Here is a 57,671-nt window from a genome sequence, read left to right on the forward strand (position 1 = left end):
AAATGTCATTTGATTATCCTCAAGATTTGTGGTTTGTAATAGTTTGATATGTTGCAGGTAAGAAGGAAATAGTATTTGGTAATTCAGGCAGGATTAAAAATTGTCAAAATACTATGTCTATGTTCAATTGTGAATCCTCCAAGTGGAAGCTTGGATAATAGTTATAGCATCCAAATTAAAAATCATATCCTCGGAATCATTAATAAAGTATCCCTGTAAAAAAGGTGATATTTTAGGATAAAATAATTCGGGAGTTTGTGGTTTCATTTGCTTAGTATCCAGCCATTCAATATCTATAAGCTGTCGCACCAATAGCCCCAAATACTTACCCTTATTTTCCAGAACAATCGCCATCATTCTTGAAAGTAAATTTGATCCTTGCGAAATTGGAGGATAACCTAACATTGCCTCTAAATCTACCAGCCAAAGCATCTCACCGCGCCAGTTATAAATACCCAAGACGCTATTGGGCATCTGAGGAACGCCACATATTTCTGGTAATGATACTTGCAAAATTTCTGTGATGTGTTGTAACGAAATTACGGCTGTATCACTTACTCCCAAATTAAAACTTAAAAACTTTTCCTTGGTTTCCAAAGTTATTGATCCTTAGTCTTTGATTATTGATCTCTAGCCACTATTTGCAGTTATTGTGTGAATCTTGCAGAAGTTATGATTAGAAATAGTGTCTTCTAGTGTTCGTTGAATTATTTCATTTTTATTAATTAATTAAACGCTTTAAAATTACCACTAGTTCTTCTCTATTAATCGGTTTTGATAAATAACCATCAGCGCCCAACATATTACCCCAAATTTTATCTACATCACTATTTTTTGTAGAGCAAAAAACTACAGGTATTTTACTAGTGTTGGGATTATTTTTCAATTCTCGGCAAATTTCAAAGCCACTTTTCCCTGGTAAAATTACGTCAAGAAATATTAAATCTGGTTTATTTTTATCTATTTTGTCTTGAGCTTCTTCACTGCTTGTGGCGCTAATCACAGAATAACCTGCCTGTTGCAAGTAACGGCTGATTATTTCCATATCTGTTAAGCCATCTTCAACAACTAAAACAGTATTCATGGCAATTACTCGTTAAAATCTTTTCAGAATGTAAACAAATTAGACATACAAATCCTAAATGATTCCTTAACAAAGAGATGGAAGGGACTAGAAACTAGCCCTTAACCACTATTTAACAACTCAAATAGGATTGCTATAAATACAAAAAATTGTATTTGTCTAATTTTGGTTTAATCTTTATTTATTAACCTCAGAAAAAGTACGTAATAAATACAATTTAATTTATATTTAATATAAATTAAGCTCATAAGATAATAAAAGCATTTATCATTATAATTAAGAAGTTATTTTGTAGAAATATCAGATGATAAATTAGGTTTTAAATTCTTATTAAGTATTTCATTTTTAGCACAAAGTTAGATTGGTTTCAGATCACTATCTAATTGAATTGTCTTTTTTGAATTATGATTTTTTATTTATTGATCACCCCAGTATTTTTATGTTTACTGAGGTGGAAAAATATCAGGCTATAAAGATTTTTGTTATGGCTATTCCTGAACAATTAAATTTTAAAGCTCATCAGATTAGCTCGTGATTAATCATCAAGTAAAATTCCTAATTTCACCTAATTACAAACCTCTAAATTAGATTTACTTTTCTCGATAGATACATTCGACGTAGGTAAATATTTACGGACTATAGCCATTACCTTATCAGCCACTACAGGTTTAGTGAGAAAATCTGTAGAACCAACTACTTTGGCACGAACTCTATCTAAAAGACCATCACTGCCTGTTAATATAATTATTGGTGTGTTGGTAAAGGTAGATATTCGTCGCAACTGAGTGCAAATTTCGTAACCACTGGCAACTGGCATAATCAAATCCAAGAAAATCAGGTCTGGTTTATCCTGAATGAGGGTTGGTAGAGCTTGTACAGCATCTTGAATCTTGACAAACCTTAATCCATTGGAAGTGATAATATCCTCTAGCATTTTACATACCTGAGGGCTATCATCGACACAAGCCACTAATGGAGCAGTCCGCTTCTTTGGTTGTGTAGTGCTAGAGTTCTTGTTGCCTTCAGTAACTCCTAAGGGCATGTCAGGTACTTCCACCAATTCAATGATTCCTTTAAGAACATAGGGAAGCAATGAACGAGTGAGTGGCAGTACACTCTGCTTCATTTTCACGGCTAAATCTCGCAGAGTTAATTTGCCGTTGATTAAATTGACAAAGTTTTTGTAGACAGATGGACTTACCATTTGCTGGAGTTGTTCTGGTCGCCGCAGAACTGGTGCCAAGTCAGGAGAAAAATTTGCTAAACCAGCTTCTGACCAAATTTTCCACGAGTCTTGCATATGCTTTACAGACATTTCTGCACTTGTAAAGCTCATTGCTGTTTCTAAGATAACTTCTTGGCTGCGATTGCAACTTATAGAAGCAAAATTCCCTTGCAGAGCTAGGTCAAATAATAATTCTACTATCGTGTTTTCAGCAATAGACTGAATCTGTTCCCGCTGGATTTTTTGTTTTTTATAAAAGATTTCTAGAAGGCGGTAATCCCAATAATCAATTGATAAGTCTTGTAAACGCAATTGCAATTTATCAAGATCAATCTGAGGACAATTTTGCGCCATATGTCTACGCCAGCGCCGGAAGGGATGAGTTCCCCCTGTCGCCCAAACTATGCGTCCTAGCCGATAATAAAAAGTCCATTGGCTGCCTTTTGAACTTTTAATATTTAATTTGCCATTGTATTGCAGCTGAGTACAAGTTTTAAATTCATTAACTATGTTATTTGAAAAAATAAGTTCTGGGTGGGTCATACTTTATTCCTTTAATTAAAAAGCCAGCCCTTAAAAAACCCACACTAGCTATATAGTGTTCAGCAGACATGTCAATATGGGCAAATGCATTTGGTATATAGCAGCCTAAATCAAGATTATTAAAAGCAAGGGAGATGGGGAAATAGCAAAAAGTTGCTAGTAAAAAAGTTATCTAGCACAAAGTTTATTATTGGCAAAGTGTACGACTCAAGTGAGTTGTTATAGTCCACATCATTAATATGCATTCAGTATTGATATATTATTTTAAGAATTTTCATACGGAATTATATCCGTATAAGTTCTGAATTTTTGTTTAAAAGAGATTAACCGTTTCTAGATATTTTTGCTTTATTTTGTGTAGCCTCTTAGAAAATTGTATTAGTTATTGAGATTGGCGAGAAATGTTAAAAAAAAATATTTAACTTTATTTTTCTTAATGTATATCACTAGTAGTGAATTTTTCGAGAGGATATTATCTTAAAAAAAGGCGTGCTACTAAGACAAGTAGCAGCCATCAATAGAGTATTTATTTAGAAAAATTTCTTTAAGCTTGGTTGTGGTTTTGATAACTCAAAACTGCTGCCCTAAGATTACTTTGGTGTTCTGCAAGAAGTCGATCGCCCTCGTCTTTTTCCAAACCAGTCCAGTGCATTAATAGGGCTAGCTTGACCCATTTACCGCTGCGTTCTAGTAAAAAACCAGCAGCTTCACGACTTAAACCTGTGAGGTCTTGCAAAATTCGCAAAGCGCGATCGCGTAACTTTTGATTTGTGACCGCCACATCCACCATCCGATTGCCATACACTTTGCCTAGCTTAACCATCACCCCAGTAGAAAGGATATTTAAAGCTAATTTAGTGGCTGTACCAGCTTTCAGGCGAGTTGAGCCGGCGATTATTTCTGGACCTGTCAATAGGCGAATGTCAATATCGGCATCAAATCTAACTTGTTCTGCTGGAACACAGGCGATAAAAATAGTAGTGGCTCCTCGCTGACGAGCAGCATGAAGCGCACCATGAACAAATGGTGTTGTTCCACCAGCGGTAATGCCGACTACGACATCTAGCTGGGTAATATGTCGCCCAGCGATCGCAGCCTCGCCATCTTGGATGCTGTCTTCTAAATCCTCTGAACTGCGTACCAATGCTCCAGCACCACCAGCAATAATTCCCTGTACCAACTCTGGGGGTGTACAAAAAGTAGGTGGACACTCAGCAGCATCTAATACCCCTAACCTGCCACTCGTACCCGCACCGATATAAAATAGCCGTCCTCCGTGGCGCAAACGCTCTGCGGTGCGCTCAATTGCCTCTGCTAACTGAATTTTCGCCGCTGCAACCGCCTCGACCGCCTTTTGGTCTTCGTTATTAAACAGCTCCACCAATTCCAGAGAACTGAGCTGGTCTAAGTTCAGACTGTTAGGATTTACCAACTCGGTTAAAAGATGCCCGCGTTCCTGCAAATTTGTCATTTATCCTTTGTCCTTTGTCTTACCCTACGGGAAGCCGCTCTTTGGGCGTATATGTCCGTTGTCATTAGTCAGTTAGCGACCAATGGCTAATGACCAGTGACCAATGACTAATGACTAATGACTAATTACAATAATCCTTCTAATTTGCGACGAATTTTCTCTAGTTCAGAATCAGACAATTCTGGTTCTTCTAGTGGCTGTTGATTGAGAGGGAAGGTGTCTTCAACAGTATCCTCCTTCTGGGCATTTTCTTGCCAATCGGTTTCTTCCACGTTCAGTTCTGGGGGAGTTACAACTAAATTGCTGTTTTCTGGGATGATTTCCCATTCATATCCAGCACTTTCGCAAAATTCCTTGATTTCCTCAGCATCGATCGGTTCTGGTGTAGGTGACGGGAAATCCTGAGCTTCCAGCATTAGGGCAAAGCGCGTGGCATCGTCTTCTGACTCGAACATCAGAATTTTATTGCGATCGCCCTCCCGAATCGTGTGAATCCCCTCATTTTCCGTTCGAGCATTAAAAATTAACACAAAAACACGCATTGGTGTAATCATCTGTCTTTTTTAAGGTCTATTCATATTAAAGTTCTAGGTTGTGCCTCAGCGAAAGTCACAGGAACAATTCTCACTCTATTCAGATCAGATTTACCTGAAAACGCCAATATTATTAAGCAATATTTAAGTATTGGATCAAGCAAATACCGTAACTCAACCAATGAGGTCTTGGGTTTAGTTGGCGTATCCTGGAAATGGCATACTGAATCAATGTGCCAGTTAATGCTTGTGCGGGCCAGCGACATCTGGCAATTAATACAGTGAAAGCAAATGACTAAATCTCCCAATCAAGATATTTTCTCCCCGTCCCCTATCCGCAAGCGTCTGTGGTTACTGGTTTTGAGTCGGGGCAGCATTGCTTTGGGCGGACTTTTGCTGTTAGGAGTTCTCGTTGGTATTTGGCGGTTGTGGACTTTTGTCCAAACAGAGTTAACACCCTTGGCACAACAAAGTCTCACGACTACACTCAATCGTCCGGTAAAACTGGGAAGAGTCACACAATTTTCGTTGACGGGAGTGCAGTTTGGAGCTTCAACTATCCCAGCTACACCCACAGATCCAGATCGAGCTGCAATCGAAGCTGTGGAGGTGGGTTTTAACCCAGTGCAGTTAATTTTTAACCGCCAGCTAAAGCTAGATGTTACCTTAGTCAACCCAGATATTTACATTGAACAGGATAACCAAGGGCGATGGGTTTCCACTAATATAGCGTCGTCAGGTCAAGGCGGTGCCATTAAAACAGATTTGGACAACCTACGGTTTCGCAATGCCAAGCTGGCGTTGATGCCGCAGGAGAGAGTAAGGGAAGATGAGGGAGATGAGGGAGATGAGGGAGCAGGGAAAGATAAACGAGCAAGATCCGCCTCATCCCCCGTAACATTTTCTCAACTGAATGGTTCTGCCCAACTTTTAGCAAATAACCAGTTAATCAGGTTTGAAGTGGGGGGTCAAGCAGACAGTGGTGGCAGTATTGCCATTCAGGGAGAGACGCGTTCCAAGGTGCTAGCAGGCAACTTTCAGGTGCAAGGACAATACTTGCTGGCTGAGGATATTACTCGATTGATCAAGTTACCAGTGAACTTACAGGCGGGTCGAGCCAATGGCGACTTGTTAGTTAGGTTAACACCAGGACAGCAGACTTTATTGTATGGCAGTGCGGCTGTGCAAGGGGTAACACTTCAAATACCTAAAGTACCGCAACTGTTGAGCAATACCCAAGGAAACCTCCGCTTCCAGGGAACGGAATTACAGTTAGATAATATTACTACCAACTACGGCAAAATCCCCGTAGTGGCTACGGGAATCATCGACACTCAAGCAGGCTTTAAGTTGGCAGGAAGTGTAAATGCAGTGAGTTTGGCGAATGCTCAGGAAACTCTCAAGGTAAAACTACCTGTGCCGATCGCTGGACAAGTACAAGCTTCTTTGCAGATTACCGGATCAACAAAAGAACCAATTCTCTCAGGCACAGTTACCACAATCCAAACTGCTCGGATTGATAAAGTTGATTTTAATAGTATCAGTAGTAAGTTTGAGCTTGTTACTAGTTCCTCTTTAATTACCCTCAAAGATATTCAAGGTAAAGCCAAAGTTGGTGGTGACATTACGGGCGCTGGTACAATTCAACTTGGTAAAACCCCGCGACTGGATTTAAATTTTGCTGCCAAGAATGTTCCAGGGGATGCGATCGCTAAAGTTTATGAAACAACACCCACTTTCCAAATCGGCAATGTCTCAGGTACAGCCCAATTAACTGGCGCTCCTACCAATGTCCAAACTGTGGTAAGATTTCAAGCTCCTAACGGAACTTACCCCGGAACTGGCGAAGTTGCCATCGCTCCAAATCGCACCGTCTCCTTCCGCAATGTGGCTCTTAATGTGAGTGGTGGTACAGTCCGGGCAACTGGTAGTTACGCCAATGAGCGTTGGCAAGCTGTGGCTGTTGCCTCTGGGGTAAAATTAGAACCCTTTGTAGACAAAAGTCAACTGCAAAATGTCTCTTTGGCTGGGGCACAGTTCAATGGTCGTCTCATCCTCTCAGGAAGCACAGCACCATTTGAAATTGCCACAATTCGCACTGATGGTGCAGGAGTTCAAATTGGTGGTGGCACAGTTGCAGTTTCTAATCTCCAACTGCAAGACCAAGGTTTCTCTGCTCAACTTGTAGCGAATGGTGTGCGGTTGGGGCGGATATTGAAACAGTCTCCCCCAGCTTTAAATAATCCATTGGCGGGTACGTTCCAAATCGCAGGTAACAGAGATAATTTCAGCCTGAAAACCCTACGTGGCACTGGTGAGGGTCGCCTTGCTATTGGCAGCGGTACGGTTACAGCTAAAAATATCCAAGTGGCTAATGGTGTATATCAGGCGCAAGTTCAGGCTAAAAATGTACCTGTGCAGCAGTTGGCTACAGTACCAAAGCAGTTTCAAGGGGCGTTAACTGGTCAGTTCAACGTAGCAGGTTCTGTTGATTCTTTTAAACTGCAAACTATTCAAGCCAACGGTCAGGCGCGGGTAAATGTTGCAAGTGGAACTATTACAGCCTCTAATATCCAACTTGCTAATGGTGTGTATCAGGCGCAAGTTCAGGCGAATAATGTGCCTGTGCGGCAGTTGGCAGCAGTCCCACCGCAGTTCCGAGGGACGTTAACTGGTCAAGTAAATGTGGCGGGTTCTGTTGAATCCTTCCAACCGCAAACTATTCAAGCGATCGGTCAGGCGCGGGTAGATGTTGCAGGTGGAACTATTACAGCCTCTAATATCCAAGTGGGTAATGGTGTATATCAGGCGCAAGTTCAAGCAAATAATGTACCATTGCAGCAGTTGGCAGCAGTACCACCGCAGTTTCGGGGAGTTTTAACTGGTCAAGCAAACGTGGCGGGTTCTGTGGAGTCCTTCCAACCGCAAACTATTCAAGCCAATGGTGAAGGACGGCTGGATGTTGCAGGTGGAACGATCGCAGCCTCTAATATTCAATTGGCTAATGGTCGCTATCAAGCTGTAGTTAATGCTTCCGGTGTGGAATTAAATCGGTTCAATCAGCAATTGCGGGGTCAGTTTGGCGGTCAGTTGCAATTAGCTGGCACGCTAGGATCATCCAAGTTAGCTGATGTGCGTGCTGCTGGACAGGTGCAATTATCTCAAGGTATCCCTGGTTTGGAACAACCTCTGAGTGCTGCGATCGCTTGGAGTGGTGAAAGGCTGACCATTGAACGAGCAACTGCTCCCGGTTTAAGTGTTACTGGTAACATATTAGCCAATGCGAAAAAGGCGGGTATACCGGAAATTACTGCCCTAAATCTCAACGTCCAGGCGCAGAATTACAACTTAAAACAGTTACCGATCAATTTTCCTAATCAGGTTGCTGTGGCGGGGAGAGTAGATTTTAACGGTCAAATCACTGGTAAACTGCCCTTGCCAAATGTAGTAGGGCAAATTAATTTACGAGATTTGGTGGTTCAAGATATTGCTTTTGAACCGTTGTTAACTGGAAACATCGATTCAGCACAGGGACGCGGGTTAAATTTGAACTTGGCAGGAAATAGCGATCGCCTGGCCTTTAATTTAGATGCTAATAATCGCCCGAAATCTTTCTTAGTCAAATGGCAGCAAGCATCAGCCACAGGCAATATTCAGGGCAATGATTGGGCACTCAAAGTCGCAAACTTCCCCTTACAAATATTGAATTTGACTCCGCCACCAGTTACTCGACTCGGTGCTGGTAAGATAACTGGGTTATTAACTGGAGATTTACTATTTAATCAGCAGACATTAGCAGCTACGGGAAATTTAGCGATCGCTAATCCGCAAATTGGCCGGCTTAAAGGCGATCGAATAGCTGCTCAATTCCGTTATGGCAGTGGTAAAGGCACACTCACCAGCAGCGAATTTGTCAAAGGCAAAAGTAGCTACGCCCTTGTCGGTACTTTTGCTCAAAGCCCTAAAGGCCCTCAACTACAAGGTAAACTGAACGTCAACCAAGGAGAGATCCAAGACGTTCTAACTGTAGCGCAGATATTTGATTTACAAAATTTGCCAGGTGGTTCAGCAGAAATCTACGGCACAGCAGCGGATCTAAGCACCGCCCCCCAAGGAGCGCCAAATCAACCCTTATTAACCCAAATCCAACGGTTTTCTGAAATTGAAGCCCTAGTAGCAGAACAGGAAGAACAGCGACTTAATTCCACTCCCATACCAGATTTGGCAGACTTAAAAGGAACTTTCAACGGGGAAGTGGCTGTAAATACAGCTACAGCAAATGGATTATCAGTGGATTTTAATTTGAATGGACAAGACTTTGCCTGGGGTAAAAAGGAAGAACGAAATCGTTATTATACTGCTGACAAAGTGATTGCCGAAGGCAACTTTGAAAACGGTGTTTTGAGTTTGCGACCTTTACGGCTTGAATCTGAAAACAGGCTGATTGCCTTCACGGGTAACGTTGGCGGTGATGAACAATCTGGCCAGTTACGGGTGAATAATTTTCCGTTACAACTACTGAATAATTTTGTCAAATTGCCAGTTGGAATCACAGGTAATCTTAACGGTACAGCAGCGTTAGCAGGCAGCATTGCTAATCCCCAAGCTAGAGGGGAACTGCAAATCACAGAAGGAATACTAAATCAGAACAAAATAGAATCAGCGATCGCAAGTTTCAGCTATGCCAATGGACGCTTAAACTTTGGTAGTACTGTAGCAGTTGCTGGACCAAAACCTGTTGATATTACTGGCAGCATCCCTTATAAATTGCCTTTTGCTTCTGTAGCACCAGACAGTCAGCAAATCAGTTTAGACATGAAGTTAGAAAACGAGGGATTGGGACTGTTGAACGCATTGACTAATCAAGTGGTATTTGAAAAAGGTGAAGGAGAAATAGACCTCAAGGTACGCGGAACGTTGCAAAAACCCGAAGTAAATGGAATTGCTACTGTCAATAATGCTACTTTTTCAGCCCAGGCTTTGCCAGGTAAGCTCAGACGTGTTACAGGTAGAGTGCTGTTTAATTTTGACCGTATCTTAGTAGAAAATCTTCAGGGTAGATTTAGCCGTGGGAACGTAGCAGTTGCTGGAGAAATTCCCATTTTCAACAATGAGAACGCGACTATCAATAATCCCCTGACAGTTAATCTTGATCAGCTAGCGTTAAATCTCAAGGGGCTTTACTTGGGAGGTGCTAGCGGCAATTTACAGATTACTGGTTCTGCGCTTAACCCAGTAATTGGCGGTAAAGTAAATTTATTTGATGGTCAGGTATTGCTGGCGGAATCTACCGACGCGACTTCATCTGCAAATAGTGGTCTGGGTGTATCACCCACAAAAGATAATAAGCAGAGTAAACCTGAAATTGGGAATGGGATGGGAAATGCGAACGCTAGATTTAATAATCTAGATTTGGAACTAGGTAAAAACGTCCAAATTACCCGTCCCCCTATTCTCAACTTCCGTGCAACTGGTAATCTCATAGTTAACGGCTCAATCAATCAGCCCGTACCCGATGGCACTATCCGGTTAGAACAAGGTGGAGTGAATTTATTTACTACCCAATTTAACCTTGCTCGTGGCTATAAACATACTGCAACTTTTAGTCCCTCTCAACCCCGCGACCCTGACTTAGATATTCGGCTATTTGCCAAAGTATTAGACGTCACTCAAAGTAATGATTTCAGCCGGATAAATACCACAGGTTTATCAGCTTTAGAGAGTGTTCGAGTTGAAGCCACTGTCAACGGTCTCGCCAGCAAGCTGAACGAAAATCTAGAACTAACAAGCAGTCCGTCACGTAGCCAAACCGAAATTGTTGCGCTTTTAGGAGGTGGGTTTGTAGACACCCAAGGCCGTGGTGACAGTACTTTGGGCCTAATTAACATCGCAGGTTCGGCTGTGTTCAACAATTTTCAGTCAGCTTTTAACCAGATTGGAAATACCTTTGGCTTAAGTGAACTGCGGATATTTCCTACCGTTCTTTCTGAGAATCCCGAAGCTGGAAGGAGCAGTTCAACCTTGGAATTGGCAGCAGAAGCTGGGGTTGATATTTCTTCTAAGATTTCCGTTTCCAGTATCAAGATTTTGACGACAAATGACCCCTTCCAATGGGGTGTTAATTATCGGATAAACGACGAGTTTCGTGTGCGTGCTTCCACTAATTTAACCGATGATAGTCGTGCAGTTGTGGAATATCAAACGCGGTTTTAAAGAAACTTTTTCAATTTTAAATTATGAATTACTTCCTGTTCGCTCTTCTCCTCGCTTATCAATAGCTTGCTGTACCTGTTCAACATTCAATTCTAATGCTTGGGCAATTTGCTCTATACTTAAACCAAACTTAAGCAGACGGGGTATAGTCTCCAACTTTGTTTCTTCTCGAACCTCCTCTTTGACTTCCTGCTTTGTTTCTTCTTTTACTTCCTGGTAAAATTTAGTTTGTCTCCAATCGGTTAATCCAAACATCGCTTCCAACTCCTGCTGAGTTTTATTTACAAATTTATAGATAAGCATTCTCTCTACTAATTCTAAGAGATTGCTACGGCTAGCTTCATCCGTTTGCTGTACTTGATTGATCAAGTTTTTCGCTTGCTGTACGGCTTTATCTTCTGTTGCAACGACTAACTTAATCACGCCTAGCCCAATCGAAGATGATGGTATATCATCTAACTCGTCTAAATAAATTATACGAATTTGCTGTTGATTTAATATTGTTCCAAAAGTTCAAATAAGACACCTGGAAGAGTTTGAAATAAAGTGTAAAAAATCGTGTCTGTTTTCATGCACTCTGGATGTTGAAATATTTTAATATATTTATAAGTAAATATTAGATGGTGATATTATCGCCCCCCTCTTTATTGAGAACTAATCGCAAAATTGATAATCCTAAAATTATCAAAAATAGCACTAAACCAATTGTGCAAGCATAGCTGATTTCCAAATTGGTGAAGGCTTGCTCATATAAATAATAAACAATCGTTTTCGAGCTACTGAGTGGGCCTCCTTGGGTCATGATGTATACTTCTTCAAACACTTTGGTGGCAGAAATAGCCGAAATTACTGCCACTAGTGCTAAATACGGCTTCATCAAAGGTATGGTAATATCCCAATGTTTGCTGATACCATCAGAGCCATCGATTGCAGCGGCTTCGTACACATCAGCAGGAATTGATTGCAACCCCGCTAAATAAATCACCATGTAGTAGCCTAGTCCTTTCCACACGGTGACAGCCATGACACTGGCAAGAGAAATTGGTACAATACCAAAAATTTTTTCTGGGCTAGTTAGCCAAGGAATACCTTCTGGAAAAAGGCCCAAAGCTTTCAGCAACTGATTCAATAATCCGTTTTCTGCATACAGCCATTTCCAAGCTATTCCCGCAACCACCATTGAAATTACCACTGGGGTGTAATATGCGGATCTAAACCAATTCATCCCCCGCAGTTTCTGATTTACCAAAATTGCCAGCACTAAGGGAGCAATTACTAAAATTGGTACTACACCCACAAGATATAAAAAAGTGTTTTCCAAGGTTTTCCAAAAAACTGCATCCTTCCAAAGCTTGAGGAAGTTGGCAAAACCTATCCATTGTGGCGGCTGGGCAATATCTTCGTAGCTGGTAAAGCTAAGGTAAAACGCTTGCAGTGCAGGCCAAAAGACTGTTAACGCCAAAAGAACTAAGGCGGGTAGTAAAAATAAATAAGGGGTCAGCCGCTGTTTTATGAATATCCAATTTTTAGCTGTTAATTGATTCATATGAGGTCTAGGTCTAATACTTGTTTTCACTTTGTCAGCAAGAATTCGGGGATGTGAGTAGATTTAAGCTTCAATATTCTAAAGGCATATATTTGCGTAACGCTAATTAATAACTCGGAGCTAAACTGCGATGGAAACTCAGCACAACCCGCCAATTGAACATCAAAATGTCCCCATAAACCACCGTGGACTACATGACTTTTTGTATAGTTCTGACGACGAACACACCGCCACTGAGGTGAGTATAACCCCTGAACTGGCAAACGATGGTACTGAAATCATTGACCTTGAAGCTTGGAGTACAGCTGCTCAGAACGCTAAAATTGCAGGTGTTTACGCAGTATTGGACGCAGAACGCTGCACGCAGTACATTGGCTATTCTCGAAATGTGTTGCTTTCTCTAAACGGTCATCTTCGCCAAAATAGTGAGCAAAAGTGTGCTTTTGTACGTGTGCAAGCATTCAAGTTCCCCAAGCGTCAAGAAATGGAAGATTTGCGAGATGCGTGGATAGCAGAACTCGAAAGTACACCACCTGGTAATGCAACTGACCGCGAAATGTGGGCTAGTACGGTAGGGGAAGTTGCAAAAGCAGTAATGTCACAGGCGGAACGTCAAGTCTACGAGGAGAAAAAGCTAAAACTGCGGAAAGCAATGGCTGACACAACCCTTTCTAAAGAGTCAGAAACAATAGATGCGAGTATAGCCGAACGTCAGCGTCAACTTGAAGCTGCTGTAAAAAACGATGACTGGAGTGTAATTATCGACGCACAGACACAAGAAACCAAATCTTAGAATGAGTGTTGAGATGAATGTTTTTGCTGGCTTGGCATAGATAGACGCTATGTAGCTTTAGTTAAAATTCCTCTCGCTGATTATTGGGAGGTTTTTTTATTATAAAAAATTTAGGAGACTATGATTTTAAAGAGCAGAAATGGCACAAACCTGTAATCCGACAGGCGTTTGAATAATCACTGATTCCACACCAAATACTTGGGCGATCGCATTTGGTGTCAGGACTTGTTCAGGTGTACCAACTTCCCAAATATGACCCTGTTTTAATAATGCAATGCGGGAACTATACCGTGCTGCTAAATTCAGTTCGTGTAAAACTGTGATAATAGTTAATCCCTGCTGCTGATTTAGTTCTTTAAGCAGTTCCAATAGTTGCAATTGATAGTTGATATCTAAAAAAGTTGTCGGTTCATCTAATAGTAAGACTTTTGGCTCTTGCGCTAGTGCTAGAGCTAAAAAAGCCCGTTGTCTTTCACCACCGGAGAGTTGTTCGACTAAGCGATCGCTAAATTTTTCTAGTTGCGTTTTTTCAATTGCAGCTTCCACTTTTTCCCAATCTTGGGCGTTTAATTCCCATTGCCACCAAGGTTGATGTGGCGTGCGTCCTAAGCTTACTAATTGTCGCACTGTTAAGCCAATGGGAACCGTTTGTTGTTGCGGTAATAATGCCAATTTTTGTGCAACTAGATTTGGGGGTTGAGAGTGGATTGCTTTGCCATCAAGTAGCACTGTTCCCTGTTGCGGGGAAAGAATACGACTTAGCAATTTGAGTAAAGTAGATTTACCTGAGCCATTAGCACCAACTAAACTCAACCATTCTCCTGTTTGAAGAGTGAGGTTAATGTCTTGAACAATTGGTACTAAGGTGTAACCGCCTGTGAGGTTTTGCAGTTCGAGTGGCATTTCAGAAATTAAAAAATGAGAAACTTAATTTTACAGGATTTGAGTAGATTATTTCGCATCCTTATACCCAGTTAAATTAAATTAGACACATTGATTTAGCCTAAATGTTGTAAATTTAGCGAATATACCAAACTACTTCTAAGTCTTCAATGCTTAAGGGAATTAAAATATCAGCGATCGCTACTGCGTAAATGGCTCAAAGTAAGAAAGCAATTGGCATTATAATTACTACCATTAAGAATTGGATTATGGTTGAGATTTATGGTGAGCGATCGCCCGCTTCTAAAGTGAGACTATTTGCCTCAATGCCAGTGATATTATCATTAATCAAAAATAAATTTATGGAACAAGTGGCGTGAGATAGCCCGTTCAGCGTCTCCTTTAGGAGAAGGGCTGTAGGGCGATGGAGAGCCAATCTATTGCAAACTTTCTTAAAGTCGAAGCAAGCGGCTCCCCATAAGTAACTGGCATGGGTTGAAAGGATTTTTCAGGGCTAAATATTACTAATACCAAGGGTATTGGACTATGACTTAGCCTGTAAATACAAGTGTTTCCATGTACCAACACCATCAGTTACTTTAGTCATTCGATAAACAGGTTTCTTAAGATTGGAGCAATGAAATCTTGATCTGACAATGGCGATAAACCTGCTTAATTAGCCTCTTTTTTCCAACTGAATAGGTGTTCTAAGAGGTTATGTAACTACCAGCCCAAGTTACCCATTTGTGCGATAACCCTATATGTAAAACTCCCTCTGTTTTCTCCTCTTCAGTAATAATTGCTCCTGTTAAATCTGCGCCGCTGAGTTCAGCCTCATTGATGTTACTACCAATCAAATTTGCCTTTCTGAGATTGGCATCTCTCAAATCTGCTCCACTCATTTCCGCCTCGCTGAGGTTTGCACCAAGTAAGTTTGCCAAGGATAAATTGGCACTCCGCAAATCAGCTCGACTTAGGTTAGTTTCTTGCAGGTTGACCCTCATCAGGTCTGCACCAATCAAGTTTACCTCACTCAAGTTGGCTCCACTCAAGTTAGCTTCAGTCAACTCTGCATCGGTTAGATTTGCCCGACTTAGATTACATCGACTCAAGTTGCTTTGACTGAGATCAGCACCACTCAAGTCAGCTTCAGCCAAATTTGCACCACTTAAGTCAGCTTCAGTTAGGTTTGCCTGATGCAGATTTGCCCGATTAAAATTTCGTTCTCCGGCTGCATATAAATTCAAAATTCTGTTAGCGTCCATATTGTCACCTCGCAATGTCTGTAGGTAAAGAAGTCTAGTTGTGAGTTAACACCACCCAAACCACACCAAAGACAATTTATTGAGTTGTCAGCAATGGGAATCTTAGCTAAAACTTGTAATTTTATTTTGCTTGAAATTTCGACATTTTCAGCATTTACTTAATGGAAATAAATCAAACATTACATATTGCCTTTTATCCAAGCGTTTGAAGGCTGAGTACTTAGCTTTTGAGTAACAGCAGCGAGGAAGTCTGGACAATCTGCCTCTACAACCTGTGGATGAAGGTGGTAGGGCAGATGTGCGTCCTTACTTATTGCCGCACAATAAGCCAAACCGAATTAACCCACGCTGATAACCGCGACGCATTAATCCCAGTGATAATGCTCCTTGGATGGTAGTCCAACCAGCATTTAGTAAGCCCCAAAATGCTTGGGGAGTGAATGCCGAATCAATTACCACATTCCAAAAAGGGGCGACAGCAGTTGACCAATCAGCGGTGCGGATATTATGTAATGGTAGTTGATGTGCGATCGCTTCGTACTCTGGCAGAGAAATCACATAAGGCAAACAATACACCCGATAAATATCCTGCAAATGCTTTTCCTCATCCGTCGTTAATGGGGACTCATCAGTTGGTCGATGACACCAAGTCACCATAATTAACTTGCCACCAGGCTTCAATACTCGGTAGCATTCCTGGAGAAACTTATTTTTATCTGGCATGTGTTCACCGCTTTCTAGCGACCAAACCAAGTCAAAAGAATTATCAGCAAAGGGCATTGCTTGAGCATTTGCGACTTGAAACTGTGTTCTCAGACTCAAATTAGCTTCCAAGGCACGTTCTGTTGCTCTCGCGGCTTGCACAGGACTCAATGTAATTCCTGTAGCCTTAGCATTAAACTTTTGTGCCAGGTATAAAGAACTGCCGCCAATGCCACAGCCCACATCTAGGATATTTTCTGCTGCTTGTACCCCTGCCCAATTGAGCAGTTCTTCGATTAAATCAATTTGAGCATGACGGCGGTCTTTTTTCAGAGTACCATCGGCACCGTAATAGCCGTGGTGCATATGTTCGCCCCAAATCTGTTCCCACAGCCCGGAGGAAGCATCGTAAAATTGCTGAATTTGCTGGTAAAGTGTTGCACTCATGAAAAAAGCAGTGTTAAGACAAAGCCGAATTTAAAAAAAACATACAGATAGGCTACCATGTGTGTTTTTAATTAAAATAGGGTCTTTTGGTTTGCAGGGATAATAAACTCCGGTTGCTCTTCCCTGGAAAAATTTCCTGATTTTACCTTAATAAGCTGCCTTTGTTGTCATTTGCATCCCAGAAACATCCGGGATGCCTAGCATGATTGAGTTTTTGAATTTTAAATTTAAAATTACTTATGACTGTTGCTCGCACAATTTGTTTGGGATTTATGGCTGTCATCGCTGTAGGTACTATCCTGTTGATGATGCCTTTTTCGACTAGCAATGGTACCTGGAATAACCTGATTGTGGCATTATTCACCTCGACATCCGCAGTTTGTGTCACAGGTTTATCAGTAGTTGATCCTGGTACTTATTTTTCCTTTTGGGGACAGTTTTTTATTGCGCTACTAGCTCAGATTGGCGGGTTGGGCTACATGACAACTACTACATTTCTGATTTTGCTCATTGGTCGTAGGTTTGATATGCGGCAAAAAATAGCAATTCAACAAGCTTTAGACCGACCGGGGATGAGTGGTAGCGCCCAAGTAATCCGTTCAATTATTGCCACAACTTTAATTTTTGAAATTACAGGCGTATTCTTGCTTTTGCCAGCTTTTGTTCCTGAGTATGGATGGAGTAAAGGACTGTGGTTAGCAATTTTTCATAGTATCAATGCTTGGAATAATGCTGGTTTTAGTTTATTTAAGGATAACTTAATTGGTTATCAGTCATCTTTCTTAGTAGTCTTCACCATCACAACGTTGATTATCTTTGGGGGAATTGGCTATCAGGTAATTTTGGAAATCTACCTTTGGTTGCGCGATCGCATTTTAAAGAAAACTCAAAATCAAATATTTTCTCTAGACTTTAAAGTTGCAACCAGCACAACTTTGATATTATTATTCCTAGGGGTAGTTGCCTTTTTCTGTATAGAGATCAGAAACCCTGAAACATTTGGTTCTCTAAATTTACGTGACCAGATATTAGTAGCTTGGTTTCAATCGGTTACTCCCAGAACTGCTGGTTTTAACACCATTGATATTGGCAAAATGACCACAGCTGGTCTATTTATTACGATTGCGCTGATGTTTCTTGGTGCAAGTCCAGGTGGTACAGGAGGAGGTATGAAAACAACAACCTTGAGAGTATTGACTAGTTGTACCAAAGCAATTCTTCAGGGGAAAGAAGAAGTTTTATTGTATGATCGCAAAATAGCAATATCTTTAATTTTGAAAGCTGTGGGTGTGTTGGTGGGTTCAGTAGCGACCGTGATTTTAGCTACGATTTTAATCAGCCTTACAGATCCAACATTAGATTTTATTCAAATTTTGTTTGAAGTGGTATCAGCCTTCGCCACCGTAGGGCTTTCTACAGGCATTACAGCAAGTATCTCTACAGCAGCAAAGCTCATCTTAATTGTCACCATGTACGTTGGACGAGTAGGTGTTTTACTACTGATGTCTGCTGTACTCGGAGATCCACGCCCTACCAGAATTCACTATCCTGAAGAAAATTTACTCGTGGGTTAGTTAAGGAGAGGGGAGGAGAAAAATTCTTGACTAATGACTAATGACTAAACTGATAAAATATACATTTGAAGGCAAAAAATAAAATTTTTAATTCAAGCGGTATAACCGTTTTTTGCCCTAAATACAGGGAGCCATAATAAGGATAACAAGGGTGAATCTGTCATCATTAAGTTTTTTTCGCAGTTTACGTAAAGATAACCACCAATTTGCTGTAATTGGGTTAGGCCGCTTTGGTAGGTCTGTCTGTTCTACATTGCACAATTTTGGTTATCAAGTGCTGGCAACAGATATTGATGAAAAACGAGTTTCAGAAGCATTAACTGAGGGAATCGTTGGTCATGCTTTGCAACTAGACTCTACAGAACCAGCCGCACTCAAAGAAGCTGGAATTTTTGAATTTGATACTGTAATCATAGCGATTGGCAACTACGTTCAGGAAAGTATTATAACTACCCTAAATGTGAAAGAAGCTGGTGTACCTCATGTAGTTGCTAAAGCTTCTAGTGAAGTTCACCGTAAACTGTTGCGGCGAGTAGGAGCAGATCATGTTGTTTTTCCTGAGTATGAAGCGGGTTGTGCCCTAGCACGTACCCTTACCAAACCGGCAATCTTAGATCGGTTTGACCTAGACCCAGATAACAGTATTGTAGAGTTGATTGTCCCTGATGAATTTCACGGCAAAACAATCACTGAGCTTCAACTTCGTAACCGCTATGGGTTAAATTTGCTAGCAGTGAGCCAGGATGGGAAATTTATAATTAATCCTAACCCCACCAAGCGTTTAGAGCGCGGTTCAGCAATGGTTGTTATTGGTTGCAACAAAGATATCAACCGTTTACCGATTTAAGAAAGTTAGGAGTTAGAGGTTATTAACTATCAAGTAAAATAAAAGCCCCAGTCGGCAGAATTGATGTTGAATTCTGACGACTGGCGGATGAATTCTTCTTTAATTCCTAACTCTGAGTTTTTTATTTTTCAGGATTGGTTGAAGTAGACTGTGGTTCAACTGAGACAGGGACATTGCTAGGGTTGGCTGGAGTTTCTGGTTGATTTGGTGTCTGTGGGTCAGATGTTTGTACTACATTACTTGTGTTGCCTGGAGTCTGAGAAGGAGTTGCTGTTTGACTGGCTTGAGGTTGCTGTTGCCCACTTTTCTGGGCAATTTGCTGCATTAGCTGCTCAATTTTTTCAGCTTGTTCAATGTTGCCTTGCTCACGATATTCGTTATGGGCACGTTTCAAGACTCCACTAGCTTTCTTGATATCGCCCTGATGATATAAAGTTACTCCCAAGTTATAGTAAGTTGAGGCATTTTTAGGGTTTAAGCGAATAGCTTGCCGATAAACAGAAATAGCCTCAGAAGCTTGACCTTGATTTGCTAGCAAATTTGCCATATTGTTGTAAGCTGTGGCATTTTTAGGATCTAGCTGCAAGGCTTGGCGATAAGTGGCGATCGCAGGCTCTATTTGACCTTGTTGTTGCAAGGCGATCGCTAAGTTAAAATAAGCGTTGGCGTTGCTGCTATCTAGATTAATTGCTTGTTGGTATGCTGCGATCGCATCATCAAGCTGTCCTTGTTCATACAGGATTAAACCCAGATTATACAGCGCTGCGACCCTTGTGGAATCTATCACTAGGCTCTGGCGATAAGCCGTAATCGCTGCATCTTTTTCTCCTTGTCGGTGCAACACTAACCCTAAGTTGTAATAAGCTTCGCTAAAATTAGGATTGATTTTAATCGCCTCTGAATATTCTTGTAAAGCTACATCTAGGCGATTTTGCTCCATGAATATATTACCCAGATAATTTCGCGCTGACCCAAGGTTAGGATCTCGCTGCAACGCTTGACGAAAGGCATATTCCGCACCCTGTAAGTCTTTGCGGTTATAGCGCGTCACTCCTTGTTGGAAAAAGCTAGCTGCTTCGAGATCCTGAGAAATTGCGGTTTCTGCTAGCAGCTTGCTTCCTGAAAAATTAGTAATTGTCGGTGCAGCTAAGACTAAAAACGCAGAACAGCCACAGAGTGTCACCCGGCAAAATAAATGTAACCACTGGGAAAATAGGAATTTTTCAGACATGGATTGCAGACCTATAATTATTATTCGCTCCTCATAAGTCAGAGTACCCACCGCGAAAGAAAAAATTCCAAATTTCCAACTTTTAACTCCTAACTGTAGAGACGCGATTAATCGCGTCTCTACTCCTAATTGTACAGACGCGATTAATCGCGTCTCTTAACTCCTACAGCTGACGGCAAAATTAGCATGGCATCGCCGAATGAATAAAAGCGATATCCAAAAGCGATCGCTTCGTTGTATATATTCAATAACCGTTGTCTGCCAATTAGCGCACTTACCAACATCAGCAAGCTGGAACGCGGCAGGTGAAAATTAGTAATTAAACCATCCACCACCCGCCATTGATAGCCGGGATAAATAAACAGGTCTGTTTTCCCGCAAAATGGTTGTAAATCCCCAGATTGAGCCGCCCCTTCTAGGGCGCGTACTGCCGTTGTTCCCACAGCAATAATTCGACCACCAGCCGCTTTCGTGGCGCGGATTTTCTCTACTGTAGCGGCGGGAACTTCAATCCATTCTTCATGCATGTGATGGGTAGTTACATCCTCCACTTCCACAGGACGAAATGTGCCTACACCAACGTGTAGGGTGACAAAAGCTTGATTGATATTGCGATCGCGCAACTTTTGTAATAATTCTGGAGTAAAGTGTAATCCTGCCGTTGGAGCTGCGATCGCTCCTGGCTGTTTAGCATAAACTGTCTGATATTGCTCATCAGCAGCTTCTGAGGTAGTGATATAAGGTGGTAGCGGAACTTCACCAAATACCTCTAACAGTTGCATCAAAGACTGCCCTTCTGGGACATCAAATTGCAACAAACGTCCCCCAGTTGCTGCGTCTGTTTCTAGAACCGTAGCCGTGAGTTGGGGACTCTTTACTTGGTAAGAATCTTCCAAATCCCCAATCCCTAATTGCCTGACATCAAAAATAATCTTCGCTCCCTGTTTGAAGCTTTTTCCTGGCTTAACTAAAGCTAACCAACAGTTATACCGCCGTTCTTCCAACAGCAACACCTGGATTTTCGCACCAGTGGATTTATGACCATAAAGCCGCGCTGGAATGACTCTTGTATTGTTCATAACCAACAAATCATCAGAGCGCAACAGTGCAGGCAAATCATGGAAAATGTGGTGTAGGGGTGCTGTTTCAGTGCCTGTAGTCGGAGAATTAACTACCAGTAACCGTGAGCTATCTCTAGGAACTGCTGGGTTTTGGGCAATGAGTTCTGAAGGTAGTTTGTAGTCATAGCCAGCTACCGAGCAATCTAATTCCAAATTTTTTTCTTGTGGGTGAGAGGTGTCTTTCAAATTGGCTTCTACTAGGTTTTACTTTATTTAGTATTTATACTCTCTTAAAAAAGCTGGTTTGAGCTTTTCCTTCTAAAGGAACTTTAAGGCATCTTCGCTCAGTTTTGTCGCTAGGCTATAAGATTGATACTATTAAGTAACACGGAAAAATTAACATAAAAATTGGGTAAACCTCCCCATCCAAAAACGGGGGCTTTTACCCTACCGGGAACAGGCACTGATTGACGAATATATATATGTAGGATTGGCTTTGATCCCAAGCACCAACAAACATGGAATACTTGTACTATCTGGCAAATGCCAGTCTAACCCTGAGGGTCGTTCAACACCTGCACGCTAGACCCCAGACACCAGTTTCATTCGTCACCGTAATTCATCAAATTGATGGCTGGGTGGTTAGGATCAAACTCAGAGGTCAAGTCTCGCCCCAAGAAGATGGCGACTTTCGGGCTTTTCTAAACGAATTAGGAATTAGCTACGAACCGCCAATGAGGGTGCAAATGGCACTTTGGAGTTTGGAAGCGGGACAGTGCCCTGTGGACGTGATGCGTCGCTATCAGGTTGCGATCGTCTCTCATGGTAGCCCAGAGAGAGACGAAATCGAGGCGTTCCGGCAACAGTTTGTCCGGGGCTTAGGTTACTGTCCAGAAACTTTGGCGTGACTCTATTCGGTTGTAACGCTACTACAAAATTATTGGTCATTGGTAATCAAGATATTTTATCCATTACCAATTAACCATTATCAATTGAAGAGTCGAAAGCTGCCAGAATGTATTCTTGCAGCTTAAACTTATATCCCGCTGCTGATGAAGTAGCTAGAGCTTCCTGGGTTGCTGGAACCTCAGTCAGATTTTTTGATATTCTTTGACAGTAGACAATAGCAACATCAAATCGGCAAGAATAATCTGCCTTCTCAGGGCACTGTGCTAAGAATATTCCAGCTGTCCGCCAGATTTTTGCTTGCTTTTGTGGGGTGATTGCGTTTCTTCCGCCTGCATCCCAACTACCTGAACTGCGGGTTTTCACTTCAACAAATGCCAGCATCGAGTGCTGAGTGCTGTTAGCAGTAGTGGGGCGTTGAGCCACTAAGGAGTTCTCTGTCTGCTCCTCTGGTTCCCCAGATTTTCCATCATGTTGGGCGATGATATCGATTTCTCCCCAGCGGCTAGAAAAGCGACGATGGAGAATTATCCACCCTGTAGATTGCAACCATTGGACTACTAGGTCTTCTCCTAAATGACCAATATCTGGATAATGAGATGGAGGAAGGTTAGCCATTGATTAAAAATATGATGAATTCTATGAATTCTAGGTTAAGCGATGCCTGCGGCGGGCTACGCCTACGCACAGAGGGTTCTACACTTGACTCATCCCGAACACAGTTTGGGTTGAAGCGTAAAACAGACTATCACTTTTGGGCAAGTATACTCAGCTTATTCCTTTGGGGAATAGTTGGCATCACGACAACCGTAGGTTTTGCTCCAACAGCTTTGGCACTCGAATTTAATAAAGAAATTTTGGTCGAGGCTGATTTCTCAGGACGTGATTTAACAGACTCCAGCTTTACCAAAGCTAATCTTCGCCAGAGCAACTTCAGCCACGCTAATTTGCACGGTGTTAGTTTCTTTGCAGCAAATTTGGAGTCTGCGAATTTGGAGGGAGCTGACTTGAGAAATGCCACTTTAGACTCAGCTCGTTTAGTGAGAGCAAATTTGACAAATGCACTGTTGGAGGGTGCCTTTGCTGCTAACGCCAGATTTGATGGTGCAATCATTGATGGGGCAGATTTTACCGATACGCTGCTGCGTTCCGATGAGCAAAAAAAATTGTGCAAACTTGCCAAGGGAACTAATCCCATTACAGGACGAGATACGCGTGACACGTTATTTTGTCCTTAGTATTTTTTAGCTGGGCATTGGGCATTGGGCATTGGGAATTGGGCTTTGGTTATTCCACTCTCAATACTGCTCGGGTTTTGCATTTTTAACTCGGCATTGGGTTTGGGGAAAAGGTTAAAGGGTAAAGGTTAAAGGTTTTTTCTTTCCCCTTTCCCCTTCCCCTTTTCCCCTTAACCGACAAGTATTGATTCCACTCTTGCTTCCCCTGCTCCCCCTGCTCCTCTTCCCCCCATTCCCCATTCCCCATTCTCTACTTCTAAAATATTGAGCAACTACCAACCACGGGCACCAATCTTTTGACAAACAATTTTCATTCCTTTGCCTGGTGAAGAACTTGCTACAAAAGGTATTTCTCCTTTCTCCTTATCCTCTTCAAGTAGCTGTCCTTCTGAACCGTAAATGGCAATGCGATTGAGAAAAAGGCGCGATTCTTTGCACGATGCATCGAAGGTAGTCTCGAAGACGCCATCTCCATACATCCCATAAAGCTTGTATGTCGTGCCCTTAATTGTTTCCGTATCCAGAGCTACGCTGTTTCCTAATTTATCATGCCCGACGGTAATATATCTTTCTGCATCTTGGGCGAACGCACTGCCACTGCTCAACAAAATAGCGATCGCTCCCACAATCCCGCCTATTTTAAAATACATACAGTTTCAAAATATAAGATTTCATATATTTCTACCCGCAATTAAAGGAGTTCTGGCAGGGTAAAAGCACTGAAATCAAGACAAAGCAAGGAGTTATGACAAGCCGAAAAACTTAGTAATTACAGGCAAAAGCTTAGTACAGACTTCAATTAGCTTTTCATTAGTAGGTAAATCAGCGATGTCTATGACGGGCTACGCCAACGCACCTTTCAAGAACTTGAGGGCTATTTTTGCCATCTTCTGCATTATTCCATCTTTTGGGTTTTTAGCTGCCTCAGCGATCGCATCTGTGTTCAAATGGGAACCATAAGAAAATAAGCTAATACATCACACTAGATTGGTTTCCCATGTCTGACGAACAAGAGCGTAATTCCGCTTTTAATGCTGCTGCTAACATTAACGTTCAACATGCTCAATTACAGGATTTATCCTTAAGTGCAGCCCGTAGATTATATAAAAGTGGGATTCGATCTGGTGATCCGATCAGAACCAGAGTGCAAGCCCAAGAAATGTTAGATAAAATCCCTCCATCTCAAAGAGCAGGGATTGATAGCAAATCTACTGATGTTAATACCCAAAAATATCTATCAGATAAGCACGCTAGTCATATCAAACCGCATAGCAAAGGCGGCTCAAATGATCCCAAAAATATCAAGTGGGAAAACGCCAAAGATAATTTAGGCCGTGGCGATAAACCCATGACTTCGCAGGAGCAAATGAGACTAGATGCTAAATGGCATTTTGACAACCTAACAGGTGCAGTTAAAGCAGGTGTTAAAGCCGCGCCCCTTGGAGCAGCCATTGGTGTAGCGACGACAGCACCATTTTCGTTACTAACCAACGCGCTACGCGTAGTTCGAGGTGAAATTTCTGCACAAGAAGCCGCTATAGAAACATTGAAAGATACCGTAAAAGGCGGCACAGTTGGCGGTGTGACAGCGTTTTTAACCACAACAGTAGCAGCAGCTTGTCCACCAATTGCGATCGCTTTAACAGCAGCAGCACCAGTTTTAGCTGTTGTTGGAACTGCGGGTATGGTTTACGAGTTTTTCAAAATCCTCGATGATCATAAACAGACCGTGAAAATCTATTATGAATCTTTAACTAAACAAGAATTAGAAAGATTACAAGCAATTGAAAATGAACTGATTTATGAACACCATAAAAATCTAGAGTTTTTAGCCCAAGCAGAAGCAATTAATCAAGAAATTACAAATCGTCCAATTGCACCGGGAATAGAAGGGGCTATGCAACGGTTACGTGAATCAGTCGCTATTGCTCAGTCTTTAGGACTAGCATCAACTGATAGTAAGTTACTGCCTGATTCTCAACTTCTTTACCTTCTTCCTCATTCCTAGAGAATTAGTCAAAAATTGTATGATTTTTATAATTCCTCTTCTGTTTGGTGCTTTAGGGGCGGCAGTTGGTGCTGTCGCAGGTGCTTTTACTGCTCATGCTGCTGGAGAAAAGGACAGACAAGCAGGCAAGCATCACAGACAAGTTGCAAATGAATTAACGGATAAATACGCAAACTTAGAGAAGAAATATTATGAATTTGCTGATGAAAGCAAAAGGCAGATTAATGATTTAACTCGCCAACACGCATTAGATGAAGTAGAAAAAGACTGTTTGCGTTTGGCAGTGCGATTGCAACAGAATCTCATTTCCTTAATGTGGGAGATTGATAGAGAATCTACAACAGATGCTTTAAATAGATTTCAAGCAGCAGTGGAGCAAACTAACCAAGTTCTATACCTCTTAAAAGAGGAGTTAATTATTGTTCCTAATGACTACTATGCACGTCTTTTAACAGCAACAGCAGCAACTAAACAAATCAATACTGTCAAACCCAACGATATTGGCAGTAAAACTATTCTCAGTGTTGATTTAGGTAGAACTTCCACAAAAAGTTGCGTGAGTCGTGAACCAAACAATGTGGTGTTCGTACCTGCCAATATTAAGCAGATGTCAATAAACCAAGTATGCGGCAATGTGTTTGAAGCTCGTGCCACTGACCCTCTGATGGATTTGTGGCTAGAGTATCAAGATAATGGATATGCTCTTGGTCAACTAGCAGCAGATTTTGGGGCGAATTTAGGAGTTGGCCAATCTAAGGTAGAGGCTGCACTGGTAAAAGTGTTAGCAAGTGCTAGCTACTTCAAACTCAGAGACGATATCTCAGTTGTACTGGGTCTGCCTTTTCTTTCCTTAGAGCAATTTGAAAAGGAAAAAGCACACTTGATTAGTCAAGTAGGCGGGCCTCATGTGTTGAACTTCCGAGGCGAATCTGTGTCGCTGAACGTCAGTAAGGTATGGGTAACGCCAGAGGGCTATGGCAGCCTGTTGTGGTCTGAAGCTCAACCTAAGAAAAGTCCTAACAGTCCCGATTTTACAAAAATATCGGTGGCGATAGTTGATATCGGACATCAAACCGTCGATCTTTTGATGGTAGATAAATTCCGTTTTACTAGAGATGCTTCTAAGAGTGAAGACTTTGGTATGCATAAGTTCTATGAACTGGTATCTGCTGAAATAGAAGGTGCTGATAGTCAATCTCTAGCGCTGATTTCTGCTGTTAACAAACCCAGAGGCGAGCGTTTTTATCTTCCTAAAGGAGCAAGCAAACCCACTAACTTAGACGATTTTCTTCCCAACCTCACGGAGATGTTTTCTCGTGAAATCTGTAGCCGTGTTCTAGCCTGGTTGCCAGAGCGTGTAACTGATGTGATTATTACTGGTGGTGGCGGTGAATTCTACTGGGATGACGTTCAACGTCTACTCAAGGAAGCAAAGATTTATGTCCATTTAGCGGCACCCGCTAGGCAAGCTAATGCTTTGGGGCAGTATATTTATGGTGAGGCGCAATTAGGCGCCATTGATCGCCGTGCTAGGTCAAAAAACTGATGTTACTTTGAATTTATCCCAAAGCAAAGATAATTTTTGGTAGCTGTAAAGATTTATTTAATATCCCAGTAAAAAAATGAAAATTCAACTTTCTCATGATGTTAAAGATAAACCTTATAAAGAGTGTATTACTCCTAAGCAAGGGAAAAACTTTAAGACAGGACAAGAATTGCTTATAAACAAAGAAAATATTTACAAGTTACCGGATAAAAATTGGGAACTTTGTTATTTTGATTTAGAAAAAGAAGTGACTTACCCATTTTTTATAACGCACGATGAAATCAAAAATGATTTTAGAAAAGAAATAAATTTTTTAATTGTTATTGAATCTGAGTTTGAAGAACTAATTACAATACCCGAAATAAAGGAATTGATAGACTCTCAGAGGGTAGCGACATCTCGTTCAATGACTACATTTGAATACTTAGATACTTATCAACGTTTTCAGTCATTTTATGAAAGGCTATCTTGAAATAGGGGGGTGACTATCAATCGATACAGCTTGTTAACAATCACCAATACCCTATTCGCAGTCTTGCCCATGACCATACACTATAAAAGTCATAAAGTTTGAAGAAAGACCGATCACAACATTGAGCAGGAACTAAGTAAGTCAGCGTAAATAATTATTGTTGCAATAAGGCAGGGGGCAGGGAGCAGGGAGAGAAAGAGTTTGAGCTTTATTTACTTTTATTTACATAGTTTGGTTTTATTGCACCGACTTACTTAGCTAAAAAATAGCGATGAGCTACGCCCCGCCGGAGGCGATCGCACTCCACCAAATACAATGAGCAACTAATGTTGTACCTCAAAATTTATCTCACACTTCTAAACCACTCAGTAATTCCCTGAGCGATCGCATTTGCCATTTTCTTTTGTTCCTCTGGGTTCACTATCTGCTCAAATTCATCGGGACTGCTCATAAAACCCAATTCCAACAATACGGATGGCGCAGCAGCAGGGCGTGTCAGCGCTAGGTTGTTCCAAAACACGCCATAATAAGGTTTGTCAAGTTTTTTTACTACATAGTTTTGTAAAAATATTGCGAGGCTGTGGGCTTGGGGATGATACCAAAAAGTGCCGAATCCCTTAGTTTTTTCGGCATCGCCATTATCGGGTAGGGAGTTGTGATGTATGGAAAGAGCGATCGCAGGTTCTTCTTGATTGATAATTGCCTGACGTTCTACTAACGAAACCTCCTTATCATCCTCCCGCGTCATCACCACCGTTGCTCCTCGCTTCACCAACTCATCCCGCAGCAACTTGGATATCACCAAATTCACATCTTTTTCTAAATATCCAGTTGGGCCACTGGCACCAGATTCTTTACCGCCATGCCCAGGATCTAGTACAATCTTGAGATTAGCTAAAGCCTTGCGTCTTGTGTTCCCAATTTTCGGCGGATGACGCAAAGCCAAAACCAGGGTTGTACCGTCGTATCTCAGCTTATATCCCCACTGTTGAGCTTTTTTGAGGTTAAAGGTGTATTTTACTTGTTCTGGAGCCTCTTGTTGCCAATCTAGGCGAGAAATTAGGGGGTCATCATCCAGGCGAATAATGTCCGTTTGGGCAGTGGTATTGTAGAGAGTGAGAGCGAAAGCACCCTCACTTTGTTGTACGCTCACAGGAACGGGAACTTGTAAGGGGAAAACGATCTCTGTTGCACCAGGGAGTTGACGGTATCCGACACTGCGAATTATTGTTTGTGGCGGAATTGCACTAGGTAGAATGCGGGTTTCCTGACTATTAATCCAAGCGCCATAGTCTAGGCGCAACCATTCACCTTCCCTACCTGTTACTGTTGCGCGTGTGCCTTTGGGCAGTGGTGTAAGTCGAGAATAATCGGTGCTTGGGCCAGTGCGAGCAACACCTGACTCTACTATCACCTCAGAAACTGGCAACTGTGCTCTTGAGAGGATTTGAATTTTACCAGCCCCTGGTTGAGTAATCGTCTTGCCATTGAGGGTCAGTTTAAACTGAGGTTGTCCCAGATCGGCGGCTGTTGCCACTGTGGTACAACCTTTATAATTGCCTACGCTAGACTGGGCATAAGGTTGATTTTGCCCTGTCAGAGCTGCCAAATTACTTGGTAGTTGTGCCTGTTGTGGTTGAGGTGAAAGAGCAATAGTTTGATTAGCTAAGTTGACAGAGACATTAGCGTTAGGGGGTGCGATCGCGCTAAAACAAATTAGCTCTCCCGGTAGTCTGGCAATGTCAGCTGCGGGAGTCAGGGAATCTTTAGCAAAGGCTAACCCCTGTGGTAGCTCAGGGCTAGTGGTAAGCCTTGTCACTTTAATCTGGAGTTCTTGATTGTTGTGACGCACAGTAAAAAGATTCTCCCCCAACTGCAAGGGAAAACTAGGGGAAAAATGACCAGCTTTGCTGCGGGTAATTGGCTTACTATTGATCAAAACCTGACCATCTGGTGGTGCAGTTCCCAGAAAGAAGATTTTTTGGGCACTCGTCTGGTAGTTTGTTTGGGGAAAAACGACTATAAGAGATGGCTCTGCCAATGCTACGGAGGAAGTAAGAATACAGCCTAATATTACTAATCCTAGAAGGTTTTTCACAGCAAATCACAGAAGATTACACCACAACAACTGTGGCACAATGACGGGATGTCTTTTTAGAAGTTGTTAGAAATTTAAACTACTATGACTAAGTTTATTTTTGTAACTGGGGGCGTAGTTTCCAGTATTGGTAAGGGCATTGTAGCAGCAAGTCTAGGGCGTTTGCTTAAGTCGCGCGAATATTCCGTGTCGATTCTTAAACTCGACCCTTATATCAATATCGATCCTGGCACAATGAGTCCCTTTCAGCATGGGGAAGTATTCGTTACCCAGGATGGTGCGGAGACAGATTTGGACTTGGGGCATTACGAACGCTTTACCGATACCTCAATGTCGCGTTTGAACTGTGTTACTACTGGCTCGATTTACCAGGCAGTTATCAATAAAGAGCGGCGCGGAGACTACAATGGCGGCACAGTACAAGTAATTCCTCATATTACCAATGAAATAAAAGAGCGAATTCTGCGAGTTGCTAAAAGTACAAATCCCTCTGTAGTGATTACCGAAATCGGCGGTACGGTGGGAGATATTGAATCACTGCCGTTTTTGGAAGCAATTCGTCAGTTCCGCAAAGAAGTGGGACGGCAGAATGTGCTGTATATGCATGTAACGTTGGTACCGTGGATTGCTTCTGCGGGTGAGATGAAAACTAAGCCAACGCAGCATTCGGTTAAAGAACTGAGATCCATTGGTATTCAACCAGATATTTTAGTTTGTCGGAGCGATCGCCCCTTACCCAAGGGATTAAAGCAAAAATTGTCGGGATTTTGCGATGTACCGGAAGAATGCGTCATCACTTCTCAAGATGCCAAAAGTATCTATGAAGTACCCCTGAATCTAGAACGGGAAGGAATGGCAGAACAAGTGCTGAACTTGCTGCAAATGGAACAACGCAAACCAGATTTGACGCAGTGGCAAACCTTGGTACAACGGTTACATAGCCCCAAGCACGAGCTAGAAATTGCCATTGTTGGTAAATATGTGCAGTTAAGTGATGCCTACCTATCTGTAGTGGAAGCATTAAACCATGCTGCAATCTCTACTTATGGCAAACTGCGCCTGCGTTGGATAAATTCAGAAGATTTGGAAACCGAACCGCCCGAAACTTATCTTGAGGGTGTCGATGGCATAGTTGTGCCAGGAGGTTTTGGTGTTCGGGGGGTAGATGGCAAAATTGCCGCCATTAGATACGCCCGCGATCGCCAAATCCCCTTTTTGGGTTTATGCCTGGGAATGCAATGTTCTGTGATTGAATGGGCTAGGCACGTAGGGGGATTAACAGGTGCTAATAGTGCTGAATTTGACGCTCATACAACTGATCCGGTAATCAATTTATTGCCAGGACAGCAGGAAGTAGTCGATTTAGGGGGTACAATGCGCTTGGGGCTATATCCTTGTCGTGTTCTCCCTGATACTCTGGCCTTCAAGCTTTATCAAGAAGATGTAATTTATGAACGACATCGACATCGGTATGAGTTCAACAATGCTTACCGCGATCTGTTATTAAAGTCTGGTTATGTAATCAGTGGTACTTCTCCCGATGGACACTTAGTTGAAATTGTGGAATTACCCAAGCACCCATTCTTTCTTGCTTGCCAATTTCATCCAGAATTTCAATCGCGCCCTAGTAGCCCTCATCCTTTATTTAAAGGGTTTATTCAAGCAGCGATCGCTCTTTCTCTCTCAACTTCAGGGACACCAACACCATTGGAGGTGTCATAACAATTAAAAATTAGAAATTAAAAATTAAAAATTAATTTTTAATTGGTACACAGCAACATTAACTTCAGGCTTCAGTAGATTTGGATATACAGGGTGCATCATTCGTAATTGGGGAGATGTTGTGGCGTACTGGGTGAAAATCCTTTACGAAAGGAGAGAATATGTAGTGAATTTTGAACGTGTTCATGCTTTTTGTTATGAACTGAACGGCAGGGTTACTTTTTGGTTACCCGATAGTGCCATACCAATAGTGATTAACCCGCAAAGTAACTTGGAAGATTATCAAAAGATTCTCGATTATTTAGAATGTGTGACGGGGTTGGAATTAGATCATGGCCACTGGGTGAAAATCCTGTACGAAAAAAACGAATATGTAATTAATCTCAACTGCATCAGTTCCTTTTGTCATGAACCGAACGGCAGGATAACTTTTTGGTTACCAGATGGCACTATTCCCATCATCATCAACCCTGTAAGTAATCCTGAATCTTATGAAAAAGTTGTGAAATACGTTAAGAAAGCAACAGGATATTCTTTGTCTTAGTATTAGGTAATTCGTAATGAAGCTCCTACATCGCTAGCCCTAACGTAATTCGTAATTAATTAGATAATTAGTCATTAATAATTAATTAAGGGTACAGAGCAACTAATTTCAGTTATGAAAAAGAAAAAAAGGCTCGGCATCTTTATTCAAGCCCCGCATTTATGAGCCACTGCCGTCTTAGGGTTTCCCCAAGTAGATTAACTGGCGTGCATGGGGTAACAATTACGAATTACGAATTACGAATTACGAATTATATAGTTTTGCCATGCCAACTTTGCTGCACCTACTATCCCAGCAAAATTCCCTAACTCCGCTGGCAATATTTGTAAACCCGCTCGTGATAAAGGCTGAACTCGCTTCTCAATTTCTGCCTTGACTGTTGGTATGAAAAATTCAAAGCTGCCACTTATACCGCCACCAATGACGATCACTTGCGGTGTGAGTACATAAATCAAACTCGTCAAACCAATTCCCAAACACATACCATACTCTTGCCAAAAAGCCAATGCTGTGGGATCTCCTTGTTGGGCAAGAAAACCCAATTCGACGGGTTCCTTGAGAGTGCGGCGACGAATTGCAGTAGCAGAGGCATATTGTTCTAAAGAGCCTTGATTGCCACTATTGCAAATTGGCCCATCTGGGTTAAATGAAATTAAACCTAATTCCCCGGCGGCTCCTTGATGTCCAACAAATAGTTTGTCATCAAGGATAATTGCGCCACCAACCCCAGTACCTAAAGTTAGCAGAATCAGATTTTGAAAATGGCGACCGGCTCCCAGCCAAGCTTCTCCCAAAAGAGCGCAATTAGCATCGTTAGCGATCGCAGTTGGTTTGCCAGTTTTAGCTTCTAACCAATCTGCCAAAGGTACATCGATCCATCCAGGCAAGTTAATAGCGATTTTAGCAATGCGTCCTGCTGCATCGGATGGGCCAGGAGTCCCAACACCAATAGCAACAGTTTGATCCAGAGGATCAATTTGCGCGATCGCATCTACAATCACCGCCAGCACCGCCTCCGGTGTTGTCGGTTGGGGAGCCGCCACAGTCAAAGATTGCAGACAAGTACCATCAGCGGCAAAACGCCCTAGCTTAATTGCCGTTCCCCCTACATCAATGCCAATTACTTGAGAACTCACCACTTTAAAATCCTCAGACCAAGCCGCAAATTTTCGGCTTAAAAAGCATCGTAGTACAGCTTTGCACAAGTTTGTAGGCAATAAAATAGCCACATACTAAACTTCTGTGTATTAGAGCGTTTCGATTTTCAAGCTCAAGTCGTCAAAGTTTGAGGCAAATCTGTACTTAGCGTTTTAGCATTTTGGCACGAAAAAATTCTAAATTTTCTGTTTTATTGGGTGCGAGTCGTTTTCATCCCCGACATCAAGATGCGCGGCTTTCAACTCCGATTTCTGTAAATTAGCAAAAGTCATGGTGCGGAAACTCGATTGCTCCTGCCAACCTGTAACTGGAGCACCCCTTAAGATGCCAGAAAGGGCAATCGAAAGCATAAACCCGCCAGTAGCGGCGGCAATTAACGTCAGGTTATCTTTCACACTAATCTCTCCAGTTATCAATTACCAGTTATCAGTTACTAGTTATCAATGATCAGCCCGTTGACTGATAAGTGTCCACTGTTTACTAACTATTTTCGGATTCTATTTTCTCTCCGTAACCGGGGATTGACAAATTCGTTTAACCCTTCACCAAGTAGTGATAACCCTACCACCATGAATGTCATCGTTAAACCAGGGAAAAGTGTAGTCCACCAAATGCCAGTAGGTAGAGCTTCTAGGGCTTGTTTTAAATCATGTCCCCATTCTGGCACTTCTTCGGGAAGTCCTAACCCCAGAAAGCCCAAACCGCCCAACACTAAAATTGCATCAGCGGCGTTGAGTGTGAATAAGACGGGTACGCTTTGAATGACATTGAAAAATAGATAACGAGAAAGCACAACCCAAATAGAAGCACCCATTGCTTGAGCAGCTTCGATGAATACTTCAGTTTTCACGCTCACAGTGTGGTTGCGAACAACGCGGTAATATTGGGGGATGTAGGCAATGCTAATAGCGATCGCTGCATTTAATATTCCACGCCCCACCACAAACGCCAACGTCACAGACAGCAGTAGCCCCGGTAGGGTGTAGATGCTATCCATTATAAACAGCAACACTTTATCCAATTTCCCGCCGAGATAACCACTCAGCATCCCCAAAGGCACACCGATAATCATACTCAGCGCTGTTGCCAAAATTACCACCTGCAAAGCAGCTTGAGCGCCAAACAATGTCCGGGAGAACACATCATAGCCCAAGCGACTAGTACCGAACCAATGTTTAGCTGAGGGTGGCTCGTGAATTGGATTAGAAAGAAAATCTTTGGGGTTTTGCAGCCATCCCCAAGCCTGGAATACGGGAGCGAAGAATGCCAGGAAAATGAAAAATAGGGTAATGGCTAACCCGATGAGCATGAGTTTTTGGGAAAGATTGAGACTTTTGCCAAACTGTAAAAATGTCGGTAGTCGCCGTTTTGTAATGGCCATGTGCGATCGCCTGGATCAAAGCTTGATACGCTGACCATTTTACATATCAGATAGGGAATTGCGTAAACATCATGAATAAAAGTCCGACTATTGAGCGGTGGATACAGAGCTAGACTGAGGAAGAGGTGAGATTATGCCTTATTTTTGGTAAAGATAAATTATTAGCCAAGTGTTACCACAAAGGTAAATGATTCCAAGTAAAGAAAAATTTTAATACAATACAGTTCAGATAAGACTAAAACACTTGTAGAGACGGCGATTTATCGCGTCTCAAAAACCCACAGTTTTGTACAATTAGCCCTTAACCCAAGCGTATTGAATTTTAATCTGCTTTGATATGCCTGCAAGAGATATTTATCATGATGCTGTTAAGAATGCTTTAGTTAAAGAAGGCTGGATAATTACAGATGACCCCTTACATTTAAAGTGGGGTCAAAAAGATATGTATGTAGAATTAGGAGCCAAGCAACTCTTAGCCGCAGAACAAGAAAGTAAAAAAATAGCTGTAGAAATTAAAAGTTTTGTCAGTCCCTCAGAAATGGCAGACCTCAAAGATGCTATTGGGGAATTTATTATGTATCGTGCTGTTATCCATCGCCTCGAACCAGAAAGAACATTATATTTGGCAGTGCGCGACAGCGTATTTACAGCTTTGTTTGAGGAACCAATTGGTACACTTTTAATAGATACTGAAAATCTAAAGTTACTCGTTTTTAATCCAGAAGCTGAGAGGATTATCCAATGGATACCTTAGATAATTATCGACGGATCATCAAAGAGGTATTAGTACCCTACACACAAATTCCTTATTCACACGCAGCCATTGAATGTAAAGCAGTATTTGATAGCAAAAATGACAGTTATTTGCTGATAAGTTTAGGCTGGGATGGTGTTAAACGAATTCACGGTTGCTTAGTTCATCTCGATATTATTGATGGCAAAATTTGGGTGCAACGGAATGACACAGAAGATGGTGTTACCTACGAATTAGTAGCAGCAGGAATTCCTAAAGAGAAAATTGTCTTGGGATTTCACCCGCCAAATGTTAGGCAACACACAGGATATGCTATTGCCTAACTTATTAAAGCTACCGCTTAAGTAAGTGGGCGGGATTGGGTATTGAGCAGAGTCTTCCCCAATACCCACTATCTCAAAGACTACTTTCAATCAACAGGCGGTATTCGCTCTTTTGCTTCACGCCTTTGACTTCCTTGACTAGTTCCTTATCTTTAAACAATTGAACCGTTGGTGTTCCTGTCACACCAGCATTTTCAGCAATATCTCGGTCTTTGTCGATGTCAATTTCTACAAAGTGAATTTTGCTGTCAAATTCATCCACCACTTTATTTAAAATTGGCTTCAGGGTATGGCAAGGGCCGCAACCAGGAGAGACGTATTTAACAAGGAGTAAGCGATCGCTTTCATGGAACAATTTCCGTAAGGCATAACCTCCCTCATGACGCGTCCTATCCAAGTTAAATCCAGCTTCTTCTTCGGCTTCAGTCTTTTTGGCTGGCTGATGTTCTAATTCATTAACCGCTGTTTCTGGCTGTTGATGGAATTCTTGAATCAAGCCACTGGATGATAACCAACGTTCTGCTAACATTGCCGCCATACAGCCAGTACCCGCAGCCGTAATTGCTTGGCGAAACTCATGATCTTGTACGTCGCCAGCAGCAAAAACGCCCTCTACACTAGTTTCTACAGAACCGGGTTTAGTGACAACGTAACCTACCTCATCCAGTTCTAACTGACCTTTAAATAGAGAGGTGTTGGGACTGTGACCAACGGCGTAGAATAAACCCTTCGCGTGCAGTTGGCTCTCTTCACCAGTTTTGGTATTGCGGACTTTCACCCCTTCCATGTGACCGTTACCGAAGATATCCACGGCTTCTGTGTTCCAATGCACTTGGATTTTCGGGTTACTCAAAACGCGGTCTTGCATGGCTTTAGAAGCCCGCATTTTATCGGTGCGTACCAACATATTTACCTTAGAACCGTACTTAGTAAGGTAAATTGACTCTTCCGCCGCCGAGTCGCCAGCACCAATCACAGCCAATTCTGCACCGTGGAAAATTGGTGTTGCGCCATCGCAAATCGCACAAGCGGAAATACCCCGACTCCAAAATTCGTGTTCGCTGGGTAAACCCAAACGCTTTGCTGTCGCACCCGTAGCAATGACGATGCTGTTGGTTTTGATTTCCCTTTCTTGCGATCGCACTGTAAATGGACGCTGACTCAAGTCAACTGATATAACATCTTCAGTATATAGTTCAGCCCCCCAGCGCTCCGCCTGAGCCTTCATCTGATCCATCAGTTCCGGCCCGGTAATCCCTTGGGGAAATCCAGGAAAGTTCTCGACTTCCGTCGTTGTCATTAGTTGCCCACCAGGCAATCCCCCGGCTTGGAAACCTTCAAATACAACAGGTTTTAGGTTCGCACGTCCGGCATAGATAGCAGCTGTGTACCCTGCTGGCCCAGAACCGATAATTACCAAGTTTTCTACTGTGGGGTTAGTCATGATCATATATAAACTCATAACGACTACGCTTAATATAGCATAACATAGCTTCAAGGCAAGTGATTGGGAAACGGCTACAGCAGTGCGATTCGTTCACCCTAAATGAATAGAAATACTCAGGGACGGTTGCTGGTTTTATTAGCCTTGGTACTAATGAATAATGACTTTGGAGGCGGGCTGCTATTCTTCCAATGCCCCATGCGGCATTCAGTTGTTAGCAATTAGCACTTTGTGAGTCTGAGGATTGTACGAATTGACACGAAATAATGAGGCTGATGAATGCCAAGATCAAAGAAAGGATGCCTCAAGGATATTAAAAGTACTATGCCAGAATTACACCAATCAATTGCCCAGCATTACCACGAACGGACTAAATACAACCCTGAGACTCTCGCCTCCAAAAGTCAAAGGCTAGACTGGGCTAAACAGCCAGTGCCTTTCAAAGAGTACAAAATTGGCTCTACTTTTGATCTCAAACCCTATATCCAAGAAAAATCAGAGGGATTTGCTAGTAACCCAGATGCTCAATGGTGGCAAAGACTTTCACGGCTGCTGTTTCGCAGCTATGGATTGACGGCGAGAATGCCTTCTATGGGTAGTGCGGTGTATTTACGTGCTGCTCCCAGTGCAGGCGGATTATACCCTGCCGAGGTGTATGTGGTTTCCCGTGGTACGTCGTTATTGCCGCCTGGTCTGTATAACTACCAGTGTCGGACTCATTCTCTGATGCATTATTGGGAAAGTGATGTTTGGCAAACTCTCCAAGCAGCTTGTTTCTGGCATCCTTCCCTAGAAAGTACCCAACTTGCAATTATTGTTACTGCGGTATTCTATCGTTCTGCGTGGCGCTATGAAGATCGGGCTTACCGCCGGATTTTTCTCGATACGGGGCACCTGTTGGGTAATATCGAGTTGGCTGCTGCGATTACTGACTATCGCCCCCACTTAATCGGCGGTTTTGTGGATGAATCAGTAAACGATCTACTTTATATCGATCCGCAACAAGAAGGTGCGATCGCTGTCTTACCTCTGGCAGACTTGTTAGATGTCAATCAAAATTTGCCATTGGGATGTACTGCTTTACCTTCCGCCACCGAAACCAGTTATCCCCAAATCCCCGATGGTGAATTGCTGACATATTTCCATCAACACACCCAGATTCAATCAGGTATAACTGGCAATCTCAATCTACCAACTATCAAACAAGAAAAATCTTTAGAGGATAAATATAACTTTCCTTTCTGTTTGAAAATTCCCACCACCACCGCACCTATAGACTGGGGACAAAAGCTGTCAGAACTGGAAATTACTATGTACAAGCGACGCTCTACCCGCGCTTACAATGGTGATGATTTAAGCTTCGATGAATTGAAAAGTTTACTTGATTTCACTTACCAACCGCAAAATTACATCGATCAAAGTTTAGATATTTCTCCAGACTACTTTGATCTGAATTTAATAGAAACATTCATTGCTGTTTGTGGAGTCAAAGGATTGGAGGCGGGTTGTTACTATTACGCGCCCAAAGCCCAAGAATTACGCCAAATTCGGTTTAAAAACTTTCGACGAGAGTTACATTTTCTCTGCTTAGGACAAGAATTAGGGCGGGATGCAGCAGCAGTGTTATTTCATACAGCCGATCTGAAAGCTGCGATCGCACAGTATGGCGATCGCGTTTACCGTTACTTACATATGGATGCCGGACATTTGGGACAGCGCCTGAATTTAGCCGCAATGCACCTGAATGTAGGTGTCAGTGGGATCGGCGGATTCTTTGATGACCAAGTAAATGAAGTTTTGGGTATCCCTGCCGATGAAGCTGTTTTATATATCACTACATTGGGTCGCCCAAGATAAAACAAACCGCAAAAAACACAAAGTACACAAAGATTCTTTGCGTTTTTTGCGGTTCCTTTCCTAACCTCAACTTCTGGGGATAAATCTATGATGTAAAGATTTTTAGTTTCTAGATGGCACTCTTCAGCATAGCTGCCTTCTTCACTTACTTCTTCTGGTACCTCATTCAACTGAAAACTACTTGCTATAGCTCACTTCTTAATCACAAATCGTTAGCACATCTGGATGGCAACGTTTAATGACGACTTTTATTCCCAAGGCTCCCTCGCTTTCAAGGTCGTCAATATATCCAGGGCAAGCAGCTTTCGCTTCAATAAATGTTTGAAAAGGTCCAAAATAGTAGATGCAGTCAGGACTTTCAGTGATTAGTTCTATCCAGTAATCACTAATAACCTTTTGAATAATTATTGAACCCAAAATTTTAAGTTTGTTTAACACAAAAGGAAAAGTTAGATTGCTAGTAGGTCTTTAACAGCATCACTGTTGCTCTAATAGTTATCATCTGCTAAAAGCATGAGATATGTAAAATTTAACTATGTTCAATGTTAAGCTTCTATGTGATCATGCCAACTTGCCTTCTGGCTGTGGTGGCTTTTTAAGTTCGTCGAATTCAAGTTAAATCTGATACTACAAAAGATTTTTGTCACACAATCACTAATGCTATTTCCAGAAAATGAAAGCCAACGACTAGAAGTACTTAATCAGTATCAAATTTTAGATACGCCACCAGAAGAAGTTTTTGATGAACTAGCTCAACTAGCTGCCAACCTTTGTGAAACACCAATCGCTCTCATTAGCCTAGTTGATGCAGAACGGGAATGGTTCAAGTCAAAAATCGGAATAACTATATCAGAAGTCCCTCGAAGCATTTCTTTTGGTAATTATACTATCTTGCAAAGTCAAATATTAATTATCCCTGACACTTTGCAAGATGAACGGTTTTCTACAAATCCTCTTGTAACATCAAATAATTATTTCCGCTTTTATGCGAGTGTTCCCCTAATTACCTCAAGCGGTTTTGCATTAGGTAGCCTTTGTGTAATTGATTATGAACCGCGAAATTTAGCTGTTAAAGAACAAGCAGCTTTGCAACTGTTAGCTCGACAAGTAATCAGGTATTTAGAGTTACATCGACAAAAAGTAATTGATGATAGCCAAAGAAGTTTTAATCTCCTTTTCTCTAAAAACCCCAATCCAATGTGGGTATATAACCAGAATAATCTGCAATTTTTAGATGTAAATGAAGCTGCTGTTGTCCATTATGGCTACTCACGAGAAGAATTTTTGCAAATGCGAATAACTGACATTCGCCTTCCAGAAGATGTGCCTATTTTCATAGAATATTTAAGACAAAGACACTCTAACTTACATTTTGCTGGACAATGGCAACAACGGCGAAAATGCGGAGAGATTATTGATGTTGAAATTGTCACACATAAAATAGACTATGCCGGGTACAATGCTCGGTTAGTTAATATTCGAGACATAACAGAACACAAACGAATAGCAAAAACACTTCAGGAAAGTGAAGCTAGATTTCGAGTTATTTCTGAAGCCATTCCTGTTCCCTTTCTTATTTCGCGTCTGTCTGATGGGTTGATTTTATATGCTAATCCAGAATTGCTTCAAACATTTCAGTTTTCTGCCGAGTATTTAGTTAATGGCAAAAGTTTATTAGATTTATATCATAATATAGCCGATTTAAAAACACTATTAAAAATTCTTAATCAGCATGGTTTTATTTATAATTATGAACTTCAATTAAAAAGATCTGATGGAACTTATTTTTGGGCGATCGCTTCACTGCAATATTTAATTTTTAATGGTGAATCAGCTATTTTGACAGTATTTTATGATATAAATGACCGAAAAAATATAGAAACAAAACTCCAAGAGCAAAATGAGTTTTTGCAGAAAATTTTTGAGAGTATACCGTTGATGATTGCGCTCATTGATACCAATGGCAAACTTCAGTGGGTAAACCAAGAATGGGAAAGTGTTTTAGGCTGGAAATTTCAAGATTTTCAAACTGGTGATGTTTTGGAATCTTTATATCCTAATCCTGAATATCGACAATATGTGATTAATTCTATTCAGTCTGCACAACGTAATTGGAGTGATTTTAAGACTCAGATGCAGGATGGTCATTTACTCGACACATCTTGGACTAATGTTAAACTTTCAAATGGTCAAATTATTGGTCTTGGACAAGATATAACAGAACGTAAGCAAACTGAACTGGCTCTAAAAGCTCAAGCCGAGCGGGAGCAGTTGATGCGAACCGTTGCTCAACGGATTCGTCAATCTTTGAATCTCCAAGATATTCTGAATGCAACAGTTCAAGAAGTGCGAGATTTACTTGGGGTTGATCGAGTGGTAGTTTATCAGTTTGACCCAGAGATGATCGGCACAATTGTGGCAGAGTCGGTGGAACCTGGATGGACAGTTTCTTTAAACGTGCAGATTCATGATACATGTTTTCAAGCAGGCGCTGGATTCGAGTATTATCAAAGACGTAAAAGAGCGATCGCTAATATTTATGAAGCGGGACTAACTGATTGCCATATTCGTTTGTTAGAACAGTTTGAAGTCAAAGCAAATTTAGTCGTACCCATTTTACTAGAAGTAAGCTCTAAAAACTCTGGCTCTCACCTTTGGGGTTTACTGATTGCTCACCAATGCTCTGGTTTCCGCGAGTGGGAAGAAAATCAATTAGATTTGCTCGATCAACTTACAGTCCAATTAGCGATCGCAATTCAACAATCCAGCATCTTTGAGCAAGCTCAAACTGAACTTGTTCAAAGACAAAAAGCTCAAGTAAAGTTAAGAAATGCCTTGGCTGAAAAAGAAGTTCTGTTAAAGGAAGTTCATCATCGAGTTAAAAATAATTTACAAATTGTCTCCAGTCTATTGCAACTCCAATCTCAAACACTTAAAGATCCAGAAGTCATCAAAGTTCTTCGAGAAAGTCAAAACCGAATTGAGTCAATATCTCTAATTCATAAAAATTTATATACTTCTGCTAATATTGGACAAATTGATGTTGCTGACTATATCCATAATTTGGCAGCAAGTTTACTAATTTCCTATCAAATATGTCCTGGTAAAATCGGTTTAGAAACTGATATAGATTCAGTGAGTTTGAATGTTGACCAAGCTATCGCTTGTGGACTGGTGATCAACGAATTAATCTCCAATGCCCTCAAGCACGCTTTTCCCAACCAACAAGTAGGCACAATCAGTATTACTTTACGTAATGTTGGTAATAATATCGAGATGACTATCCGAGACAATGGGATTGGTTTACCAGATAATTTAGATTGGACAAATACTGATTCTTTGGGTCTTTCATTAGTATATGACTTGGTTACAGAACAACTGGAAGGCTGCATTAATCTAGAACGCAATCATGGAACAGTATTCAAAATCCAATTCACGCAGTTAACTTTGCATTAGTAAATATCAAATGGGTCAAGCTAGGATTTTAGTCGTTGAAGATGAAGTGATTGTGGCTAGAACTATTGCCAGCCAACTCAGTCAACTAGGATACATTGTTACAGGAACAGCTTCATCTGGAAAAGTTGCCATTGCCAAAGCATCGGAAACTCAACCAGAACTAGTATTAATGGATATTATTCTTAAAGGTGAAATGGACGGTATTGCTACTGCCAGTAAAATTCGTGAGCAGTTAGATGTACCTATAATTTATTTAACAGCATACGGTGATGATCATACTTTAGAAAGAGCAAAAGTTACCCAACCTTTCGGATACATCGTTAAACCATTTACTACAAAAGATTTAAGAATAGCGATCGAAATCGCTCTTTTAAAACACCAATTAGAGCGTGACCTGCGAGAGAATCGAGATCAGTTAGCAACCCTTTTAAACTCAATGAGTGATGCTGTAATCGCTACAAATGAGGAAGGAATGGTGACATTTATGAATCCCGCAGCTGAGTCCCTGACTGGCTGGCAGCAAAAAGATGCTTTAGGAAATGAAGCGGCGAAGATTTTTCATATTGTCGATGAAGTTACAGGGACTACATTAGAAAGCCCAGTAACAAAAGTACTGCGGGATCAACAGGTTGTTTATTTAGGGGAATTTACTTCTCTGATTACAAGACAGGGAAAAAGAGTTCCAATTGGTGATAGTGCTTCACCACTGAAGCGACGACTTGACCAGATAAATGGTGTAGTAATTGTTTTCTGGGATCTGAGCGAACGACACCAAACGAAGTTGCTAGAGCAAGCATTGGAAAAGGAGCAAGAACTTAACCGTCTCAAGTCTTTATTTATCTCTACCGTATCTCATGAGTTTCGTAATCCCCTGACTGTTATTCAAACGGCAGTAGAACTTATAGAAATGCAAGGAGTAAATTTGACAGAAGCAAAAAAAGGCATTTATTTAAAGCGAATTCAAGGTGCTGTGCAATCTATGGAAAAACTTATGGAAGAGGTGTTGTTTATGGGTCGAGCGGAGGCGAAAAAACTCGTATATAACCCTAATCCACTTAACTTAGAGCAATTTTGTCGAGAGTTAATTAAAGATTTTTCTATTGTTGAAAGTAGTGTATCTGAAATTGTTTTTACATGTCATAGCGATCATACTGATGCTGTAATGGATGAAGGACTCTTACATAATATGTTCGGGAATCTTCTCTCAAACGCGGTTAAATATTCTCCAAGAGGTGGCAAGATTCATTTTGATTTAATATGCGATCCGATTGAGAAAGTAGCAATTTTTTATATTCAAGATCAAGGTATAGGTATTCCAGAACCAGACCAAGCTAGACTTTTTGAATCATTCTACCGAGCCTCAAATGTCCACTCAATTCAGGGTACCGGATTGGGCTTAGTAATCGTTAAAAGGTGCGTTGATGCTCACGGAGGTCAAATCAGTGTCACAAGTGAAATTGAAATGGGTACTACATTTACAGTAATTTTGCCCTTAAATTCCGAATTATCTTTGACTGAAGCTAATAAATGATCAGCTGATGCGCGTCTAAAGTATATAAACACTCTTGATGGTCGTTAACTGTTGACTGTTGACGGTTAACAGTCATCAGTCATTAGGTAAATGTACAAATTAATTGTGTAACAGCTTATCGTGTCTGCTTAAATAACTGTAATTGCAACCGAACGTGAGTGCATCTTGTAGAAAAAGAAAGCAATCACAAAAACCTTATGATTGCTTTCTTTTTCTTCGTTACAATCGCAATGACAAATGAGCAGTAATTAACCAATCTTAATATAGGGGTTCTCGTTTACGTGAGATACACCCGTAGGGGCAGTGCCCCTACACCTCGTGATGTAATGTTGTACCGCATCTGAATGGGAACCGCTATATGATGCCATTTAAAAGTCGTTAAGTTTGACTTACAGATTGCTGGAGGTTTTTACGAGCGGTTAGCTTAGATCCCGATTTTTGGAATTAGCAACTTGGGTTTGGTAGTGCCGCCATTTTTCCTGCTGACGCGCTCTTTTCTCGGCGGTGAGGCTATCAAAACAATAGGCACAGGAGATACCTTGCTCATATTTTGGCGATACCTTATCTTTTTCAGAAATCAGATGCCCACAACAGAGGCACAACTCATAACTTCCTTCCTCCAACCCATGACTGACAGCTACTCGGTCATCAAAGACAAAACATTCTCCTTCCCATAAACTTTCTTGTGCTGGAACTTCTTCCAAATACTTGAGAATGCCGCCTTTGAGATGATAGACTTCTGCAAAGCCTTGGGCAAGCATGAAGGATGAAGCTTTTTCACAGCGAATGCCACCCGTACAAAACAGGGCAACCTTTTTGTGTTTAGTTGGGTCGAGGTGGTGGCGCACATAATCGGGGAATTCTCGGAATGAGCCAGTTTGGGGATTTTCTGCTCGTTGGAAAGTACCGATATTCACCTCATAATCATTGCGGGTGTCAATCACGGTTACTTCTGGATCACAAATCAAATCATTCCATTCTTGGGGACTGACATAAGTGCCAACTTGTTCATTTGGGTCAATTTCAGGCAACCCCAAAGTAACAATTTCTTGCTTCAACCGCACCTTCATCCGCTCAAAGGGAGGGGTTTCGGTATGGGACTCTTTGTATTCTAGGTCTGCTAGACGAGGGTCAGTACGCAGAAAGCAAAGAACAGAGTCAATCGCCTGACGTGAACCGGAAATTGTACCGTTAATGCCTTCTTGTGCCAGCAAAATTGTTCCCTTGACACCTTGTGCTTGGCAGTAAGACAGCAGCGGATCTCGTTTTTCGGCAAAATCTGGCAGCTTGACAAATTTATACAGTGCCGCGACTATCTGAATATTTTCTGGCTTCATCCCTTTGGTAATGGAACAATATAAGTTACAATAACAACGACAAACAAAGTTACCGACTATTTTAATTTTATGGGGGTTTAGCTCAGTTGGTAGAGCGCCTGCTTTGCAAGCAGGATGTCAGCGGTTCGAGTCCGCTAACCTCCATTGGATATGATTTATCTGAAGTGCGATCGCACAAATTCTAAGCGATAAAGCAAGACCCCATGTTGTAGAATCGCTAAAAATACAATCTGGAGAGCGACTTGCCTAGATCGATTCAGTCTACTCAACCACCACTGAAATTTATTACTCTACGGTTTAACCCTCTGATACTCCAGATTGTTCGGTGGTTACTGCCGATGGTGCTACGGTTTCGCACTCGGCCTTGGCTAACGGCTGGTATTGTCGGTGTTGAAGCCAAGAATGTTGAAGTTTTAGCTGAACTTTATCAACAATTTCAGGCTGGAAAAATTCGCTTTTTGCTGGCATTTCGCCACCCAGAGGTGGAAGATCCCCTCTGTATGTTGTATTTGCTTTCTCGCATTGTGCCACAGGTTGCTCGTCAGAAAGGTATTACACTGCAATCTCTTGTTCACAGCTATTTTCTTTACGACCGGGGTATGACGGTTTGGGCTGGAGAATGGCTGGGTTGGTTGTTTTCACGGTTAGGGGGTGTGCCGGTTCATCGCGGTAGGCGGCTAGATCGGCAAGCTATTCAAACAGCACGGGAGTTGTTTGCTAATGGCGAACTACCGATCGCAGTGGCACCGGAAGGCGGTACTAATGGTCATAGTGGTATTGTTAGCCCACTGGAACCCGGTGTTGCTCAAATGGGGTTCTGGTGTGTAGAAGACTTGCAAAAAGCTAATCGGACTGAAACTGTGATCATTGTGCCGATCGCCATTCAGTATCGCTACGTTGAGCCACCTTGGTCTAAACTAGATTGGTTATTGAGTAAGCTGGAAGCTGATAGCGGCTTGCCGACAATAGAAATTGATTCGGGCGGGAGCGAAGAGATTTACTATCAACGCCTTTGTAGATTGGCTGAATATTTGATTACCGAGATGGAAGAGTTTTATCGTCGCTTCTATCATCAAGACATCTCAAAAACCATTGCAACTGATGAATCTGCTACTCCTAATCAGGTGTTGATTGCTCGACTTCATCGCTTACTGGATAAGGCTTTACAAGTTGCCGAGCAATATTTTGGAGTTCAAGCACAGGGAAATTTTATTGACCGCTGTCGCCGTTTAGAAGAGGCTGGCTGGAATTACATATATCGGGAAGATTTGCCAGATATCAACGCTTTACCACCCTTTAAACGCGGTTTAGCAGACTGGATTGCAGAGGAAGCAGACTTGCGGATGCGACACATGCGGATAGTGGAAAGTTTTGTTGCAGTCACAGCTACTTATATTAAAGAACAACCGACGGCGGAACGGTTTGCGGAAACAGCTTTGCTTGTATTCGATATGCTTTCTAGAATTCAAGATACATCGCTTCCGGGGCGACCTCGGTTAGGTTTGCGACGGGCACAAATTACCGTGGGGGAGCCAATTTCAGTTACGGAACGCTGGAAAAATTGTCAGGGCGATCGCAATGCAGCTAAAAAAGCTGTGATCGATTTGACAAAGGATTTGCAGGTTGCTTTGGAGAAGATGATTGCTTGATTACCTGACTTTTCACGGTTTTTGGAAAACCTCTCTCTAAATCTCTCTCCTAAAAGGAGAGAGACTTTGAATTTTCCCGCTTCGAGAAAGGGTTTAGGGGTTAGCTTAATCGTTAGCTTTTGCACATAATGCGAAAAGTCAGGCTTGATTATCTGGCGCAGAGGTGATGATTATCCTCAAGGAGAACTAGTTTTAGAAACTTCTGGACTGCGAATGATGATATGTCCCTTATCACTTTCTTGAATCGCCAACATCGATGGTATCTCGTTAGGTTTTGCATTTGGCGGCAATGCTCGAAACAAATAAATCCAGCCGCCACGTTCTAAGAGTAAACGCCAAACTCTCGGCTGCTTTGGATTGCTGATATCATTATCTTCTCTGCCTCGCAAGTCATCGAATAGACCGCGATCGCCAATAATGCGATAACCTTTCAAGGAAGGGTCAGCAAATATATCATCAAGTTTGCGTCCCACTGCAAACTTTTCTTCCGGTGTAATTAACGCTACAACGGGCAAAGTGGAGTTTTGACCAGCGTCTCGTCGTGCATCTGCAATGCCTTGCCAACGAGCTAACCAAAATATCACAATTAATACCCACGATACTATTACTATTTCATTAACTAGCGATCGCAGAAATTCAACTGAGCGCAATTGCCCAAAACCAAATTCAGCTAGAGATTTAAGCTGTTTAGCTGTCCATGAGCGTTTGTGTTGAGTTGCAGAGATGATGCGACTCAGTAGTAATTGGCTGGCAGAGACTACCGTCTCACTGATGATTTTAATTAACCATAATGTAGCCTGAATTGCGATCGCAGCGATAAAAAAGGCGATCGCTGTTTTGCAGATTGTCCAGCCATCTCCGAGAAATATTTGCAGAGGAACTATGAGAAAAGACTGTGCGGGTAAATCGAGGGTATTGATTTCTAGTTGAAAAAAGTAGAAATATGACCAACGATAAATCCAACCTGCAAAGAAAAGCGCCGCACCCAGCAAGCCAAGTACACTGGTGAATTTACCTAAAATATTAGTTTCTTGGTTAGGATTTGGGGCTTGGTTCATTGGGGAGTACGGGGAGATGAGGGAAACAATATAGCCTTTCTCGTTTGTATGCAAATATACTTTGACCTCTCTCCAAACCTCTCTCCTTTTAGGAGAGAGGCTTTGAATCTTACTCCCCTTCCCTTGCAGGGAAGGGGTTGGGGGTTAGGTCATATTGCGCTCAACTGCAAACCACTATAGGTAAATAATCAGTTGATTTTAGTGATTTTACGGAAATTATATATATGTCTTTGAAGTTTAATGAGAAAGTTAAATATAGTCAAATATACTGTTAAAGCCATGAAAGCTTTTTTCCAGGGATGGGTTGTGGCAATCTTAGTAATAGCAGCAGCGATCGCAGGAAACATTCAAGCTGTAATTGGTAAGGATGTCAAGATGGGAAATTTCTTGTTGGCACAGACACCAGTCAACGCAGATGAATTAGAACTTGCAGTAGCGTTACCAGAATTAGCAGAGGTCATCTTTAAAGGCGGTGAGTCAAGCAGTGGTCGAGTAATAGGAATTGATGCACAAGGGCAAGCACTATCAATTCGGCGTAATGATAAAACTACTACGATTCCTCTAAGCCAAATTGCAAGAGTAGTTTTCAAGAATGGGTCGTTGGTTTACAGAAGCAATGGGCGGCAAATTATCCGGGGGCCGCGAGACCTTCCCATAGGTAAGCCAGTAACTTGGAGCGGTATACCCCTAAATACTTTTACTGTAAAAAATCCTACTCAAGGTCAAGCGGTGGTGAAGCTAAAACCACCTGTAGTTTCCACAGCACAGTTGCGGGGTATTCAGTCAGTGGCGAGAAATTGGCAATATGTGGTAAATGAAATCCAGTTCAATTCACAACAAAGAACGATCACCATTCTGGCAAAACCTTATTGATCGTGAATCATTTCATCTGTAGGGGCGTATATTTATGCCCCTAAGCTGTTTGACGTTTCTAACGACAAACACAATATTAATAAGAAACATTGGAATGTTCATCACAAACATTGCAACATTCCTCACCAACATCACGATATTAATACGAAACATTGCGACGTTCCTCACCAACATCACGATATTAATACAAAACATTGCGACATTCCTCACCAACATTGCAATATTAATACGAAACATTGCGACATTTCTCACCAACATCACGATATTAATACGAAACATTGCGACATTCCTCACCAACATCACGATATTAATACGAAACATTGCGACATTCCTCACCAACATTGCAATATTAATACGAAACATTGCGACATTCCTCACCAACATCACGATATTAATACGAAATATTGCAACATCAGAATGTTGGTAAAGACAACTTCTGTTAAGACCTAATTAAAAACAGCTACCTCTGCACTATTCTATGAAAAAAATTCTCACCAGTTTTTTGGCTGTGGGTGTTTATCTAACGCCTGTAACAGTAATGTTGATGGCTCAACCCACTTGGGGACAAACTCAAAACTTGCGATCGCAAGAAGCAGAAAGACTGCTAGAGCAAGGGGTACAACTGACACAGCAACAAAAACACCAACAAGCAATACAAATATTACAGCAAGCTTTAACCATTGCACAAGAACTTAAAGACCAAAAAAATGAAGCAACTGCACTGCTTGGGCTTGGATTTAACTACGACGCTTTAGGAGAAAAACAAAAAGCACTTGATTTTTACAACCAAGCTCTGCCCTTTAAACGTGCTATGGGCGATCGCGCAGGTGTTGCCAGTACACTCAATAACATTGGTGCAGTCTACGACAGTTTAGGAGAAAAGCAAAAAGCACTCGAATTTTACAACCAAGCTCTGCCTCTATGGCATGCTGTGGGCGATCGCTCTGGTAGAGCCAGTACACTCAATAACATCGGTGCAGTCTACAACGATTTAGGAGAAAAGCAAAAAGCACTCGAATTTTACAACCAAGCTCTGCCACTATATCGTGCAGTGGACAATCGCTCTGGTGAAGCTGTCACCCTAAATAATATCGGTAAAGTCTACGACGATTTAGGAGAAAAGCAAAAAGCACTTGAATTTTACAACCAAGCTCTGCCCCTTAGGCGTACAGTGGGCGATCGCTCTGGTGAAGCCAGTACACTCAATAATATCAGTCTAGTCTACGACGTTTTAGGAGAAAAGCAAAAAGCACTTAATTTTTACAACCAAGCCCTGCCTCTATGGCGTGCTGTGGGCGATCGCGCAGGTGAAGCCAGTACACTCAATAATATCGGTGGAGTCTACTCCGCTTTAGGAGAAAAGCAAAAAGCACTCGATTTTTACAACCAAGCTCTGCCACTATATCGTGCGGTGGGCAATCGCTCTGGTGAAGCCAGTACACTCAATAATATCGGTGGAGTCTACTCCGCTTTAGGAGAAAAGCAAAAAGCACGTGATTTTTACAACCAAGCTCTGCCACTATATCGTGCAGTGGGCAATCGCTCTGGAGAAGCTACTACACTCAATAACATCGGTATAGTCAACGACGATTTAGGAGAAAAGCAAGAAGCACTCAATTTTTACAACCAAGCTCTGCCACTATCTCGTGCTGTGGGGGATCGCGCAGGTGTTGCCACTAAACTCAATAACATTGGTGCAGTCTACGACACTTTAGGAGAAAAGCAGAAAGCACTCGATTTTTACAATCAAGCTCTGCCACTATATCGTGCTGTGAGCGATCGCGATGGTGTTGCCAACACACTCAATAATATCGGTGGAGTCTACAACGATTTAGGAGAAAAACAAAAAGCACTCGATTTTTACAACCAAGCTCTGCCACTATCTCGTGCTGTGAGCAATCGCTTTGGTGAAGCTATCACCTTAGGTAATATTGGTATACTCTTCCAAAGTACAAATCGACCAACTGAAGCCATTACTAATTTAGAGCAATCTCTTCAAATCAGCTTAGAAATGCGCCGGGGTTTGCAACGAGAAAATCGCCAAAAGTTTTTACAGGAAAACGATATATATGCTACTGCTTTAGTCGATGTTCTCATTAATCAAAAGAAATACGCTCAAGCTTTTGAATGGGTTAACCTATTCACTACAGCCGAGCTTGCTGATTATACTCGCCTCATTAATGCCAAAGTTGCCAACAAAGAAGCACAGCAGAGCCTTGACGACTGGAGTAAAAAAAATCAGCAATTGGAAGCACTGCGACAACAACTGCAAAGCGATCAATCCGAAAGCCTACCCCAACAAATTCGGCAATTAGAGACACAAGTTTACTCAGAAGCCGAAAATATCTCTCGCCGTTTTCCTGAAGTGGCAGAACTATTTGAAACTACACCCATAGATATTAAAAATCTTACATCTTCCATACCCGCAGGAACAGTTGTAGTTCAACCTGTCTTGCTTACTAATATGAGAGATATGCCCAACAATATTGCCTTTTTTATCTTCACAAAAGGCAAGTTGAGCGTTATTAAAAAATCTATTAACCCTACTGAATTTAATAAACTTCTCACAAAATATTTAGAAGAGCAGGTACAAAATGACACTGATGCTAGCTACGCTGAAACTGGCGGCGAACTTTATGATATTCTTATTCGTCCTATAGAAGACAAAATTAAGGCTTTATCACCTAAACAACTGAGTATTATTGCTACTGGTCAACTGCGCCATTTACCTTTTGAGACTCTTTACGACAGTAAAACTAACCAATTTCTAATTGAAAAATATCCTGTAAACTATCTCACTCGCGTTTCCAATAATTCCCTAAAATATCGAGATGTACAAAATGCCGTATCCCCCAAACCACAAGCTGTTTTAGCATTTGGTAATCCAGTATCCAGTGACCCACAAAATCTCCCAGGTGCAGAGGTAGAAGTTAGAAAGATTAAGGAAATATTCCCAGACAGTGAATTTTATATCAATAAAGAAGCTACCTTAGAAAGGTTTAAATCTCAAGCATTGCGCTTTTCATTTTTGCACTTAGCAACTCACGGCTGTTTCCAAACTGAAGATTGTCAAAAAGTCAATTTAAAAAATAATACGTTACTATTTGCTGATGAAGCTTTAAACATTGCTAATGCTGCTCTTTTAGGTTTACAAGGCACACAATTGATTACTCTGAGTGCCTGTCAAACTGCTGTAGACACTAATGTTAATGGTGAAGGTCTTGCAGGAGTTGCTTATATATTTGAACGGGCTGGTGCTAAAGCTGTGATGGCAAGTTTGTGGGCGGTTGAAGATGAAGCAACTCAAGAATTGATGGTTGATTTTTATCAGAATCTCAAGCTTGGTATGACGAAAGGGGAAGCTTTGCAAAAAGCTAAATTAAAGTTAATTGCAGACCATCGCCATCCTTTTTATTGGTCGCCATTTGTGCTGATTGGGGATGCACGGTAAAATAATTCGTAATTCGTAATTCGTAATTCGTAATTAAAGCTAGCTAGTAGGTTGGGTTGAGGAACGAAACCCAACATCATCAAGACTTGTTTGGGTTTCACTTCGTTCAACCCAAACTACAATTATTTTTACTACAAACAGATTCACTTACAGCAATTTATCTGGTGTAATTGGCAAATCACGAATCCGCTTACCTGTGGCATGATAAACAGCATTAGATATGGCAGCAGCTACCCCAACAATGGGAAGTTCCCCCAGGCTTTTGGTTCCTAGCGCATTCACGTAAGGATCGTGTTCTTCAATAAATTGCACTTCCATATTTGGGATATCTGCATGAACCGGAATCAGGTAATCGGAAAGGTTTGCACCAACTATTCTGCCCTGATTTGTATCCATGACGGTTTTCTCCATCAGCGCCATACCAATTCCCCATGTAATCCCACCAACAACTTGACTCCGCGCTGTCTTGAAGTTGAGAATTCGCCCTGCACTATAAACGCCTACGCATCGTCTAACTTTGATTTCCCCCAACAATTCATCAACTGCAACTTCGACAAATATCGCACCAAAAGAGTGTTTAGCGTATTCTTTGCTCTCTGGACTGGCTGAAGATTCTTCTGTAACTTCTAAACTCTCTAACCCATGACGGCGTAGAATATCGGTGTAGCTGTCTCGCTTCGATGGATCTTGTTTTAAAAATATTTGCCCTAATTCAACGCTAATATCTTCTGCTTGAGATTCGTAAAGCAGAGAATTTGGATCTACGATCGCCATTTGAATTATTCTATCTCGTGCTGCGATCGCTGCTTTATGTACCGCCGGGGAAACACTAGCAACGGTAATTGAGTTCCCTGCAATCGGCGCTTTAGGAAGATTGCTATCACCTAGTTCAAACTGCACTGGTAAGCCTAATATTTCAGAAGCTATCTGCGTCATCACTGTATAAGTGCCAGTCCCGATGTCTTGAGTACCAGTTTGTACTTTCACTTCTCCACTGGCGAAAATTTCTACCTTGACTGATGCAGTTTGAACGTTGGTGGGAAATGTCGCACTTGCCATTCCCCAACCAATCAGGAAATAATCATCCTGCATGGAACGGGGAACTGGATTACGTTGTGACCAACCAAAAATTTCTGCCCCTTTTTGGTAACATTCTTTTAGGGATTTACTTGACCAAGGTAATTCTTTATGGGGATCTATATCTGCATGATTTCTTAGTCTTAGTTCAATTGGGTCAATATTTAAAGCATAAGCCAGTTCATCCATTGCCGATTCTAGGGCAAACATTCCCGTTGCTTCTCCCGGCCCACGCATAAAGGTTGGTGTGGCAGTGTTGATGCGTGCTAAACGGTATTTTACTTCCAAATTTGGACAGGCGTACATCATCGTTGTTGCTGCACCCACAGGTTCTACAAAGTCATCAAATAACGATGTTAAGGATGTACCAATGTGATTGATGACGGTTAGTTTGCCTTCTTTGGTTGCACCTAGCGTTAGGTGTTGTTCGGTTTGCGATCTGTGGCCGCAACCAGTGTACATTTGCGATCGCGTTAGCACAACTTTTACAGGGCGTTTTACTTGACGAGCTGCGATCGCAGCTAAGATTGTATGCGATCGCAGCAGGGCTTTACAACCAAATCCTCCGCCTAAATATTTGGAGATGACGCGGACATTTTCTTGAGGAATATTCAGCACAGATGCGATCGCTCTTTGGGTTGCAGAAATGCCTTGAGTGGTTTCATACAGCGTCAAGTTATCCCCTTCCCACATTGCGATCGTTGCAGAAGATTCTAGGGGATTATGATGTTCCATTGGTGTGGTATAAACTTGCTCTACCAGCACATCTGCCTGTGCTTTACCCGATTCAACGTCCCCTCTGGTGATTTTACCGGGCATGATGCCAAAAAATATTGATTCGGGTTCAAATATCTCTGCACCTGCCGCCGTGACTGTATAGGGTGCTTCTTCGTAGATAATTTTTATCTTAGAGGCGGCGGTTTCGGCTTGTTCTAAAGTTTGGGCAATTACAACCCCCAAGTGTTGACCATCGTAGTAAATATTATGGTCTTTTTCGGTTGACTGAGGCTGTGGAGGGCCAAAGAAGGGTATTTTTACCAGAGATGGGGTTTGTTGGTAAGTAACGACATCTAGGACACCAGGGGCGATTGCGGCGGCGGATGTGTCTATTTGGATAATTTTACCGCTGGCGATCGCGCTTTGAAAAATCACTCCATAAGTTAAATTCTCTATTGGCACATCGGCTGTGTAAGATGCTTCTCCGGTAACTTTCAGCCTACCATCGACGCGATCGAGTGGTTTACCGATAATTTTATTCATGATTTTCCTCCCACAACTGAAAGCGCACGTACCAAAGCACGTTTGACTAATTCAATTTTGAATTCATTGTGTGTTTGCGGTTTCGCTTCTTTGATGGCTACTGTGGCTGCATCTCTAAACGTGGCTTCATTGATTGCTTTATTTTGGAGAAATTCTTCAGCTTCCCATGCACGCCAAGGTTTGGGTGCTACTCCCCCAAAAGCGATGCGTGCTGATTTAATCATGTCTTGTTCTATGTCTAAAGCAACAGCTACGGAAACAAGAGCAAATTCATAACTAGCTCGATCTCTGACTTTTAAATAATAGGACTTATATGCAAATTCTGGAATTTCAATGGCAACAATTAATTCTCCAGGCTGTAATAGAGTTTCTTTTTCTGGTGTCTCGCCTGGTAAAAGATAAAAATCATGAATTGAAATTCGTCGGGCTTTTTCTACTCCTTGGATGCAAATCACCGCATCTAACGCCGTCAGTGCTACAGCTAAATCAGAGGGATGCACAGCAATACAATGTTCACTTCCCCCGAAAATAGAATGCATTCGATTGTAGCCTGTAATTGCCGAACAACCTATACCGGGAGTGCGTTTATTACAAGGAAAAACCGGATCACGAAAGTAACCACAGCGGACTCGTTGCATTAAATTACCGCCTACTGTTGCCATATTTCGCAGTTGCGGTGAAGAACTTTGTAACAAAGCTTGGCTAATTACTGGATAACGTTCTTGAATTTTTGGATGAAAAGCTACATCACTCATTCGAGAGACTGCACCAATGCGGATTCCATTAGGTTGAGATTCAATATCTGCTAAAGGCAAACTATTAATATCAATTAATATATTCGCTGTTTGAACTCCATCCTTCATCAATCCCAGTAAATCTGTACCCCCAGCAATAAATGCAGCAGTTTGGTCTTGATTAACTGTTGCGATCGCAGCCTCTTGGCAAGTAACTTTAGCATAACTAAATGGCTGCATCTTCTATTTCCTCTAGCACATTTTGAATCGCCGCAATAATATTAGGATAAGCTCCACAGCGACAAAGGTTTCCACTCATTTTTTCTCTAATTTCTGCCTCAGATTTTGGTGATTCTTCTAATATCATCCCCACGGCTGAGACAATTTGACCCGATGTGCAGTAACCACATTGAAAAGCATCATGGGTAATAAAAGCTGTTTGCATGGGGTGGAGTTTGTCATCTTGAGCTAATCCCTCAATTGTGGTAATTTCAGTACCAATATGCATGACTGCTAGAGTCATACAAGAGTTAATTCGCCGATTATTAACTAATACAGTACAAGCGCCACATTCACCGCGATCGCAAGCTTTTTTAGTCCCCATCAAACCTAGCTTTTCCCTCAGTGCATCAAGTAAAGTGATCCGAGGTTCTAGCTTCACCAAGTAAGACACATTATTGACATTCAATGAGAATTCTACTTCCTCTGAACCCAATATTTTCAATTCTTGGGTAAGAGAGTTTGAAGCTATTGAAGCTAAGGAATTTTCTTCCATGTTTTATGCAGATAATAATTACATCATTAGTTTCAGGAAAACAGTGCTGAGTTCCAAATGAGAATTCTTACTCGGTACTCAGCACTGCTTCTATGATGATCGTGTTCAAGTAAAGAGTCTAGTCCCGCACGGCGTAAATAAGCCACCCATCTTAAATGTCTGAAACCTTTTCAAACAATTAATTACGAATTACGAATTACAAATTACGAATTACGAATTACGCCTTGCGTTTCTAGATAGGCAATTTAGAGGTTTTTTTGGTAATATTCCTCTATTGCACCTACAGCTTTTAATAATGGCGAATCTAACGGTTCAATCCAATCCGCTACTTCACGAGCTAAACCAAAAGTTGAAGTTCCTCCGGATGGTTCCAGCTTACCATTCAGTGTCTTGCTTTTAATAGATTGTAGGGCACTAATCACGTTATTTAAACGTGCTGAAGACTCAGATTTTTTGTCTTTAAGCATCTGTTCGGTAATATCAGACGCTTGGTCAATCAGCTTGATAAATTCTTCTATCTTAGTTTTCATGAATTTTACGGACAACTAAAAGGTTCCACGACGATATTTTCTCCATCAGACCATTTGATATTTGGATCTTTTGAATCTTGAATAAATGTCTGTTGAGCACCACCTGGATAGCATTCTGTAGGTACTTGAGGGGCAACAATTCCTTGATAAGTTATCATTCCTGCTGGTAAAGTTATTGTTTGTATCATAGTGGCTTGATTGCCCCATACTTGATTGAGAGCTAGATTCTTGATTACTTCTACATTTGTTTTATATTTGTCAGTTGTTAAATACCTGCCGTATTTATTTCCACTGTTACTATAGTAGCGATAAAAAGTCTGAGGCTGTTCTAGTTTTACTTCCTGACATTTAGAATCCAAGAAGGTAACGGCAATCTCAGATGGCAGAGGACATGAAGAATTAACCTCTTGGGCAAAAACTTGTGGTGAATTTACAAGACGCGGCAATGAACTGACTGAAAAACTCAGAAGGCTTAAACCAATATATACGGAAGCTGACTTAAATTTCATACAAACTCTTCTTCACAATCTTTTTTGAATATGAAAATGATACAGCAAGCTGATTTTCATTACAGAAAGTTTATGAAATTTAAAAGTCGAATTTAGGGAATCTATCGCCAAAATCGACTTAAAGGTGTTTATTAGTATTTGTCGGCTTGGCGAAAAATTGTGAAGTGTGCAGTTTTTGTTACCACTAGCAACCGTAAAGCTGATGACTCATGAGAACACTAATTCAGAATTGATTCTTCAGGAAGATTGACTAAAAAAGCACTCAGGAGCCAGAATTAATAATTGTGAGTTTGGCTCAGCTCAAATGTAAGCCTGCCTTGAGACATGAAGGAAGCGCATTTATTTGTGGAGATATTCTGACTTCTATGAACACAAATCTAACTCAGAAATTATCCAAACCCATAGTAGAGAAAGTTGCCATTGTCGGTGCTGGCCCAGGCGGTTTAGCTGCTGCGATCGCACTGAGAAGCCAAGGTATTAATGTTCAAGTATACGAAAAAGCCCAAGAATTTCGTCCGGCTGGAACTGGACTAGGACTGGCTCCCAATGGCTTGAATTCTTTA

At 41.6% G+C, this 57,671-nt stretch carries 49 protein-coding genes and 1 tRNA gene (2 of these 50 cut by a window edge); 22 read left to right on the plus strand and 28 right to left on the minus strand.

Annotated features, from left to right (window positions below; genetic code table 11):
* From ACEYW6_RS17815 to ACEYW6_RS17840, 6 genes are all read right to left on the minus strand, one after another.
* Positions 1-9, minus strand: partial view of a GAF domain-containing protein gene (locus ACEYW6_RS17815; RefSeq protein ID WP_412980765.1) — the 5' end (the start) only. Its footprint begins 3,300 nt before the window's first position; the window shows 9 of its 3,309 coding nt (coding positions 1-9); its start codon is at positions 7-9; its stop codon lies beyond the left edge, outside the window.
* Positions 10-123: 114 nt separating this feature from the next.
* Positions 124-597 carry a chemotaxis protein CheW gene (locus ACEYW6_RS17820; RefSeq protein WP_412980766.1) on the minus strand — a complete coding sequence of 158 codons (474 nt, stop codon included), beginning with the start codon at positions 595-597 and terminating at the stop codon, positions 124-126.
* Positions 598-721: 124 nt separating this feature from the next.
* Positions 722-1,084: a response regulator transcription factor gene (locus ACEYW6_RS17825; RefSeq protein WP_196512752.1), complete on the minus strand. Its 363-nt coding sequence runs from the start codon at positions 1,082-1,084 to the stop codon at positions 722-724.
* Positions 1,085-1,649: 565 nt separating this feature from the next.
* On the minus strand, positions 1,650-2,852 hold the full coding sequence (locus tag ACEYW6_RS17830; RefSeq protein ID WP_412980767.1) for a response regulator: 1,203 nt from the start codon (positions 2,850-2,852) through the stop codon (positions 1,650-1,652).
* A 544-nt stretch (positions 2,853-3,396) separates the two neighbouring features.
* Complete coding sequence (gene murQ, locus ACEYW6_RS17835) at positions 3,397-4,323, minus strand: N-acetylmuramic acid 6-phosphate etherase (RefSeq protein WP_190896965.1); 927 nt, start codon at positions 4,321-4,323, stop codon at positions 3,397-3,399.
* 125 nt (positions 4,324-4,448) lie between these two features.
* Complete coding sequence (locus tag ACEYW6_RS17840) at positions 4,449-4,877, minus strand: DUF3110 domain-containing protein (protein ID WP_412980768.1); 429 nt, start codon at positions 4,875-4,877, stop codon at positions 4,449-4,451.
* 270 nt (positions 4,878-5,147) lie between these two features.
* Here ACEYW6_RS17840 and ACEYW6_RS17845 point away from each other — a divergent pair, with 270 nt between their 5' ends.
* A complete protein-coding gene (locus tag ACEYW6_RS17845; RefSeq protein WP_412980769.1) occupies positions 5,148-11,069 on the plus strand; it encodes a translocation/assembly module TamB domain-containing protein in 5,922 nt (1,973 codons plus the stop codon).
* A 21-nt stretch (positions 11,070-11,090) separates the two neighbouring features.
* On the opposite strand, the gene ACEYW6_RS17850 is transcribed toward ACEYW6_RS17845, so the two are convergent.
* Both ACEYW6_RS17850 and ACEYW6_RS17855 read right to left on the minus strand, forming a co-directional pair.
* Positions 11,091-11,570, minus strand: coding sequence for a DUF2887 domain-containing protein (locus ACEYW6_RS17850; protein WP_412980812.1), 480 nt, complete (start codon positions 11,568-11,570; stop codon positions 11,091-11,093).
* Positions 11,571-11,685: 115 nt separating this feature from the next.
* Positions 11,686-12,615, minus strand: coding sequence for a carbohydrate ABC transporter permease (locus tag ACEYW6_RS17855; protein WP_412980770.1), 930 nt, complete (start codon positions 12,613-12,615; stop codon positions 11,686-11,688).
* 130 nt (positions 12,616-12,745) lie between these two features.
* Here ACEYW6_RS17855 and ACEYW6_RS17860 point away from each other — a divergent pair, with 130 nt between their 5' ends.
* Positions 12,746-13,408: a GIY-YIG nuclease family protein gene (locus tag ACEYW6_RS17860; RefSeq protein ID WP_412980771.1), complete on the plus strand. Its 663-nt coding sequence runs from the start codon at positions 12,746-12,748 to the stop codon at positions 13,406-13,408.
* 126 nt (positions 13,409-13,534) lie between these two features.
* Here the strand turns inward: ACEYW6_RS17860 and ACEYW6_RS17865 are convergent, their stop codons facing one another.
* The 3 genes from ACEYW6_RS17865 to ACEYW6_RS17875 form a co-directional block, all read right to left on the minus strand.
* The gene (locus tag ACEYW6_RS17865; RefSeq protein WP_412980772.1) at positions 13,535-14,311 is read right to left on the minus strand and encodes an ABC transporter ATP-binding protein; all 777 of its coding nucleotides are present in this window, start codon (positions 14,309-14,311) and stop codon (positions 13,535-13,537) included.
* 686 nt (positions 14,312-14,997) lie between these two features.
* Positions 14,998-15,555, minus strand: a complete 558-nt coding sequence (locus ACEYW6_RS17870; RefSeq protein WP_412980773.1) for a pentapeptide repeat-containing protein — start codon at positions 15,553-15,555, stop codon at positions 14,998-15,000.
* A 306-nt stretch (positions 15,556-15,861) separates the two neighbouring features.
* On the minus strand, positions 15,862-16,704 hold the full coding sequence (locus ACEYW6_RS17875; RefSeq protein ID WP_412980774.1) for a methyltransferase domain-containing protein: 843 nt from the start codon (positions 16,702-16,704) through the stop codon (positions 15,862-15,864).
* Between the two features lie 239 nt (positions 16,705-16,943).
* Between ACEYW6_RS17875 and ACEYW6_RS17880 the strand changes: the two genes are divergently transcribed.
* Together ACEYW6_RS17880 and ACEYW6_RS17885 are read left to right on the plus strand one after the other, a co-directional pair.
* Positions 16,944-18,278 (plus strand): TrkH family potassium uptake protein, encoded by a 1,335-nt coding sequence (locus ACEYW6_RS17880; RefSeq protein WP_412980775.1) that lies wholly within the window; start codon positions 16,944-16,946, stop codon positions 18,276-18,278.
* 151 nt (positions 18,279-18,429) lie between these two features.
* On the plus strand, positions 18,430-19,125 hold the full coding sequence (locus ACEYW6_RS17885) for a potassium channel family protein (protein ID WP_412980776.1): 696 nt from the start codon (positions 18,430-18,432) through the stop codon (positions 19,123-19,125).
* A gap of 121 nt (positions 19,126-19,246) precedes the next feature.
* Here ACEYW6_RS17885 and ACEYW6_RS17890 read toward each other — a convergent pair whose 3' ends face one another.
* On the minus strand, positions 19,247-20,356 hold the full coding sequence (locus ACEYW6_RS17890; protein WP_412980777.1) for a tetratricopeptide repeat protein: 1,110 nt from the start codon (positions 20,354-20,356) through the stop codon (positions 19,247-19,249).
* A gap of 143 nt (positions 20,357-20,499) precedes the next feature.
* Positions 20,500-21,663 carry a tRNA preQ1(34) S-adenosylmethionine ribosyltransferase-isomerase QueA gene (gene queA, locus ACEYW6_RS17895; RefSeq protein WP_412980778.1) on the minus strand — a complete coding sequence of 388 codons (1,164 nt, stop codon included), beginning with the start codon at positions 21,661-21,663 and terminating at the stop codon, positions 20,500-20,502.
* 272 nt (positions 21,664-21,935) lie between these two features.
* On the opposite strand from queA, the gene ACEYW6_RS17900 reads away from it, so the two are divergent.
* Positions 21,936-22,325: a hypothetical protein gene (locus ACEYW6_RS17900; RefSeq protein ID WP_069068139.1), complete on the plus strand. Its 390-nt coding sequence runs from the start codon at positions 21,936-21,938 to the stop codon at positions 22,323-22,325.
* Between the two features lie 70 nt (positions 22,326-22,395).
* Here ACEYW6_RS17900 and ACEYW6_RS17905 read toward each other — a convergent pair whose 3' ends face one another.
* The gene (locus tag ACEYW6_RS17905; protein WP_412980779.1) at positions 22,396-22,941 is read right to left on the minus strand and encodes a YraN family protein; all 546 of its coding nucleotides are present in this window, start codon (positions 22,939-22,941) and stop codon (positions 22,396-22,398) included.
* A gap of 23 nt (positions 22,942-22,964) precedes the next feature.
* On the opposite strand from ACEYW6_RS17905, the gene ACEYW6_RS17910 reads away from it, so the two are divergent.
* Complete coding sequence (locus ACEYW6_RS17910) at positions 22,965-23,561, plus strand: pentapeptide repeat-containing protein (protein ID WP_412980780.1); 597 nt, start codon at positions 22,965-22,967, stop codon at positions 23,559-23,561.
* A gap of 272 nt (positions 23,562-23,833) precedes the next feature.
* Here the strand turns inward: ACEYW6_RS17910 and ACEYW6_RS17915 are convergent, their stop codons facing one another.
* On the minus strand, positions 23,834-24,211 hold the full coding sequence (locus ACEYW6_RS17915) for a hypothetical protein (RefSeq protein WP_412980781.1): 378 nt from the start codon (positions 24,209-24,211) through the stop codon (positions 23,834-23,836).
* Between the two features lie 178 nt (positions 24,212-24,389).
* Here ACEYW6_RS17915 and ACEYW6_RS17920 point away from each other — a divergent pair, with 178 nt between their 5' ends.
* The 4 genes from ACEYW6_RS17920 (at position 24,390) to ACEYW6_RS17935 (ending at position 27,587) form a co-directional block, all read left to right on the plus strand.
* The gene (locus ACEYW6_RS17920; protein WP_412980782.1) at positions 24,390-24,521 is read left to right on the plus strand and encodes a hypothetical protein; all 132 of its coding nucleotides are present in this window, start codon (positions 24,390-24,392) and stop codon (positions 24,519-24,521) included.
* A gap of 37 nt (positions 24,522-24,558) precedes the next feature.
* Positions 24,559-25,569, plus strand: coding sequence for a hypothetical protein (locus tag ACEYW6_RS17925; RefSeq protein WP_412980783.1), 1,011 nt, complete (start codon positions 24,559-24,561; stop codon positions 25,567-25,569).
* A gap of 475 nt (positions 25,570-26,044) precedes the next feature.
* The gene (locus ACEYW6_RS17930) at positions 26,045-27,115 is read left to right on the plus strand and encodes a chromosome segregation protein ParM (protein ID WP_412980813.1); all 1,071 of its coding nucleotides are present in this window, start codon (positions 26,045-26,047) and stop codon (positions 27,113-27,115) included.
* 76 nt (positions 27,116-27,191) lie between these two features.
* A complete protein-coding gene (locus tag ACEYW6_RS17935) occupies positions 27,192-27,587 on the plus strand; it encodes a hypothetical protein (RefSeq protein ID WP_412980784.1) in 396 nt (131 codons plus the stop codon).
* Positions 27,588-27,930: 343 nt separating this feature from the next.
* On the opposite strand, the gene ACEYW6_RS17940 is transcribed toward ACEYW6_RS17935, so the two are convergent.
* Entirely contained in the window at positions 27,931-29,685 is a 1,755-nt protein-coding gene (locus ACEYW6_RS17940; RefSeq protein ID WP_412980785.1) for an N-acetylmuramoyl-L-alanine amidase, read from the minus strand.
* Positions 29,686-29,769: 84 nt separating this feature from the next.
* Here ACEYW6_RS17940 and ACEYW6_RS17945 point away from each other — a divergent pair, with 84 nt between their 5' ends.
* Positions 29,770-31,407, plus strand: coding sequence for a CTP synthase (locus ACEYW6_RS17945; RefSeq protein ID WP_412980786.1), 1,638 nt, complete (start codon positions 29,770-29,772; stop codon positions 31,405-31,407).
* Positions 31,408-31,528: 121 nt separating this feature from the next.
* Positions 31,529-31,951 (plus strand): hypothetical protein, encoded by a 423-nt coding sequence (locus ACEYW6_RS17950; protein WP_412980787.1) that lies wholly within the window; start codon positions 31,529-31,531, stop codon positions 31,949-31,951.
* Between the two features lie 236 nt (positions 31,952-32,187).
* On the opposite strand, the gene ACEYW6_RS17955 is transcribed toward ACEYW6_RS17950, so the two are convergent.
* From ACEYW6_RS17955 to ACEYW6_RS17965, 3 genes are all read right to left on the minus strand, one after another.
* Entirely contained in the window at positions 32,188-33,090 is a 903-nt protein-coding gene (locus tag ACEYW6_RS17955; protein WP_412980814.1) for an ROK family protein, read from the minus strand.
* A gap of 195 nt (positions 33,091-33,285) precedes the next feature.
* The gene (locus ACEYW6_RS17960) at positions 33,286-33,504 is read right to left on the minus strand and encodes a hypothetical protein (protein WP_190896928.1); all 219 of its coding nucleotides are present in this window, start codon (positions 33,502-33,504) and stop codon (positions 33,286-33,288) included.
* An 89-nt stretch (positions 33,505-33,593) separates the two neighbouring features.
* Complete coding sequence (locus ACEYW6_RS17965) at positions 33,594-34,490, minus strand: ABC transporter permease (RefSeq protein WP_412980788.1); 897 nt, start codon at positions 34,488-34,490, stop codon at positions 33,594-33,596.
* 337 nt (positions 34,491-34,827) lie between these two features.
* Here ACEYW6_RS17965 and ACEYW6_RS17970 point away from each other — a divergent pair, with 337 nt between their 5' ends.
* Together ACEYW6_RS17970 and ACEYW6_RS17975 are read left to right on the plus strand one after the other, a co-directional pair.
* On the plus strand, positions 34,828-35,244 hold the full coding sequence (locus ACEYW6_RS17970; RefSeq protein WP_412980789.1) for a XisH family protein: 417 nt from the start codon (positions 34,828-34,830) through the stop codon (positions 35,242-35,244).
* Complete coding sequence (locus ACEYW6_RS17975) at positions 35,232-35,567, plus strand: XisI protein (RefSeq protein WP_412980790.1); 336 nt, start codon at positions 35,232-35,234, stop codon at positions 35,565-35,567. Before ACEYW6_RS17970 ends, ACEYW6_RS17975 begins: the two co-directional genes overlap by 13 nt.
* A gap of 73 nt (positions 35,568-35,640) precedes the next feature.
* On the opposite strand, the gene trxB is transcribed toward ACEYW6_RS17975, so the two are convergent.
* The gene (trxB, locus tag ACEYW6_RS17980) at positions 35,641-37,011 is read right to left on the minus strand and encodes a thioredoxin-disulfide reductase (protein WP_412980791.1); all 1,371 of its coding nucleotides are present in this window, start codon (positions 37,009-37,011) and stop codon (positions 35,641-35,643) included.
* Between the two features lie 324 nt (positions 37,012-37,335).
* Here trxB and ACEYW6_RS17985 point away from each other — a divergent pair, with 324 nt between their 5' ends.
* Positions 37,336-38,868, plus strand: coding sequence for a SagB/ThcOx family dehydrogenase (locus ACEYW6_RS17985; protein WP_412980815.1), 1,533 nt, complete (start codon positions 37,336-37,338; stop codon positions 38,866-38,868).
* A 198-nt stretch (positions 38,869-39,066) separates the two neighbouring features.
* Here the strand turns inward: ACEYW6_RS17985 and ACEYW6_RS17990 are convergent, their stop codons facing one another.
* On the minus strand, positions 39,067-39,306 hold the full coding sequence (locus ACEYW6_RS17990; RefSeq protein WP_412980792.1) for a DUF1816 domain-containing protein: 240 nt from the start codon (positions 39,304-39,306) through the stop codon (positions 39,067-39,069).
* A 219-nt stretch (positions 39,307-39,525) separates the two neighbouring features.
* On the opposite strand from ACEYW6_RS17990, the gene ACEYW6_RS17995 reads away from it, so the two are divergent.
* Complete coding sequence (locus tag ACEYW6_RS17995) at positions 39,526-42,324, plus strand: PAS domain S-box protein (protein ID WP_412980793.1); 2,799 nt, start codon at positions 39,526-39,528, stop codon at positions 42,322-42,324.
* 10 nt (positions 42,325-42,334) lie between these two features.
* Positions 42,335-43,855 carry an ATP-binding protein gene (locus ACEYW6_RS18000; protein WP_412980794.1) on the plus strand — a complete coding sequence of 507 codons (1,521 nt, stop codon included), beginning with the start codon at positions 42,335-42,337 and terminating at the stop codon, positions 43,853-43,855.
* A 419-nt stretch (positions 43,856-44,274) separates the two neighbouring features.
* Here ACEYW6_RS18000 and ACEYW6_RS18005 read toward each other — a convergent pair whose 3' ends face one another.
* Positions 44,275-45,192, minus strand: a complete 918-nt coding sequence (locus tag ACEYW6_RS18005) for a rhodanese-related sulfurtransferase (protein ID WP_412980795.1) — start codon at positions 45,190-45,192, stop codon at positions 44,275-44,277.
* 71 nt (positions 45,193-45,263) lie between these two features.
* Here ACEYW6_RS18005 and ACEYW6_RS18010 point away from each other — a divergent pair.
* Positions 45,264-45,336, plus strand: a tRNA-Ala gene (locus ACEYW6_RS18010).
* Positions 45,337-45,434: 98 nt separating this feature from the next.
* The gene (locus ACEYW6_RS18015; RefSeq protein ID WP_412980796.1) at positions 45,435-46,841 is read left to right on the plus strand and encodes a lysophospholipid acyltransferase family protein; all 1,407 of its coding nucleotides are present in this window, start codon (positions 45,435-45,437) and stop codon (positions 46,839-46,841) included.
* Between the two features lie 176 nt (positions 46,842-47,017).
* Here the strand turns inward: ACEYW6_RS18015 and ACEYW6_RS18020 are convergent, their stop codons facing one another.
* On the minus strand, positions 47,018-47,899 hold the full coding sequence (locus tag ACEYW6_RS18020) for a hypothetical protein (RefSeq protein ID WP_412980797.1): 882 nt from the start codon (positions 47,897-47,899) through the stop codon (positions 47,018-47,020).
* Between the two features lie 240 nt (positions 47,900-48,139).
* Here ACEYW6_RS18020 and ACEYW6_RS18025 point away from each other — a divergent pair, with 240 nt between their 5' ends.
* Together ACEYW6_RS18025 and ACEYW6_RS18030 are read left to right on the plus strand one after the other, a co-directional pair.
* Complete coding sequence (locus tag ACEYW6_RS18025) at positions 48,140-48,772, plus strand: hypothetical protein (RefSeq protein ID WP_412980798.1); 633 nt, start codon at positions 48,140-48,142, stop codon at positions 48,770-48,772.
* A 478-nt stretch (positions 48,773-49,250) separates the two neighbouring features.
* Positions 49,251-52,223, plus strand: coding sequence for a CHAT domain-containing protein (locus tag ACEYW6_RS18030; protein ID WP_412980799.1), 2,973 nt, complete (start codon positions 49,251-49,253; stop codon positions 52,221-52,223).
* A gap of 147 nt (positions 52,224-52,370) precedes the next feature.
* On the opposite strand, the gene ACEYW6_RS18035 is transcribed toward ACEYW6_RS18030, so the two are convergent.
* The 5 genes from ACEYW6_RS18035 to ACEYW6_RS18055 all read right to left on the minus strand — a co-directional run bounded on the left by ACEYW6_RS18035 (position 52,371) and on the right by ACEYW6_RS18055 (position 57,108).
* Positions 52,371-54,560 (minus strand): xanthine dehydrogenase family protein molybdopterin-binding subunit, encoded by a 2,190-nt coding sequence (locus tag ACEYW6_RS18035; protein ID WP_412980800.1) that lies wholly within the window; start codon positions 54,558-54,560, stop codon positions 52,371-52,373.
* Positions 54,557-55,534: an FAD binding domain-containing protein gene (locus ACEYW6_RS18040; RefSeq protein WP_412980801.1), complete on the minus strand. Its 978-nt coding sequence runs from the start codon at positions 55,532-55,534 to the stop codon at positions 54,557-54,559. Before ACEYW6_RS18040 ends, ACEYW6_RS18035 begins: the two co-directional genes overlap by 4 nt.
* Positions 55,521-56,069: a (2Fe-2S)-binding protein gene (locus ACEYW6_RS18045; RefSeq protein ID WP_412980802.1), complete on the minus strand. Its 549-nt coding sequence runs from the start codon at positions 56,067-56,069 to the stop codon at positions 55,521-55,523. Before ACEYW6_RS18045 ends, ACEYW6_RS18040 begins: the two co-directional genes overlap by 14 nt.
* 245 nt (positions 56,070-56,314) lie before the next feature.
* A complete protein-coding gene (locus ACEYW6_RS18050) occupies positions 56,315-56,599 on the minus strand; it encodes a hypothetical protein (protein WP_412980803.1) in 285 nt (94 codons plus the stop codon).
* 5 nt (positions 56,600-56,604) lie between these two features.
* Positions 56,605-57,108, minus strand: a complete 504-nt coding sequence (locus tag ACEYW6_RS18055) for a hypothetical protein (protein WP_412980804.1) — start codon at positions 57,106-57,108, stop codon at positions 56,605-56,607.
* Positions 57,109-57,473: 365 nt separating this feature from the next.
* On the opposite strand from ACEYW6_RS18055, the gene ACEYW6_RS18060 reads away from it, so the two are divergent.
* Positions 57,474-57,671: the beginning of an FAD-dependent oxidoreductase gene (locus tag ACEYW6_RS18060; RefSeq protein ID WP_412980805.1), read on the plus strand. It continues 1,017 nt past the right edge of the window; only the first 198 of its 1,215 coding nucleotides appear in the window; the start codon lies at positions 57,474-57,476; its stop codon lies beyond the right edge, outside the window.

Source organism: Nostoc sp. UIC 10607, assembly GCF_047228265.1.
GTDB classification, from domain to species: domain Bacteria; phylum Cyanobacteriota; class Cyanobacteriia; order Cyanobacteriales; family Nostocaceae; genus Nostoc; species Nostoc foliaceum_A.

What these genes read in the sequence shown, in the direction of transcription:
- ACEYW6_RS17825 (WP_196512752.1), bottom strand. Translation starts at nt 1,084, where the DNA reads ATGAATACTGTTTTAGTTGTTGAAGATGGCTTAACAGATATGGAAATA.
- ACEYW6_RS17830 (WP_412980767.1), bottom strand. Translation starts at nt 2,852, where the DNA reads ATGACCCACCCAGAACTTATTTTTTCAAATAACATAGTTAATGAATTT.
- murQ (WP_190896965.1), bottom strand. Translation starts at nt 4,323, where the DNA reads ATGACAAATTTGCAGGAACGCGGGCATCTTTTAACCGAGTTGGTAAAT.
- ACEYW6_RS17840 (WP_412980768.1), bottom strand. Translation starts at nt 4,877, where the DNA reads ATGATTACACCAATGCGTGTTTTTGTGTTAATTTTTAATGCTCGAACG.
- ACEYW6_RS17845 (WP_412980769.1), top strand. Translation starts at nt 5,148, where the DNA reads ATGACTAAATCTCCCAATCAAGATATTTTCTCCCCGTCCCCTATCCGC.
- ACEYW6_RS17855 (WP_412980770.1), bottom strand. Translation starts at nt 12,615, where the DNA reads ATGAATCAATTAACAGCTAAAAATTGGATATTCATAAAACAGCGGCTG.
- ACEYW6_RS17860 (WP_412980771.1), top strand. Translation starts at nt 12,746, where the DNA reads ATGGAAACTCAGCACAACCCGCCAATTGAACATCAAAATGTCCCCATA.
- ACEYW6_RS17865 (WP_412980772.1), bottom strand. Translation starts at nt 14,311, where the DNA reads ATGCCACTCGAACTGCAAAACCTCACAGGCGGTTACACCTTAGTACCA.
- ACEYW6_RS17870 (WP_412980773.1), bottom strand. Translation starts at nt 15,555, where the DNA reads ATGGACGCTAACAGAATTTTGAATTTATATGCAGCCGGAGAACGAAAT.
- ACEYW6_RS17875 (WP_412980774.1), bottom strand. Translation starts at nt 16,704, where the DNA reads ATGAGTGCAACACTTTACCAGCAAATTCAGCAATTTTACGATGCTTCC.
- ACEYW6_RS17880 (WP_412980775.1), top strand. Translation starts at nt 16,944, where the DNA reads ATGACTGTTGCTCGCACAATTTGTTTGGGATTTATGGCTGTCATCGCT.
- ACEYW6_RS17890 (WP_412980777.1), bottom strand. Translation starts at nt 20,356, where the DNA reads ATGTCTGAAAAATTCCTATTTTCCCAGTGGTTACATTTATTTTGCCGG.
- ACEYW6_RS17900 (WP_069068139.1), top strand. Translation starts at nt 21,936, where the DNA reads ATGGAATACTTGTACTATCTGGCAAATGCCAGTCTAACCCTGAGGGTC.
- ACEYW6_RS17905 (WP_412980779.1), bottom strand. Translation starts at nt 22,941, where the DNA reads ATGGCTAACCTTCCTCCATCTCATTATCCAGATATTGGTCATTTAGGA.
- ACEYW6_RS17910 (WP_412980780.1), top strand. Translation starts at nt 22,965, where the DNA reads ATGAATTCTAGGTTAAGCGATGCCTGCGGCGGGCTACGCCTACGCACA.
- ACEYW6_RS17915 (WP_412980781.1), bottom strand. Translation starts at nt 24,211, where the DNA reads ATGTATTTTAAAATAGGCGGGATTGTGGGAGCGATCGCTATTTTGTTG.
- ACEYW6_RS17920 (WP_412980782.1), top strand. Translation starts at nt 24,390, where the DNA reads ATGTCTATGACGGGCTACGCCAACGCACCTTTCAAGAACTTGAGGGCT.
- ACEYW6_RS17925 (WP_412980783.1), top strand. Translation starts at nt 24,559, where the DNA reads ATGTCTGACGAACAAGAGCGTAATTCCGCTTTTAATGCTGCTGCTAAC.
- ACEYW6_RS17935 (WP_412980784.1), top strand. Translation starts at nt 27,192, where the DNA reads ATGAAAATTCAACTTTCTCATGATGTTAAAGATAAACCTTATAAAGAG.
- ACEYW6_RS17945 (WP_412980786.1), top strand. Translation starts at nt 29,770, where the DNA reads ATGACTAAGTTTATTTTTGTAACTGGGGGCGTAGTTTCCAGTATTGGT.
- ACEYW6_RS17965 (WP_412980788.1), bottom strand. Translation starts at nt 34,490, where the DNA reads ATGGCCATTACAAAACGGCGACTACCGACATTTTTACAGTTTGGCAAA.
- ACEYW6_RS17970 (WP_412980789.1), top strand. Translation starts at nt 34,828, where the DNA reads ATGCCTGCAAGAGATATTTATCATGATGCTGTTAAGAATGCTTTAGTT.
- ACEYW6_RS17975 (WP_412980790.1), top strand. Translation starts at nt 35,232, where the DNA reads ATGGATACCTTAGATAATTATCGACGGATCATCAAAGAGGTATTAGTA.
- trxB (WP_412980791.1), bottom strand. Translation starts at nt 37,011, where the DNA reads ATGACTAACCCCACAGTAGAAAACTTGGTAATTATCGGTTCTGGGCCA.
- ACEYW6_RS17985 (WP_412980815.1), top strand. Translation starts at nt 37,336, where the DNA reads ATGCCAGAATTACACCAATCAATTGCCCAGCATTACCACGAACGGACT.
- ACEYW6_RS17995 (WP_412980793.1), top strand. Translation starts at nt 39,526, where the DNA reads ATGCTATTTCCAGAAAATGAAAGCCAACGACTAGAAGTACTTAATCAG.
- ACEYW6_RS18000 (WP_412980794.1), top strand. Translation starts at nt 42,335, where the DNA reads ATGGGTCAAGCTAGGATTTTAGTCGTTGAAGATGAAGTGATTGTGGCT.
- ACEYW6_RS18005 (WP_412980795.1), bottom strand. Translation starts at nt 45,192, where the DNA reads ATGAAGCCAGAAAATATTCAGATAGTCGCGGCACTGTATAAATTTGTC.
- ACEYW6_RS18020 (WP_412980797.1), bottom strand. Translation starts at nt 47,899, where the DNA reads ATGAACCAAGCCCCAAATCCTAACCAAGAAACTAATATTTTAGGTAAA.
- ACEYW6_RS18025 (WP_412980798.1), top strand. Translation starts at nt 48,140, where the DNA reads ATGAGAAAGTTAAATATAGTCAAATATACTGTTAAAGCCATGAAAGCT.
- ACEYW6_RS18030 (WP_412980799.1), top strand. Translation starts at nt 49,251, where the DNA reads ATGAAAAAAATTCTCACCAGTTTTTTGGCTGTGGGTGTTTATCTAACG.
- ACEYW6_RS18035 (WP_412980800.1), bottom strand. Translation starts at nt 54,560, where the DNA reads ATGAATAAAATTATCGGTAAACCACTCGATCGCGTCGATGGTAGGCTG.
- ACEYW6_RS18040 (WP_412980801.1), bottom strand. Translation starts at nt 55,534, where the DNA reads ATGCAGCCATTTAGTTATGCTAAAGTTACTTGCCAAGAGGCTGCGATC.
- ACEYW6_RS18045 (WP_412980802.1), bottom strand. Translation starts at nt 56,069, where the DNA reads ATGGAAGAAAATTCCTTAGCTTCAATAGCTTCAAACTCTCTTACCCAA.
- ACEYW6_RS18050 (WP_412980803.1), bottom strand. Translation starts at nt 56,599, where the DNA reads ATGAAAACTAAGATAGAAGAATTTATCAAGCTGATTGACCAAGCGTCT.
- ACEYW6_RS18055 (WP_412980804.1), bottom strand. Translation starts at nt 57,108, where the DNA reads ATGAAATTTAAGTCAGCTTCCGTATATATTGGTTTAAGCCTTCTGAGT.